We start from the raw sequence: 57,671 nt of genomic DNA on the forward strand, positions 1-57,671 counted from the left end.
TTCGTTCCGCCTGCGGTGGGAAGATCCGTCGGTTCCGCGACGAACGTGACGGTTCCGGCGACGGTCGAGGAGCCGATCGCGCCCAGCCAGAAGTCTGGCGGCGTCAGCGCGTTCGGTGTGCCGCCCTTGCAGTTCAGCTCCTGAACGAGGACCAGCTGGACCGAGGTTGCGCCGGTGCCGTGCAGGAACAGCTCGCCGTCATTGGAAGCAGTGACCTGCGCCTGCGCGCCGGTCGCGATGATGGCGCTGCTGGCGACGCTCGCCAGGAACAGCGCGTTCTTGAAACGCTTCATGGGTGTTCTCCTGTTGGTTGACTGCCTTCGGAATTGTCGATTGCCTCTCGGGTCAAAGCTCCGCCGCCCCCAAAAAGCACAATGCTTGGGTTGTGTGCGTTCACTCTCTTCAGGTCACGTAAAGTCATACCGCTCAATCGTGAGAATGAACGGAGACCCTCGTTCTGCATTTATGGCCGTGTGATCCCGATCATCGTGAACCGGGTACTTCGGTGCGGGCCATTGCGAGAAGGAATATATCCTCTCGCTTAAATGTCGGCTGCGACTCGACTCTGAACCGACGATTAATTGCTAGTCCGACTTCATGACAGTTGTGTTATACTGCCATTTTGGCACGAATTATCCAACTATAATGGAAAAAACATAACTCGATTCCGCCCCAAAGTTCAGGGGCGGATACCCGGATGTTTTGCAATTTTACTGTAGCATATTCTGGATATGAGCTATCTATAGACGGCTACTCCAGATTCTATGTCCCGGAATTGGGAGCATGCACAACCAGAAGGTGGTACATGACTATGGATAGCACAGTCCGGGCGGCAAATATTGAAAGTTCCTGTGACAAAATTCAGGAGTTGCCGGATTACGAGGATGCCACTGGCATCGAAGCATCCGAGCTGTCGCTCTCCCGCATGCTGCGCGAGCGCGGGCTCCTCCAGGAGGAATCCCACCAGCGCGCGATGCTGATCGTGCGGGAGTCGGGTGAACGACTCGAAGCGGTCCTGACGCGCCTCGGCATGATCTCCGAGGATCGGCTTGTCGCCGAGATGGCCAGTTTTCTCGGGATGGAGACTCTGGGCGCCGAGTCGATACCGACCATCGCGGTTGACGGGCCGGATCTCTCGCTTGGCTTCCTCCGCGACATCCGTGCAATCCCCATCGGCCTCGACGCGAGCTCCGTCCGCGTCGCCGTTTCAAATCCGTTCGACCCGTTCGTCGCCCAGGCGTTCGGCTTCATGTTCCAGCGGAACGTCGATCGCGTGGTCGGGCGCGCCAGCGATATCGATGCGGCAATCGAGCGGCTGTACCACGGGCAGCAGGCTCCTGCCGACGACGTGGACGAGAGTGTCGACGAGGATGATCTGGAGCGCCTCAAGGATCTGGTCAGCGACGCACCAGTGATCCGGGCGGTCAATCGCCTGATCGCGAGCGCCGTCGACCAGCGCGCCTCCGACATTCACATCGAGCCCAGCGACGACGGATTGTCGATCCGCTTTCGGATCGACGGAATGCTGCGCAACGCGGGCCGGTTCCCGGTTGCAATGCGGGCCCCGCTGGTATCCCGGATCAAGGTCATCGCCACGCTGAACATCGCCGAGCGCCGGCTGCCGCAAGACGGCAGGATGCGCATTTCAGTCCGCGGTCACGAGATTGACCTGCGCGTCGCCACGGCACCGTCGATTCATGGCGAGAGCGTCGTCATGCGCATCCTCGATCGCTCGAAGCTGGCGCTCGATTTCGTCGCCCTGGGTTTCGATGCGCCGCTGATCGCGCGGATGCGGGAGGCGCTGGCGAAACCGCACGGCATCGTGCTGGTGACCGGCCCGACCGGCAGCGGAAAGACGACCACGCTCTATGCCGCGCTGTCCGAGCTCAACGCAGAGGAGCGCAAGCTCCTCACCGTCGAGGATCCGATCGAATACCGCCTGCCGGGCGTCATCCAGACCCAGGTCAATCCTGCGATCGGCTTCACCTTCGGCTCGGCGCTGCGGTCGTTCCTGCGCCAGGATCCCGACGTGATGATGGTCGGCGAGATCCGCGACGGCGAGACCGCGCAGATCGCCGTCCAGGCGGCGCTTACCGGCCATATGATCCTCTCCACCCTGCACACCAACACCGCTGCCGGCGCGGTCTCGCGGCTGCTCGATATGGGCGTCGAGCCGTTCCTGCTGGGATCGGTGCTGACGGGCGTGCTCGCCCAGAGGCTCGTGCGCCGTCTTTGCCCCGACTGCAGGCTGCCGTTCGACCTGTCGGAAGGCGGACCGGAGACCCTGCTGCCGCTGCTCCAGGCGCAAGGCGTGCAGCGCCTCTATCAGGCCGTCGGTTGCTCGAAATGTGGAGGCACCGGCTATTCGGGGCGTATCGCCATCCTGGAATTCCTCCCGGTGGATAGCCGCATTTCCCGACTGATCCTCCAGCGCGCAGACACGCGCGACATTCTCGCCGCCGCGGAGGATGGCGGCATGCGCAGTCTCGCAGCCGATGGCGTCGCCAAGGCCGCCGAAGGCCTCACCACGATCGAGGAAGTCCTGCGCGTGGCGAGCGGAGAAGGATGATGGCGACCTACCGATACCGCGCGATCAAACTGGACGGATCGGCGCTGACAGGCGAGATGGATGCGACCGACCGGACCGACGCAGTGGCAAGCCTGCGCCGCAACGGCGCGACCCTGCTGGAACTGACCGTTGTGCAGCCGCGCGCCCCGGGGCGTCCCCGACGTCTCGGCGGCAAGGCAAGAGCGGCCGCTACGACCTGCATAAGTGAACTCGCGGTGCTGATCGGTGCGGGGCTGCAGCTCGACCGTGCGCTCGCCCTTGCAATCGAGAATGTCGAAGACAAACGGATCGCCGCCCATCTGGCGAACATTCTGCGGGACGTTCGAGAAGGAGCGCCGCTGTCACGCGCAATGGCGCAGAAGCCCGACCTCTTTTCACCCACCGCGATTGCCATGACGGAGGCGGGCGAAGCGAACGGCCGCCTTGGCGAGGCGCTGTCGCGTCTCGCGGCGACGCTCGAGCAGGAGGCCGAGCTTCGCCGGCTGGTCGGCTCCTCGATGATCTATCCGGTGGCCCTGCTGATCATCGCGGTCGGTGTCGTGCTGCTCATGCTCCTGTTCGTGGTCCCGCAGTTCGAGAGCATGTTCGCGAGCACGACCCAGAAGCTGCCCACCGCGACCGTGGTGGTCATGACGGCCAGCCGCTTGCTCCGTCACTATGGCCTGGCGCTGCTGCTGGGAGCTGGGGTTGTCGGCTTCGCGTTGGCGATCGCGATGCGGCAGCCGGCGATCCGTCTGGCTCGCGATCGCCTGGTGCTGTTGCTCCCCCTGTTCGGAGAGCTGGTTCGCCGCATCGATACGGCGCGCTTCGCGAGAACCCTCGGTGCCCTGATCGAAGGCGAAGTCGCGCTGCCTTCTGCCCTCGCGCTTGCGCGCAGGACCATCTCCAACCGCGTGCTGGGGGACATCATCGCGCGCGTCGCCGACGGCGTTAAAGAGGGTGGGGGCCTGACCGGGCCTCTCGCGGCGTCCGGCGCGCTGCCGCGCCTCGCCATCGGTTTTCTTCGCACCGGCGAGGAAACCTCGCAGCTCGGCATGATGCTGACCCGCCTCGCCGACGTGCTGGACCGCGACATCCGGACCAGGATCGAGCGGCTCATCGCCATCCTCACCCCCGTCATCACCGTCGTGCTCGGAGCGACCGTCGCATCGATCATCGCGTCGATCATGTCGGCAATCCTCGGCTTCAACGATCTCGCGCTGACATCATGAACGAAGGTAGAACCGACATGGAGAGAAGGCACGAACGCGAAGCGGGGTTCACGCTGCTCGAGCTGCTGGTGGTGCTCGCGATATTGGGGCTGCTTGCGGCAATCGTCGGACCCCAGGTCATCAAATATCTCGACAGCTCGAAGACGCAATCGGCGCGCGTCCAGGCCAAGAATGTCGCGGCCGCCCTCAATCTCTTCAAGCTCGATGTCTCCCGCTTTCCCACCCAGGAGGAAGGCGTCGCCGCCCTGATCAAGCAGCCGGCGAATGTGCCCAACTGGAACGGCCCATATCTGCCCGAGCAGAACGCGATCGTTGACCCCTGGGGACGGCCTTATCTGCTGCGCATCCCCGGCGAACACGGCGACGTCGACGTCTACTCGCTCGGGTCGGATGGCCAGCCTGGCGGAACCGGTGAGGCCCGGGATGTCGGCAACTACTGACCAAGCCGGCCGGCAATATCGCGGCACCTGTGGTTTCACGCTGGTCGAGGTTCTCGTGATCCTTGGTATCCTTTCGCTCATGGCTGGGCTGGTCTTTCCATCGGTCGAACGGGCGCTCCAGCGCCAGGCCTTTGTCGACTCGGCTCGCCGCGTGGAACTCGGCCTCCGTTCGGCACGCGCCGCGGCGATCGCCGGCGGAACACCTGTCCACTTCACGATCGCTCGCGATCGACACGGTTTCAGTATCGGGGACCGGAGCGAGCAGCTGCCACAGACAACGACCGTCAGGACGTCGGATCAGGACATCCTCTTCTTCGCCGACGGCAGCGCGATCGGCAGCGAGGTCGAGGTCGTCGACGGCCATTATTTGCAGAGCATCGTCATTCGGAGCGCGCTCGGTACGATCGAGCGCAAGCAATGACGGCGAGCCATTCCGAAGCGGGATTCAGCCTGGTCGAGACGCTGGTCGCGCTGGCGATAATCGCCGGAATGTCCGCGCTCCTGTTCGAGAGCGTCAGTGCGAACGCGCACTTCGCGCAAACCGTTGCGAAGCGCCGGGATGCCGTGCTGCTCGCGCAGTCGCTGCTGGCCGCGGTTGAGGCGCCGAGCGATTCCGCCAGCGCTGCCGACACAGGCAGCGTCCGCGGCCTGACCTGGCGGATCACGCGAATCTCCCGATCCGGTGGCGCCCGCGACAGCGGCGTTCCGCTCCAGGAAGTCTGGATCGTCATCTCCGACCGCGCGACCGGCCGGGGACTCACCGACGTGCGCACGCTGCGGTTGTCACGTTGAGACCATGCGCGCTCGCCCGCTCCCCACGCTTCGCGCCGGCGAATTGGGCTTCACGCTCATCGAGGTTCTCGTTTCGCTCGCGCTGATGGGAATGGCAGCGGCCCTGCTCCTGTCCGGGCTTCGCATGGCGGGCCTGGTGGCGATGCACGAGCGAACGACCGGATCCGGTCTTGACGAGGTGATCGCAGCCCAGCGCGTGCTTCGGACGGGGATCGAGCGTTTGCGGCCGATCGCTCGCGTCGACACCTCGGGTTCCGTCGTCGAATTTCGGGGCAACGATGCCGTGCTGAGCTACGTCGCGCCCCCGCTCGAGCGCCAGTCGCCCAATGCGCTGCAGCGGTTCCGGCTCGCACGCGCCACGAGCGGCGACCTGGTGCTCTACAGCGTGAGCACCCGGCAAGCGCGGATCGATCCAAGCGGCTTTGATCTTGTCGGCTGGACGCCGACCACGCTGCTGCGCGGCACCTCCAACCTATCGATCAGTTACCGCGGAGCGCCTGTAACGGGTGGCCCGCGGACCTGGCTCAACGAATGGTGGGACAGGGGAAAGCCGCCGGAGCTCATTCGAATTCGTGTCGAGTTTCCGGCGGGCGACAGCAGGCAATGGCCCGACCTTCTGGTCCGGCCGCGGGCGACCACCACGACGACCTGCCAGGTCGACGGCACCACCAACGGCCGTTGCGGCGAACGTCCATGACGGCGCGCGCCATTCTCGACGCGGACATGCGCACCATTCGCCAATGGCTGCTTGGAGGCGTGCGCTGGTGGCTGGAGGAGATGCGTTCGCTCGTACCGGCGCAAGTCCGTCGGGGCCGGTCGAGCGATGGGCTCAAGCTGATCTATCGCGATGGCGCGCTGGTGCCTGGGGAGCCGCGCGGCAGCCGGGCTGTTTCAAAGCCGAGGCAGGGCACGCGAGTCACCATCATCGTGCCGGCCGCATTGTGTCTTTCGAGAGTGATCATCCGACCGCTTCTGGGTGACCGCGATCTCAGGCGGGTCATAGCGTTCGAGGCGGATACGCTCCTTCCGATCCCGGCCGGCGCTGCGATCGTCGCGGGCAGAGCTGCCGGTGCCGCTGGCGAGGCGGGCAAGATGCGGGTCGAAGTTGCGGGAATTCCCGCCGATACCGCCCAGGCGATTGCGGCGGCGATTCTGGCGGCAGGGGTAGTGCCGGCGCGCGTCGAACTGGAAGAGACTTCCGGCCAGTCGGCGCCGATCGACTTCGCGCCAGCGATGCGCGAAGGCGGTTTGCTGCCCCAGCGGCGGAGCGCGACGCCGCTGATCTGGAGCCTCGTGGCGTTCCTGCTTTGCCTGAATGTGGCCGTGGCGATCTGGCGCGATTCGGCGCGCGTCGCGCAATACGAAGAGCTCGTTCAAGGCCAGCAGCCCGCGATCAGCGTCGCACGGACAATCGCGCGCAGAAGCGAGCAGGACCGGCGACAGATCCTGCAGACAATCGCATTGCGCCGCTCGCACGATCCTTTGGCCGTCATGACGTCGGTTGGTGGCGCGCTGCCCAATGGCGCCTGGCTGCAGCGCTTCATATGGGACGGCGCCACCGTTCGCCTTGTCGGATACCGCCCGGCGAAATCCGACGTGGCAACCGCGCTGCGTCGCTCGGGTCGTTTCGCCGAGGTGCGCACCCTAGCCGACGAAACCCAGGCCGCCGTCGCGGCAGGAGAGCCCTTCGACCTAAGCGCGAAGGTCATCGGCCAATGATCGGCTCGGTTTCTTCGCGGGAACGGCGTTTGATCGCGCTGCTGATCCTCACCGCAGTGGTCGCGGCAGCCTATTATCTGGTGATCGAGCCGATCCTTGCGGGGTTCAGTGCTCGCGCCGACCGGACCGAACAGCTCGCGGCGACATATGTCCACAATCTGCGGACAATCGCCGCCATCCCCCGCCTGCGCCGCGAAGCCGAGGGCCGGCGCGCCGCCGCGGCCACGTTCGTCGTCAATGCAAAGAACATCGAAGCCGGCCGCGAGTACCTGAAGGATCGTCTCCAGCGCGCGATCGAAGGGGCGGGTGGCGAGTTCCGCGAAGGCAGCGATGCCGAAGGGCAGCCGGGTTGGGCGCGGGCACGCGCAACCGCCCGAGTGACGCTCCCCCAACTTACCGCTTCGCTCACGCGACTACAGAACGAGCCCCCCTGGATCATCGTCGAATCCGTCAGCGTCACCGCGAGCGATGCGCTCGTGACCGGTCAACCTTCAGCAATGGACGTGGAAATTGAAGCTTCGGTTCCGCTTAGACCTGCCGCCGGTCGATAGATCGTCAGTGCTTCCGCTTCTGCTGGCGATGCTGCTTGGCGCGGCGCTCGCCTTTCAGGGGCTGCTGGGCAACGATCTCGACCTGCCGCTGCCCGGACCGGTCCGCGGGCCGTCCGGAGCCGTGCAGCCGGCCGATCGACCGCGCCCGGCCACCGGAGGACCGGCCGTGTTGGCGAGGTCGATGTTCGCGCCAGTCGCTGGTCCAGCAAGCGAGGCGGGATCGGGGCAGGGGCCGCTCGGCGCCTATGCGGTAGTCGGTTCCATTCAGGTCGGTCGCACCGCCTACGCGGTGGTTCGAGCGCAGGACAGCAGCACCTTTCGAGCGAAGCCGGGCGGGAAAGTCGGCGAGTGGCGTATTCAAGCCGTGACCAGGGACGAGGTTCGCCTGTCGCGAGGCGGTGAGAGGCTGACGGTCCGGTTCGGACCGTCGGGTCCGTTCACGGTCACGGCCACATCAGGGGGAACACAGTGATGAGTCGTGGTCATGAACTTCGCGTCGGAATAGCAACGCTGGCACTCGCGGCCGCATCGTGCGCCCAAAACACACCCCCGCAGCCAATCGCCGTGCCGCAGCCGCCGGCCATCGTCGCCGAAGCGGAGCGTGCGGAGCCGCAGGTGCGCTCGACGATTGTCGGCGGCGAAGCGTCGCCGCCGGAAGCCGCAGCGAAGAAGCCGCAGGCCGTCAAACCGGGCAACATCAGCGTCAATCTTCCAAAGGCTGACGTGCGCACGGTCGCCGCTTCGGTCCAGGAGGTCACCGGCGTTCCGATCGAAGTTGACGCGGGCGCGAACGGCCAGGTGACGCTGGTCACACCGGGCAGCGTCGCGCGCTCGGAAATCATAGGTCTCTTCGAGACCGCCTTGCGTTCGGCAAATCTCGCCCTCGTCCCGGTCGGGAGCGGCTATCTCGTCCGGACAGTGGCGGCGGCCCAAAGCCCCGTCTCCCCGGAGGCCGTCGGCTTCGGCACCGAAGTGATCACGCTGCAATTCATCAACGCGGACGAGGTGAAGAAGGTGCTCGACGGCGCGCTCCCCGGCGTGGTGACCGCCGTCGATGCCCCAGGCAACCGGATTACCATCGCAGGGACGACGGGCCAGCGCAGCAGCGCGCGCGATCTTCTCAAACAGTTCGACGTCAACTGGCTGCGGAACATGAGCTTCGCGCTCTTCGTGCCCGAGCGCACCGACGCGCGTATTATCGTCCCCGAACTCGACAAGCTCATCAACGCCAAGGACGCCCCAACCCGCGACCTCGTGCGGCTGATCACCATGGAGCGACTGAACGGTATCCTCGCCGTCAGCGCCCAGCGCCAATATCTGGAAGATGTCCGTCGGTGGATCGAGATACTCGATCGGGAGGGAGAGAATTCCGAGCGCCGGATATTCGTTTACCCCGTCCAGAATGGCCGCGCACGCGATCTCGCGCGCACGCTGAACCGTGCATTCGGAAGCGGCGGCGACGACGAGGGGGAGGGAAACGGCGATCCCTTCGCTCAGAACGACCAGATCTCCGGGCGCTCCACGTCGTCGGCACCGCGCCCGCAAGTTGCCCAGAATGGCGCGCCACCCAGGAATGGCGGCGCAGCCGAGACGTCGCGAAATGCCGATCCCGATCGCCGGTCCGATACGGCTGGCGGGAAGATCACGGCCGATGAGGTCAACAACGCCATCGTCGTGTTCGGCACGCCGCGAGATTATGCGGTCATCGAGGACGCTCTTCGCAAGCTCGACGTGCCCCCCCTCCAGGTGATGATCGAGGCAGCGATCACCGAGGTGACGCTGACCGACACGTTGCGCTACGGTGTGCAGTGGAACTGGCTGACCGGAAACAGCAATTTCCGGATCACCGACGGTGCCAGCATGCCGACCGGCGCGACGCAGTCGGGATTTTCGTACTTCCTCGCCGGCAGCAGCATTTCGGTCGCACTGAACGCCCTCGAGCAGCGCACCAATGTCAAGGTCATCTCGGCGCCGAAGCTGGTCACGCTCAACAATCAGACCGCCGCGCTGCAAGTTGGCGACCAGGTGCCGGTCTCATCGGGTAGCGCGGTCAGCGTCGAGAATCCAACCGCGCCGATCGTCAACTCGATCGAGTATCGCGACACAGGCGTGATCCTCAAGGTGACGCCCCGGGTCAATGCCGGCGGTCTCGTTCTCCTCGACATTTCTCAGGAGGTGAGCGACGTCAACGCCAATGCGCCGGTCGCGAGCGGCGACCGCACACCCGCGTCTCCTACCATCTCCACCCGGCGGATCTCCACATCGGTCGCGGTGCAGGACGGCCAGGTCATCGCGCTCGGCGGGTTGTTCAAGGACTCCAAGAGCCTCGGCAAGAACGGCCTGCCGATCCTTTCTCGGCTGCCGATCATCGGCGGCCTGTTCGGAAGCCACAACAACGTTCAGAATCGCACCGAACTGATCGTTCTTCTGAAACCTCACGTCATCCGCACGCCCGACGACGGCCGCGCCGTGACCGAGGAACTCAGGGCGAAGCTTCGGACCCTCGAGCCCTTCCGCTCCAAGGGCACGATTCCATGAAATGCACCGCGAACCGCGCCGGCGAGGAAGGCTATGCCCTGGTAGCAGCAGTTGCGAGCATCGCGGTGTTCGCGACGATGGCGCTGACCGTCCTGTCGGCCACGCGAATGGCAATCGAGGACGTGGGGGCCGAGCAGGCACAGATGCAGGCGATCGCCGCGGCCGATGCCGGGATCGCACTCGCGCTCAGTCGCCTCCTGGCCGACGATGTCACGCAGCGATGGGCGGCCGACGGCCGCGTTCGCTCGACCCGGTTTTCGGATGCCAACCTGCGCATCACCGTCAAGGACGAAAGGGGCAAGGTGCCGCTCGGCCTGCTGAATGAAAAGCAGGCAACCAAGCTCCTGGAGGAGGCCGGCCTCGACGGCGATCGCCTGCTGATCGCGCGCGATTCCCTCCTCGACTGGATCGATGACGACAGCGACAAGCGGCCGTTCGGCGCGGAAGAACCTTATTATCGGGCAGCCGGATTGTTCCCGCCAGGAGGGAGAATCGCGTCGGTCGATGAACTCGCTCTCGTCCGCGGCTTCGACGCGAGGACGATCGCCCGTATCCGTCCCTACGTCACGACTTATACGGTGCGCAGCGGCTTCGACGCGGAATACGCCGACCCTCGCGCGCTCGCCGTCATGGACGAGGGCGGAGAAGGGGGACCAGCCGCGATCAACCGGGCGCGGGAACTCGCAGGGCAGCAGACCGCACTGGCCTTCGCCAATACCCCTTCACTCGCCGGCCGCCCGATTTCGATCGAGGTTGATGCCACGCTTCCCAGCGGCGCGCACGCGACGCGCACGATGATCGTCGAACTGACCGGCACCACGGATCAGCCATATCTTGTGCGGGCCTATGACTAGCGATCGCTGTGCTCGACTGCTGGGCCACAATGAATTCCGGCTTCTCGATCTCGAGGCCACGACAAGGGAGTTGAGATGATGGCGAATTCGAAACCGGTCGTGTCCGGCGGGCGGTCGGAGCTCGAAGAGTTGCTGGCACGCGGCGCCAAATTCCTGGCGAAGGGCAAACCGGCGAACGCGTTGCGTTCATTCGACGAGGCGCTCGCCCGCCATCCGACAAGCGCCGAGGCCTTCTGCCGCCGTGCCGACGCGCTTGCCGATCTCGGCCAGTGGCCGCAGGCACTCGCCAGCTACGATCGCGCGATCGCGCTGGATCCGCAGCTTTCCGAGGCACACGATTTCAAGGCCGTGTTGCTCAGCCAGGCCGGCCGGCTTGATGAGGCCCTCCGGAGCGTCGACCGCGCCTTGGCGGCTGCACCGGGGAACTTCAACGCTCTCAACAATCGCGCTCATATCTTGCATGACCTTGGCCGCGCCGAGGAGGCGCTCGCCGCCTTTGATGTCGTCATTGCCCGCGAGCCCACCTTTCCCACGGGGCACTTTATGCGGGCCCGCATACTCGCTGGTCTTGGCCGACACGAGGCGGCTCTTCTCGGCTTCGAACATGTGATCGAGCTCGATCCACAAAATATCGAAGCGCACTGCAACCGGGGCACGGCATTGCTCTTTCTCGGGAAGCCGGCAGAGGGGATCGAGGCGTTTCGCCACGCGCTGGCGCTCAACCCGAACCATGCCGATGCCTTGGCAAACCTGGGTGACGCGCTCGCCAGCCAGCTGGAATATGGCGAAGCCGAAGACTGCTTTCGCCGTTGCATCGAGGTTCAGCCCAACCATGTCGAAGCGGGCCTGAGTCTCGGCCGGTTGCTCTCCTTGCAGCGCCGGTTTGATGAAGCCGGCCGCTGCTATCAGAAAGTCCTCTCGGTCGACCTGAACAACGCCCGCGCGCTCTACGGCCTTGCCCGGGCGATGGAGGAGTTCGGACAGCATCAGAGCGCGCTCATCTGCTACGATCACCTCCTGTCCTTCGCGCAGGACGACGCGCTCGCCCATCAGAAACGCGGTCAGGTCATGCTCAGTCTCTCAAACCAGGCCGAGGCGATCCACAGCTTCGACAAGGCGGGCGCGCTCGATCCAGCCCTGGGCCTACCGGCAACGCGTCTATATGCGGCGATGCATTTGTCGCAATGGGATGGAATCGAGGATCAGCTGCAACAGGTGCGCGACGGCGTTGCGGATGGCCTGAGGGACATGATGGCGTTCCCGATTCTCTCGTTCGCGGATGATCCTGAGCTTCAGCTCGAAAGCTCCCGCATCATTGCGCGAAATCACGCGCAGCTTCCGGCTGTCCCGATCGCCGCGCGATATCCCCGGCACGAGAAAATTCGAATCGGATATTACTCCGCGGATTTCCATCATCATGCGACAATGCAGCTTTTCACCGAAACGCTCGAGGCACATGATCGCGATCGGTTTGAGCTGTTCGGGTTCTGGTTCGGTCAAGAAAAAGATGACCAGTGGAACTCGCGCGCTCGAGCTTCCTTCGACCAATTCGTCGATGTTCGCTTGCAAGACGACAAAGCGGCGGCGTTGCGGGCCCGCGAGATGGGGATCGATATCGCGATTGATCTCAAGGGATATACGCAAAACTGCAGGTTCGGGATCTTCGCCGAAAGGGCTGCACCGATTCAGGCCGGATATCTGGGCTATCCGGGAACGTCCGGGTCAACCTGTATCGACTATCTCCTTGCCGACAATGTCGTGATTCACCCGAACTACCGAAAATTCATTTCCGAGAAAGTCGCCTATCTTCCTGGCAGCTATCAGGCGAATGCCCGTCTCGGACCGATTTCAAACCTGGCGACCCGTGCCGATGCGGGGCTACCCGAGCAGCTATTCGTATTCTGCTGCTTTAATCAGAACTATAAAATAGCGCCTGATGTGTTCCGGACATGGATGACTATTCTTCGACAGGTGGATTCCAGCGTCCTTTGGCTTTGGGTCGATCGGGAGGTTGCGCGCGCGAATCTCTCACGTAGCGCGGAAGAACTCGGTATCGATGCCGATCGTCTCATCTTCGCCAATGCCGAACCGCTCGAGCGTCATCTTGACCGCCTGCAGCTTGCCGATCTGTTTCTCGACACTTTTCCATACAATGCGCACACAAGTGCCAGCGATGCTCTCCGGGCCGGCGTGCCTATCCTGACGCATGCCGGCAAGACCTTTGCGTCGCGCGTCGCGGCAAGCTTGCTGACGGAAGTCGGCCTCCCGGAGCTGATCGTCGATAGCTTCGCCGAATATGAGGCACTGGCAATTGCGCTCGGGCAAGACAAAGCGCGCATGGCCGAGACCAGGCGGCGCTTGCTCGCCGGTCGCGCTGGTTCAAGCCTGTTCGATCCTCATGCGACGGCGCGAAAGCTGGAAGCCGCCTACCGCGCGATGTACGAACGCTACCAGAGCGGCGAGGAGCCGGAAGATCTTCGCGTAGCCATCTGAGACACGTTGCTGATTTGGCTCGGCCAGAAGAGGCAGCTCGGCTAAAGCCCAGGCGACTTGTCGCTTTCGGGCCGTGCTGCCGCTGGCGCGAGACCCCAAGGGGCAAAGACCGCGGGGGAGCGAGCGTCAGTGGCGGGGCTCGAGGCCAATTCACTTGTCGCCCCAGGCGACACCATGCCCGTTCCGGCGATAGGGCCCGGACGCCGATAGAAGATATGCGCTCCGATCTTGATCACGCGCTCCAGTTTCGGTGCCCAATATGGCGATACATAGTCGGCGTGATAGTTAACCGCGTCGCCGACACGCGCCGGGAGCTGTCCGTCAAGCGCCTGCTCGGCAATCGTTCGCGCGCGGGCAAACACTTCGCCAGGCAAGCGGCGGCGCAGCGAGCCGTCGCAGGTGAAAGTGAACTGGCAGCCGGTCCTCTGTGTCGAGCCGGCGAACACCACATCGCACACCGACTTTGGAAATGCCGGATGATGCACGCGATTCAGAATCACCTCGGCGACCGCCTGCTGCCCTTCGGGGCTCTCGAATCCGGCCTCATAGGCAATGGCCAACGTCAGGCATTCGACGGCTTGCGCTCGATCTTCGACGGGGAGGGGGACGGCCGACTGCGCATTGGCGCCGGATGGTGCAAAGACTTGCGCGGTCACCACGACGGCACAAGCGAACATCCACCAAATCCGCCGTAGCGAGGCCGCGGCGGCGACAAAGCCGCGTAGGGACCCGCCGCCGCCCGCAATGACAGCGACAGCTTTAACCGCCGGGCGTCCCAGTCGAAGTGTCATGTCGTCCGGCCTCGCCAAAATCACAGGACTGAGCTGACAATATGAAGAACTTCCGAGATAGCTCGCTATCCCGGTTCTCTATTTACAGCAATTGTTCAGAATAGGTGGCTGTAATCGTCTTGTAACCCCGCTATGTAAGGTGGCGACTGCGTGAAAATATCTAGCATGGCAGGTGCAAACGTCGACTCTTCTCTTATGGATTTTGTCAATTCCTGGCACAAAATTCGATCCCCATTGCGGCAAGAGTGGCGGCGCTGCCTGAACAACATGGAGAAGGGCGAGATGATCGTGAAAATCGGGATTGTTGGATTGGTCTCCGCTGTGGGCTTGTCCGCGATCGCCTGGATGCACTCGGCGGAGGTGCCGGCGAGCAACGCGACGCTGAAGGCGCAACCGCCGGCTCTTATCAAGACCGTAGCGTCGCCGCCCCAGGAGCAGTCCCGGCCGATGCTGCCGCCGCGGATGCTGGACTGCCGACTCGGCCGGATCACCAATTTCGATCCCAGCAGGGACCAGGCGCCGAGCGAATACAAATATGATGGCGACCATCCGTTCAGGCTGTTCCTGCCCTCGATTCCGGTGCGGACAACCGAGCCGCCGCGCTCCACCCAGGCTCCCGAGCCCGTCGATCCGCAGACTCGCATCGTTGCCGATCGGGATGGGATTTCAGCGGGCGCTGCCGGCCATCCGTTCGATCGCGTGGTCGACTATTGGCCAGAACGTGTGGAATTGACCACGCCGCTGGAGTCCGGCGAGGTCAACCTCATCATCCTGCAGCAGTCGGAAGGTCGAAAAGGGATGACGGATATCTTCATGACCAAGGCCAAGGATGCCGTCACCTACGACCAGGCACATCTCTATTCCGGGCGATGCAAGGTGACGTCCGGGGACCGGGCAATGGCGGCGGCAGGCTAGCTGGCCAGGTTCAGAAAAACCGGGCGCCAGTCGCCGCCTGACAAGGGCTGACGATCGGTCGAAGTTGAAATAGCGCTACAATGGTCTGATACACTTTGCCGAACAAAATAGCGCCATTTTGGCTGGAAGATATGGTTCTGACTGCTTGCAAGAATCCGCATAGGAAAAGTGGCAAAAGCGTCATTATTCTGTCACAGAATTGGCATCAGGAATCGCTTAATGTTTTAACAATAGTCGCATTTCGACGCTATTTCTGTAGATCTGCGAATCTTGCCAAGTTGGCATAAAAATATTCCTGCGTTTCTCTGCCAAGCCAACCTCTTCGATGTGTCTATATACTGAGGGCAGGCATCATCGATGCTTGCGGCCCTGTGCCGGGGCGTCGCCCCGGCACAGGGCCGAACGTCGATGCCGAAGGGGGGGCTCGATTTATCCGGGCCTCTACGTCGGACCCTGACCCCAGGGAGACGGCTATGGAAGACGGCATGTTGATCGCGGGCCAGCAGGCCATGGATCGCACACCTGCTCCAGATTCCTTCGAACAGCATTTGATAGTGAACGATCGCCACGACGAGACCTCCCGTCGACGGGCTCGCAGGGCGCGGGCTCACTTGGCGCCGTGGCAGGCGAGCTTGGCCCGCGACATGATGCTCGCGCAGATCAGTTGTGGGCTGGCGCTCGCCGACATTGCCGCGCGGCTGAACATGACCGTCAACCACTTCATCAAGGCGTTCAGGGAGACTGAAGGCGTGGCCCCATATCACTGGTTCATGCAGCGCAGGATCGCCCGATCGATGGCGATGCTGCGCGACGAGACAATGACATTGTCCAAGGTCGCGGATGAATGCGGTTTCGCCGACCAAAGCCACTTCACGAAGGCGTTCACGCGCTTGCTCGGCGTTTCACCCGGACGCTGGCGCCGGAACGCCAAGAATGGCTCGCTCACCTTCGAGGAATAAGAGGCCCTCGCCAACGCGATCCGGCCGAACCCGAGCGCGTGAAGCGGGTCGGCGTCGCAGAAGGTGGCGCACGCCGCTGTCTTGCGAAGTTCGATGACCGGAAGGCTAGTGGAAATCTCGTTCGCTGGAATCCGGCGATGCGGCAGGGGGCGTATCCATGCTGGAGCGCGCTCGATCCATTGCGATCTGGATGTGCGAGAACATTTCGCGATCCCTTTCCTCGTCGAGGACGGACAGGGCCTCCATCAGCAGTAGGATCGCGCGTTGACGCCCAGGGCTGATGCCCGTCTGGCGAAGCGCATGCTTCGCGCCGATGAGGCCTCGGGGAGATGTCGCGAAGTTCCGCGAGGACGCGCAGGCAATATAGTTCTCGACGATTTCCTTGGCGGCCGGCGACAGCTTGGCCTTCAGCTTGCTGCTGATCTTCGGCTTCAAGGATTGGGATGATTTCAGACTGGCGCTTTCGACTGTCCCGCGCTCCACCAGGACCGACAGCGCGCGTTGCAGATAGGCCTTCGCGTCGGTATCGAAATGTTCGAGAACGAGCAGGGCGTCATTGACGCACTCGGCGGCGACGCCGCAGAGGAATTCATCACTCTCTTCATTGTCCTCGGCCAAAAGGCCGCGCCCAGGCTCGTCCACCATTCTTCCCCAATCTATCATCAACCCCGACGGCGCGCAGCTAATGCAGGCAGCCGGACGCGCGTTCCAAAGTTGAAGTACTCGGAGGCGCTAAGCCCTGTGCCGGGCCGTGGAAACCTGAAGCATGGCTCAGGCGCGGACGCCTTTGGGCAGAGCCTTGGACATGCGCGTCCGCGGCCCGGTCGCCCTGGCTACCCGGCTCCATGCTGAGAGAGGTTTCCACGCCTCCGCTGCGTCTCCGCAGGCGGAGGCGTGCCTATGCAAATCACCGACCCGTTGCAAGGCAACTGGCACAATCGCCGCCATTCAATCTGTGTCGGTTTAGTACGGTGCATTGCCGCCAATGCCGCCGCCGCGGCAGGCGTAGCGTGCCGCTGCGCCGTCGCTGCGCACCTCTGGCGGCAAGCAAGAATCGGGTACCCCCTGTGGAAATGACTAGGGGCGGCTCCTGCGGTTGGGGATAGACCAACGACAGCGCGGCCTCGGCGCGACTTGTCCTCCGGAGCTTCGCACCAACGGCCGCATTTCGGTCTCAGCCCAAGTCAAGAGAATGCGCCCGACAATCCTCAAACGCGATAGCCAACCCGATCGAGCCCGGCGCCACCAGCCGTCATCGTCCCGCCGATTCGATGTGCCACGTCTGCTGCAGTCCGAACCTGCGAAAGGCGATCGCAGTTTGACGGCGGCAACTCCGTTCTTGGGCAGCACGCGCAACTTCGTCTGCTCGATACCGAGCCTCGGGGTTGCCGCATGATCGGGTATCTCTTGAACGCGAACGGCTCAGGCCGCCCGGCGCTGGTGCCATTGATGGACGTCGATCGCTTCCTGGATCGTGTCGAAGAAGGTCAGCTTGCCGTCGTTCAGCACGGCTCCTCGTTCGCAGAAGCTCAACAGCGTCTGCGGGTCGTGCGATACCATCACCAGCGTTCCCTCGCGCCGCCGCTCGGTCAGCGCGGCGTGACAGCGATCACGAAAACGCTCGTCGCCCGCGCCGGTGACCTCGTCGACGAGATAGCAGTCGAAATCGATCGCCAGACTGATCCCGAACGCGAGGCGGGCCTGCATTCCCGACGAGTAGGTCTTGACCGGCTGGCGGAAATAGGGGCCGAGCTGCGCGAAATCCTCAACGAAAGCCAGCATTGGCTCGACCTTGCGCCGATAGACCCGAGCGATGAATCGGACATTGTCGGCGCCTGTCAGGCTCGCCTGGAAGGCGCTCGAATAGCCGATCGGCCAAGACACCGTCATGCGGCGATCGATCCGTCCCGCAGTCGGCATTTCCACGCCGGCAAGCAGCCGCAGAAGCGTCGATTTACCGGCGCCATTCGCGCCACAAATTCCGATCGCCTCGCCAGGTCTTACGCTGAAGCTCGCCTTGCGCAGTACCGTCTTGCGGAGATTTCGCGCGTGATACGTCATCGAGACATTGTTGAAACGGATCATCGCACGAGTCCTTTATTGGAGACGCCATTCTCCGGTGATCCGGATAACCGTCAAGGCAAATATGCCGAAGCGCCAGCGGCTCAAGCGTCGGCCGGGTCTTTGCCCAAATGACTGCACCATTGTCCAATGTCGAGCGGCTGCGTCTGCTCTACGACCCGAATTACGTGGGTCACGTCGGCACGCTGAACGGCGGCGCACCCGTGCAAGTGTGCATGGAGAGCCGGATGCTGAACGATCAGTCCGGCACCGGGGTCGCGACTTATGCGCGGGTGCTGGCCGACTGCCTGGCGGCCGCTGGCGCGGAGCCGCTCATTCTCGATGACGGTCGGCAGTTCGATCCCCATCCGCGCTCGCGTGTCGCGCGGTGGCTCTCCGCTGCGCGGGGATCCGGGCGCACGGCGGTGGCCGTGGAACCGAGCGCGACGCCGGCGCCGACGCAGTGGATCGCGCGCGATATTTTTAAGGAGGCGCAGGTCTTCTTCAACATTCACGGACGCCCGCTACCGGTCACGTTCGATCGCCCGCCGGAGGTCATGCACTGGACCTACCCGACACCGATCTACGTCGTGGGGGCGAAGAATCTCTACACTGTTCACGACCTGATCCCTCTGGCGCATCCGCATCTGACGCCGATCCCGACGACACGGCACCGGTCGATCCTGCGCGGTATCGCCGATCAGGCACACAGCATCGTCACCGTCTCCGAGACCGTGCGGCAGTTGGTGATCGAGCACCTCGGCCTCAGCCCGGAAAGGGTCACCAACACCTATCAGGCGATCGAAACGCCGCTCCAGTCCGACCCGCCGCTCCCGTCGGACCTCCGCTCCGGCCGCTACTTCTTCTTCTGCGGTCGCGTGGAGCGTCGCAAGAACCTTGCACGCCTCGCGCGAGCGCTCGCCGAGAGCCGGTCGAACTTGCCCCTGGTGATCGTCGGACCTGCCGTCGATGGCGAGGAAGAGCTGGAGGCGATACTGCGCGCCTCGCCGAACGTTCGGCGCATCGCCTGGGTACCGCGCAACGAGCTGATCGGGCTGATGCGCCGTGCGCGCGCCTTGCTTTTTCCCTCGCTCGCAGAGGGGTTCGGGTTGCCGATCGTCGAGGCAATGACCCTGGGCTGTCCCGTGCTCACCTCCTCGAAAGGGGCTGCTGCGGAGATCGCTGGCAAGGCCGCGATGCTGGTCGACCCCTTCGACGCAGCGGCGCTCGCGGAGGCAATCAGCCGGCTGGACCAGGACGACGCACTGTGCATGCGTCTGCGCGCCGCCGGGTTCAGCCGCGGGAGGAGGTTCACGCCCGAACTCTACGCGCGCCGCCTGCGCGCCCTTTACGCGAGTGCGCTTGCCTCCGGCGCAACTGGAGCAAGCGGATGACGACGCACGGCCAGGCCCTCATTCGCGTCGGAGTCGACGGGTTCAATCTCGGCATGCGTGAGGGAACCGGGGTCGCGACCTATGCGCGCTCGCTCGCCGAGGCCTGCCATGAACTCGGCCGGCCCGTCGACCTCGTCTACGGGCTCAATGTCCCGGCATCCGCGCCGCCGGAGCAGCGCGAAACCCTCTTCTTCAGTGCGCTCGCCCAGACGCAGGCCCCGACCGGCCAGGCGCCGCGCGCTTCAACCGTTCGGAAGATCCGTCGCCTCCTTCTTCGGCCGGGCGTGCGCGAACTCGTCGAGGTTCCGGCCTCAGGTCGGGTCATCCGGAAGGGATTCGCGCAGCGGGTTCCCGCCTATGACCGGCTGTTCACCTTCAATGCTCTTTTCACACTCGGCGAGCGCTATTTTCGCCGGTTCGGTCGCCTCATGCCGGTGAGCGTGCCGCAGCCGCCGGAGATCATGCATTGGACATACCCGGTCCCGGTGAGGATGGTCGGCAGCAGAAACGTCTACACCATCCACGATCTCGTGCCGCTGCGGCTCCCTTTTCTGAGCCTCGAGGACAAGCGCTACCACGAGCGCCTCCTCCACGCCTGCATTGCGCACGCGGCGCATGTGCTCACGGTCTCCGAGCATTCCCGCTCGGACATCCTGAACTTCCTTCCCATCGCACCCGATCACGTTACCAACACCTACCAGGCGCTTCCGCCCCACCGCGGGGCGGAGCGATCCAACGAGGAACTCGCTCGCAACCTTCGGGCGATCTTCAATCTCGAGGCGGGCGGCTACTTCCTCTATTTCGGTGCAATCGAACCGAAGAAGAATGTCGGCAGACTGATCGAAGGATATCTCTCCTCAGCCCTCGACACGCCGCTCGTAATCGCCGGCCCCGACGCCTGGGGCGCCGCGGAGGAACTCCAGCTCCTCGACGGGGACGGGGCGGCGCGCGCTCGCCAGGCCGGCCGGCTGCGGCGCGTCGGCTACGTTCCGACCGAACACCTGGAGCAACTTGTCGCCGGCGCCCGCGCCGTGATCTTTCCATCGCTGTACGAGGGATTCGGCCTGCCCGCCCTCGAAGCCATGTCCGCCGGCGCCCCGCTGATCTACGGCTCCGAGGGCGCACTGCCGGAGATCGTCGGCGCAGCCGGCGTCATGATCGATCCCTATGACGTCGATGCGATCGGCCGCGCGCTCCTGGCGCTCGATCAAGACGAGCGATTGCGGTCCGACCTCAAGTCCGCAGGGGGGCTGCGCGCACTCGATTTCACCATGCCGCAATATCGCGCGCGCATTGACGCAATCCACAAGCAGCTCATCCACGACGCCCCGCGACCTGGCCGGGCGAGCATCTTTCCGAAGACTCCAAATACCCTCAGCGGAGAACTTACCTGATGCCGCGCACCCATCGCGCCAACGTCAAACCGGTAGCCACCTTGCTCGCTTCGTCGCTGGCTCTGGCGGGCTGCGCGACTTTGCCCACCAGCGGACCTACCTCGGCCGAGATCTCACGGGCACAGAGGAGCCTCGACAACTTCGATCTCGTCGATGTCGACGCGGCTGCGCTCGAAAGAATCTCCGCCTCGCCATCGACGGGGAAGGGGCGTCTTGCGCCGCTGGCTGTCGATGGGTTTGTCGACACGATCGGTCCGGGTGACGTGCTGCAGATTGCGATCTACGAGGTAGGTGCACCGCTCTTCGGCTCGCGTGCCGGCGCGACGGCTGAGCTGTCGACGGGTTCGAGCAGCGGCGAGACCTTGCCACCGGTGACCGTGGCGCGCGACGGGCACATCACGATCCCTTGGGCCAGCCACGTCGTCGCGGCAGGCAAGACACCCGATGAGCTCGCGGAAGAGCTGAGCGCCGCCTACCGGCGCAATTCGGAGAATCCGCAGGTGATGGTCGCCATCCGCGAAAATGTGAACAACACCATCATCGTACAGGGCGACGTGAAAAAGCCCGGACGGCTTCCGCTGACGCTCGCGCGCGAGCGCCTGCTCGACGCGATCGCCATCTCCGGCGGATCCGCCAACCCGAGCCTCGACAGCGTCGTCAAGATCAACCGGGCAGAACGTGCCGCGGAAGAGCCGCTGAGCGCGATCGAACCCGGATCGGAAGACGATCTTCGTCTTCTGCCCCAGGACCGTATCTCGGTGACATTCCGCCCGCGCACCTTCACCGTGCTCGGCGCGACCGGCAAGGTCTCGGAGATTCCCTTCCAGAGCCCGCGCGTCTCCCTGATCGAGGCGATCGGCCGGAGCGGCGGGCCCAGCGACGAGCGCGCCGATCCCGCTGCGATCTTCGTCTTCCGCTATGAACCGGCCGAATATGACGGGTCGCCCGCTGCCGGTTCGCGTCCGGTCGCCTACAAGCTCAACATGCGCCAGCCAGAGAGCTACTTTCTCGCCCAGCGCTTCGAGATGCGGCCACGCGACGTCATCTATATCGCCAACGCCGGCGCCAATATCCCGACCAAGGCGATCCAGGTGCTGAGCCTCTTCTTCTCGCCGTTCTACACGGCGAAGGTGCTGAGCCAGTGAAGCTGATTGGCCTTTCGACCGTCTTCGGGCGTGACACGTCCCCTCGCGAACCCCGACCTGAGGTCAGCGGACTTCCTCCGCATCGACCTCCAGCACAAGAAGGAGAACTGCGGATGAACGCGCAGATCGACCCGAGAGCAAGACAGCCCGAGCTGCCGATTCCCGATGGCCTTGGCAGGGATGAGATACTCGCCGCTCTCACCAGCTTTTCCATCGACGGCGCCGGTCCGGGTGAACTCGACGCCTATGCGCGGGAGGATTGCGACCGTTTCCTCCACACGCTCTCGCTGGTTCCGCCTGGCCCGCTCAAGATTCTCGAAGTGGGTGCCAACCCATATTTCCTGACTTATCTCTTGAAGAAATTCCGGCCCGAGGCGCAGCTCACGCTGGTCAACTATTTCGGCGGGGAAGCTGACAAGAAGAGACAATCGCTCGCCGTGTCAGCCACGGACGGAGCCGTGGAAAGATATGATCTCGAATATCACAATGTGAACGTCGAGGAGGCCGATCTGCCCTTCGAGGAAAGCAGCTTCGACCTGGTGCTCTATTGCGAAGTTATCGAGCACATGCTGAACGACCCGGTAGCGACGCTCAGGCGCGTCAAGCATGTGCTTAGGCAAGATGGCTGGCTGGTGCTGACGACGCCCAACGTGGCCCGGCTGGAGAACGTCGCGCGCCTCGTAGCGGGCAGCAACATCTATGATCCCTATTCCGGCTATGGGCCTTATGGCCGGCACAACCGGGAATATAATCGCCACGAGCTGCACCACCTCCTGCGCTACTGCGGTTTCAGCGAGGAGCTGTTCTTCACCGCGGACGTGCATCCCAACCGGGCGGGCGATTTCGTCAGCGTCGAACGGCTCGAGCCGCTGTTGCGCGATCGCGCGGCCGATCTGGGTCAGTACCTCTTCACCCGGCAGCGGAACACCGGGCCGATGGCTCGCCAGCTGCCAGGCTGGCTCTACCGCAGCTATCCGGCCGAGGCGCTCGACATGACGGAGACGCTTTAGGTGAAGGTCGCCATTCCACCTTTTCTGATTTCCGCTGGAGAACCTCCGAGATGAGCACCCAGGATGGGATTGCCGAGCATGCCGAGGCCGACCAGCGGCCGGGAAAGCGGCGGCCGACGATATCCGACGTGGCGCGCGCATATCGGTTGTTTCTGGGACGCGAGCTCGAGAGCGCCTCGATGGCGGGGTTCCACATCGGCAACTCGCCGGATCTGTGGGATCTCGTGGAAACCGTCTCGACCTGCGCGGAGGCCAGTCGTCAGCGCGTTGCGGAGGCAGCGGCGGCAATGCGGACGTTTCAAGGTCAGCTATCGCTGGAACTCGACGCATCTCCCGCGCAGCTTGAGGCGCTTCGCCATGCCACGATGGACGCCTGGAAGGCTAAGGGTCTCGGCCGATATGATGAGTGGCTCCGTCAAGGCGTGGACCATTTTGCGAAGCGTAGCGGAAGATGGAACCTCGAGAAGACGCTGGAACGCGGCAAGATCGAGGCGACCGATCTTCTCGGAACATTAAGCCGCCTTGGCTGGGCCGGTCCTGTCGACGCGACGATCACCGTTGTTGGTGCCCAGGCATTTCGCATGCGCGAGGCCGCGCCGCATCTCGTCGGCGTGGAACTGGTCGAATCCGATCTCGCGCTCGCGGAGCGTGCGCAAGCTCCCGGGAGCGGAACGAGCCCCCGGGCGCTCTCCATCACGGACTATGACGGAGATCCGCCGGAGACCGACATCTTCTATTCGGTATCCGCCCTGCAATATGCGCCGCCGCCGCTCTTGCTCGACATGCTTCGGTGCTTCCTTGCCCGCGTACGGCCCGGCGGCGTCGCGGCCTTTCAGGTGCCGTGCTACCTTCACGATTATCAATTCGGCATCGACGCCTATCTCTCGGGCGAGGGCCGAGACACAGCCGGCGAACTGCATTGCGTGCCGCAATCCCGAATACTCGCACTGCTTTCGCAAGAAGGCTTCCAGCTCCTCGAGGTCAGTCCCGACGAGCGGGTCGGGAAGTTCGGGCTCTCCTACTTCTTCGTCGCGGAAAAGACGGTTTCCGCCGCCGCGCTCCGTTCGCCGGAGCATGCTGCAACAATCACCGGAAATGAGGATATGATCGTGGATCAGACGATGGCTAAAAGCGAGCTCGGACAGGCGGTGCAGGCGCGCGAGTGGTTCCACCGTATCGACTTGGGGGATGGGCTGATAACCCCGGGCGGCGACGATTCGCCCTATAAGCTGACCGCACTCGGGCTCCCGAAGGATCTCAGCGGGAAGTCCGTCCTGGACGTCGGCGCCTGGGACGGCTTCTTCTCGTTCGAATGCGAGCGACGCGGCGGCGCGCAAGTGGTGGCGTCGGATTCCTATTGCTGGAACGGGCAGGGCGTTTTCGACGGCGGTGGATTTCGTCTCGCCCACGCGGCACTGGAATCGCGCGTCGTCCCCCTGAACGCGAGCGTCGAGCAACTCGACCCCGCCGTGCACGGGACGTTCGACTATGTGCTGTTCCTCGGCGTCCTCTATCACGCGAGAGATCCGCTCGGTTATCTGGCGAAGGTGCGCGCGCTCTGCCGAGGTACGGCCATCATCGAAACGGTGGTCGACGCACTCGACGTCGATCGACCGGCGCTCATTTTTTATCCGGGCGCGACGCTGAACCGCGATGGGTCGAATTTCTTCGGCCCCAATGAGGCCGCCGTGATCGCGATGTGCAAGGAAGTAGGCTTCTCGCGCGTCGAGGTCGCCAACAGGTTCTACTACGACAACAGAATGGTCTTCCACGCCCACGTCTGACCCGGCATTGTCCCGGAATTTCTCATGGACCATCCGGCGCCCGCGAACACCTGCGCCGGCCAGCAGCGACAAGGCAAGGTCGAAGACGATGGACGTATCCGTTCCAACATTCCCGGACTTGGCCAAGGGCGTGCGGCCCGGCCTCAATCTTCTGCTCCTTGGCAATTGCCAGCTCGAGAGTATCGCCCAGGCTGCGCCGTCGCTCGGGCATACGGCACACCATCAGCTTATGGAATCGTTACGACATTCCGCGATTCCGGCGGTGGCAACCGGGAACTTCGATGCTGCGGTTGTGTCCCTGACCCTGCGCCACATCGTCAGCGACGCCACCGGCCTGTTCTTCGGAGCCGCAGATATGGCGCTGGCGCGGCTGCAGGACGAGAGCCAGGCCGAGGAACTCCTCGAGCGTTGTTCGGCGCTGATTGACCGCAGGCTCGACGCGCTCCAGCCGGCTCTGGCCGGCCTGCCATCATTCGTCGCCTCCTTCCTCGAGCCCAGCTTCAACTACTTCGGGACGCTGATCGACCCCTATGGGCCGACTGCGCCGCGCGCGGTCATGCGCGAGCTCAACCGCCGCTTTGCCGCGCTGGTTCGCAACCGGCCCAATTTCTATTTCCTGGACATCAATGATCTCGCCAACGCGGCCGGTCGGATGAATTTCCACGACGATGCTGTTGCCGGCTCGCTGCATGGTTCAGTCATCAGCGAAGCAATGGCCGAATATGACCGCGACAGGTTTGAAGTGCCGGCGCCCAATTCCGACTTCTTCGACTATCCCGCTTATTCAATGGCGTTCGCCGAGCTCTTCTGGGGCAGCATGGCCACTGCGCTTGCCGTCATCCGGCAGGACGATCCCGTCAAGCTCATCGTCGTCGATCTCGATGATACCTTGTGGCGCGGTGTCGCCGCAGACTCCGACTTGCCGCATTGGGCGCGAACGGAAGGGTGGCCGATCGGCTTCGTGGAAGCGCTGCTCTTCTTCAAACGCCGCGGCGGGCTGCTGGCGATCTGCAGCAAGAATGACAGGGAAAGCACTTTGGAGCGGCTGCGCGCGATCTGGCATGGCGCCCTGGTCGAGGAGGATTTCTCGGCGATCCGTATCAACTGGCAATCCAAGGCGGAAAATATCGCCGAAATCATCGCGGAAACCAATATTCTCGCGGGCAATACCCTCTTCATCGACGATAATCCCCGGGAACTGGACGAGGTTGTCGCGCGCCTCCCCGATATCCGCGTACTCGGCGGCCGCCCGCACGACTGGCGCCGAACCATCCTTTGCGCCCCGCAGACGCAAGTGCACACGATCACTGCTGAATCGAGCCGCAGGACCGAGCTTGTCCGCGCCCGCGCATCGCGCGAAGCGGCGAAATTGGAGCCGACGGGGAGCCGCGAGGAGTGGCTGGCGTCGCTTTCGCTTTCCGAGGACATCGTCCGCGTCGAGGATCCATTGTCGCCCGAAGCGGTGCGCGCCTTCGAGCTCATCAACAAGACCAACCAGTTCAACACGACCGGCAAGCGCTGGACCTTGCCGGACTTCCATGCCTTCCTGGGCGGAACGGGCATTTGCCTGGTGGCGAGCCTCAAGGACAGGAATGTCGACAACGGCATTATCGGCGTGAGCCTCATCCAGGACGGCGAGATCGTCCAAACGTTGCTTTCATGCCGGGTTTTCGGGCTGGGCGCGGAGATCGTCCTTGGACGGCAGGCTACCGCGGTCGCCCTGCGGCAGGCTCCGTTCGCGATCGGCCGCATCGTTGATACGGGCAGGAACTTCACCTGCCATGCCTATTTCGAGGCGCTGGGCTACAGGCGCGAGGGGCCCGTCTTTCGGGCACACCAGCCCTGCGCGATGCCGCCCTGGATCACGACAACCGGATTCGACGTTGCCGCAGACAGCGACCGTCTGCTGCGCGCTTGAGCGCGGGCGGCGAGTGCAGGGGGGAATGATATGATCCGGAATATCGAGGACGACATCAGGACAGGGTGCCTGGCACGCACTGGCATGGAGCCGGCGGAGCTTTCGATGCAGTTCGCCAGCTTTGGCAACGACTGCGAATTTGGCTTCGTCCAGCGTCACTTCGGTGCCGAGCCGATCAGCATCTTCCGATGGGCCAACCCCAAGGCCGACATGATCCTGCACGGCCTCAGGACCAATTTCGCGGACCTTGGCGAAGACCTCGCCGTCGAACTCGACAGGCAGCAGCCGCGACGGGAATGGATCATCGTCGATCGCTTCTACGCGCTCCGGCAACACACCTTCATTTTCGAAGGCGATCCGAAAGAAGAGAATATCGAGGTCAATATCCGCAGGCACCTCGCCTTTCTGCGGCGGCAGCTCCAGGAGGATATTGCGCTTGGCGAAAAGATCTTCGTCATAAAGTCGGCGCCCAACGTGCCGGAGCAGACCGCCCGGACCATCGCCCTGGCGCTGCGCGAACTGGGACCCGGCTGGCTGCTTTGGGTGGTCGACGAGCCGGGTGGACCCGCCGTCGAGCGCGTCCAGGACGGCCTGCTCAAAGCCAGGGTCAACGGCCTCCTTTGGGAAGGACATCCGCGCTGGTTCGAGATGCAATGCGCGTGGGCGCAGTGGCTGGAAGCGATGATGCAAGCCTGGCAGCTCGTTAATCAGGACCGGTAGGATGAGCGGATTGCATTGGCTGCCCGACGATCCATCGTGGCGCCCGCGGCTGAAAGCCTTGCGGGAATCCGCAGCCTCGCCGCAGGCATGGTCCGAAGCGGTCGCGCTCGCCAATCTGCGGATGGATGCCATGCAGACCAACGCGCTCGACGCCACCGTGCGCGCGCTGTTCGGCGCCGCGCTCCCGGCGGGGCTGGCCGCCAAGCCGATCAGGCTGGCGCTGCTCGGCACATGCACCATGACCCATCTGCATGGCGCGATCCGGGTCGCCGGGCTGCGGCGCGGCACATGGATCGACATCTACGAGAATGACTATGGCCAGTATCTGCAGGAACTCGCCGATCCCGCCTCCGCCCTCCACGCGTTCCGGCCGGACACCGTCCTGCTCGCGCTCGACGCGCACCATCTTTGCCTCGGCCTGTCCACGGCCCAGGATCTGGAGGCGCATCTGCGCGAGCGGACTGCCCATATCGCCGAATGCTGGCGCCTCCTCAGGCAGAGCTTTCGTTGCCCGGTGATCCACCAGACGCCGCTGCCGGTGCATCCGCGCCTGATCGGCCTCAACGAGCATCGCCACCCGGCCTCGGCCGCGCATTTCATCGACGCATTGAACCGCGATCTGCGCCGCCTCGCCGAAGACACCGGCGTCGATCTCCTGGCGCTCGACGGCCGCGCTGCGCGCGACGGTCTCGCGGCCTGGTTCGATCCTGACCTGTGGTATCGCGCGAAACAGGAGGTTTCGCCGGCGGCCGCCCCGATGTTCGGCGATCTCCTGGGCCGCCTGCTGGCCGCCCAGCAGGGCCGCTCGTTCAAATGCCTCGTGCTCGATCTGGACAACACCATCTGGGGTGGCGTGATCGGAGACGATGGAATGGCAGGGATCGTTCTTGGCCAGGGCAGCCCGCTCGGCGAAGCCTATTCGGCATTCCAGGGCTATGTCCGCGATCTGGTCCGACGCGGCGTCCTTCTCGCCGTCTGCTCCAAGAACGACGAGGCCACCGCGCTCGAGCCGTTCGATGCCCATCCGGACATGACGTTGCGGCGCGCCGACATCGCCAGCTTCGTCGCCAACTGGACCGACAAACCCGCCAATCTCAAGGCGATCGCGACCGACCTCAACATCGGGCTCGACAGCCTGGTGTTCGTCGACGACAATCCCGTCGAGCGCGCGCTGGTGCGCCAGGAACTGCCGATGGTCGCCGTTCCCGAGACCAGTGATGAGCCGATCGCTTCCATCCGGGCGCTCGAGGACGGCGGCTATTTCGAGAGTATAGCGGTCACCGAGGACGATCGCGCGCGCACCGCGCAGTATCAGGACAATCGGGGCCGCGAAGCGGTGAAGGCCTCCGCCACCGATCTCGATAGCTATCTTCTAAGCCTGGACATGGAGCTAACCGTCAAGCCGTTCGACACGATCGGATTGCGGCGCACGGTCCAGCTCATCAACAAGACGAACCAGTTCAATCTCACCACCCGGCGCTATGCCGAGGAAGAGATCCGGGCGGTTATGGCCGACCCGGGCGCCATAGGGCTCCAGCTGCGCCTGACCGATCGGTTCGGCGACAATGGCACGATCGCCGTCGTGATCGGCGAGCTTCAGGAGGATGGCGATGTCCTGATCGACAGCTGGCTGATGTCCTGCCGTGTCCTCGGCCGCCAGGTTGAATCGGCCACGCTGAACCTGATCGCGGCGCGCGCCCTGAAACTCGGCGGGCGGCGGCTCATCGGCGAATATCTGCCGACCGCGAGGAACGGCATGGTCAAGGATCATTACGCTCGCCTGGGCTTCACGCTCATCGAGACCCGGGACGATGGTGCAAGCCGCTGGGTCCTCGATCTTGCCGGCTTCACGCCGGCGAAGAGTTTCCTGACGGTGACCGAAGCCTGAGCCCATTCCGCCGAAAGAAGAGCATGATGACCGAATCCGAGATTTACCCGATCCTCGCCGAGATCTTCAGCGACGCCTTCCTGCACGAGGTTCCGCTCGCGCCCGAACTGACCGCGGACGATGTCGATGGCTGGGACAGCTTCAAACACATCGAAATCGTCATCGCGGTCGAGCAGCGATTCGGTGTTCGTTTCAGGACACGCGAGATCGACGGCCTGCATTCGGTCGGCGATCTCGTCGCCTTGATCGGGGCAAGGCGGGACGGCCAAAGCGCGATCGCCTGAATTGGAGGACTGTACGGGTCGCCGGCGATCCCGGACAAGGCCGATCCGGCGGATACCGGACGATCATCGTTTTCCGGGCGGAGGAGCGTCCGGTGTCTGGAGCTGACCCATCGCGAATTGGACATTGAGATTGCGGCCGAGCGGCTGACGGAAGTGGCCCGATGGCCCGGCCCTCCGCCTGCTGTCGTGAAGCGAAAAGGGATCGCAGCGCTCATGTGAGCGGAGTCCCCGCGCGCCAGCCGCGCCCGACCAACTCATGATGATCATGAGCTGGCCTAGATTATAATCCTGCGTGGATCAGCCCGCCGGCTGGTCGCGTGGCAAGCGAGTGTTCGAAGCCGAGGCCCATCGCAAGAACGAGAGGAGGAAGGTTGTAGCGCCTTGAATCCGGATGAGCTTGTTATATATTCCCTGGTGAGGGAGTAATTACCATGCCCAACGGATTTTCCGCACGCGAAGTTGCCGAACTGGCAAATGTCCCCGTCCGCGCGGTGGATAAGGCGATCGAGGAAAAGGTGCTGGCAGGCATCCGCGCGAGCACGCGGGGACGGCGACGCATGTTGCCGCTTCATGCTGTACCCTATGCCGCGATCGTGGCACGGCTGCCGGTGACCCTCACGCTGGCCGCCAAGCGCGATCTTGCTCGCACGCTCGGCGAGCGCGAGCCCGACCGGATGACCGATCCGCTGGAAATCGCGCCCGCCGTGATGGTTGACGTGTCCGCCTTGGTCGGGCGCGATCTTGCCGAGCGCGCCGCACGCTACGGCCGGGCGCGCGAGGATCATATTGTGATTGATCCCGAAATCATGGGCGGGACGCCAGCGCTGCGCGGAACGCGCATGACGGTCTATTCGGTTCTGGGTCGCTTGGACGGCGGCGATAGCATCGACGATATATTGGAGGATAACCCGCACCTGACGCGCGAAGCGGTGGAAACGGCGGCGCTCTATGCCCGCACGCATCCCATCGTTGGTCGCCCAGGCGGGAGGCCCTGGGCGAAAGCCGCTTGAAACTGTTCATCGACGAATGTCTGTCGCCGCAACTCGCGCGTAACCTCAACGAGACGGGTGAGCATGATGCCGTGCATCCGCGAGACAGAAACCGTCTTGGTGAGCCGGATCACGTCGTTCTGGCGCTCTGTGTCGCCGAAGACCGAGTGATCGTGACAGAGAACGCGGTCGACTTCCGCAAGCTGGTGGCGCGCGAGGAACTGCATCCCGGCCTGATCGTGCTGCCGAGTGTCTCGCGCGATCTGTCGCTTCAGCTCTTGGCCGATGCCATCGCCCATCTGACCGCGGTCGGCGAGCCTTCCGACGTGATGGTCAATCACGTCCTGGAAGTCAGCGCAGGGGGCGTGTTTACGCTCTTGCCGCTTCCCGAATAGCCAGGCTGGCGAAACCGAAGCGGTGGCCCGGACCACCTCGATTGAATTCGGGCGCCAGATACCTATCCGAACCAAGCAGTTCTGATCATCCCTTCCTGCCGATCAGGATCACGCCATGATGGCCAGAATGGTTGGTGTACTGCGCGGTCAAGCGGTGGATCCCCGCCCGATTCAGGATGATCATGACCTGGCCGAGGTCGTAATCATACATGGTCATCCCGCCGGATGGCGGCGTCGAGATCAGTGGACGATAGTCCTCGCCGTTCCAGCGCACCACCTCGGTCCCATCGTCCTGGGGGCGGCACGCGCCGACGTCCCGCCCCGTCGTGATGTGGAGCGTGATTGCGCCGCCGCTCCTGAGCTTGCCCACCAGCTCCGAAATAATCCGCGCGCCGCGGCTCGGCGGAATATGCTGGAAGACAATGAGCGAGTTGATCCAGTCAAGTTCGACCACGGGAAGCTGGTCGGTGTAGGTCACATTCGCTGGCGCCTGCTGCCGCGCGATCTCGAGCATCGCGGGAGCGACGTCGATACCATAGACCGACTCTGCCATCGTCGCCATCACCCTGGTGAGCCGGCCGACGCCGCAGCCGAAGTCCAGGGCCACGCTGGGCTTGAAGTCCCCATAGTGGGCCTTGAGCAGGTCGACCTGCCATTGCACGTCCTGACGTCCGCTCGCCCAGAAGCGCTCCAGCGCCTCATCGGTTAAGTTGCCCCGCAGATAGGCGTGATCCGTTATGACCCCAAAATAGGGCTCGCTGTTCGCAATCTCCGCCCAGTCGGAATCCGTGTCCCTCATTGTTCTTCTGCCTTTGAAAACTTGGCGCTGCTTTGGAAGGGCGACGCGATGAGAAGGGAGGCGCGCGCGGCGGACATCAGGCCGACCAGGCGTAAAAGTCGATCCTGTCGGTCTCGAGCCTATCCGGCAGCGCGGCCAGGGCCCCGACGTCGCTTCCAAGATCGATCGCGCCTTTTTCGGGAGAAATCGCGGTGAAGCGGCAATATCCTGCCTGTGACAGGAGGCGCAGATAGTCCGCGGGGTCGACGCCCGAATATTCCCGGAGCAAGTCCGGCGCATATTCGGCGATGAGATGCGGCCGCCATCGGGTCAGGATGTCCCTCGCACCCGCCAGCGCCCGATAGTCGAAGCCATCCAGTGCGATCACGATGAAATCGACTCGCTGATCGGTCGGAATGATCGAATCGAGGGTTCGGGCATAGACGATCGGCGCATCTCCGTTCGTGAGGTCATCGAAGCTGGCATCGCGGGCCGAAGCGACCCCGTCGCTCGTTACCAGCGCGATAAAGCCGTCGCCGTCCGCTGCCGCGAACGGCAGGACATCGACGGTGTCGAGCGCATGAGCCGTGACGTTGGCCAGGAGCGCGCGCATCTTTTCGGGGTGTGGCTCGAGCGCGACCACCCGCCCGATCGGCCCAACCTTGCGTGCCGCGTGGACCGCGAATGCACCAGCGCCGGCTCCGATATCGACGACGTACATGCCCTGCTTGAGGACGCTGGCGATCGCCCCGGCCAAGTGCGGTTTGTGCCGCCCGGTCTCCCGCACGGTGCGCTCGACGCTCGTTTGCGGCGCGGGCAAGTAGAGGTCGAGGCCGTTGACCTGCGTTCTGGTCGGCCCGTCCGGTTGCTGCACCGGTTGCCGATATCGGGTGAGGTGCTCCTGGGAAAAGAGAAAATGCTTAACGAGATTGTGGACGCTGATGCCGTCCCGGACGCATTCGAGATGATGCGGCGCGCCGATCGGATCGGGAATGCGATTGAGCAGAAGGCGATAGCAGTTCCAGAGATCGGCGAGCGTCGCGGGCAAGTCCGCGTTGATCTCGTTGCTATCGGCTTCATTCGCCCGCCACATGGCTTCCAGCTCGACCATCCTGGCATTGTCGTTGGCGATGATCTCCGAGACCGCCTCGCGCCAGATCTCCATTGGAAATTCTGACATCGTCCTAGACTCCATTTTCCCGGCCGGGCCGACGAGCGGACAAGCGAGGTCCAGCTTCACCCGGGCAGTGCCTCAATTTGCGATGATGAGCCTTCACGATGACACGGCTGCGATGGCCGGTTCGCCGGCACGCTCCCGGTTGAACGCAAGATTGTCGAGGTTCGAAAGGGCCACCGCCTCGAGGAAGGACGAACGCGCCCCTGAATCGTTCGCTCGGCAAAGGTAGAAGCCCACCACGCCGACCGAAACCACTCGGGGGTCCAGCCCCTCGGTGACCGTGCGCAGATCGACCGTCGCGGTCCCTTCCACAAGGAGGCGCAAGACGCGGTCGGCAGGAACAGTATCGAGCTCGAACGATGTCCACTTGAACGCGCCGCGGGGAAGCACACCGCCTTGCGATTGGGCCCCGGGTAGATTGGCAGTCCACGGGCAATCCGCGGTAGGGAGCCCGTGGAGCTGGACATAAAGGCGAATGCCTTCATTCAGATCGTCTGGTAGCCCGATCTCCAGCGTTCCGCCCTGCGCCTTCGTCCAGCATCCCCAGTCGTCTGGACCCCACCAGCCTCCACCGGCGCGAAAGATCTCCCCCGACCGCATGCCGGGCCAGATCCGTGTCGCGAAATTGCGAACGATGGGGTGATAGGCGCCGAGCGTCGCGACGGGGACGCGATAGGCTTGGTCCCCCGCGACCTGGGTGTCTTCCGCCCAGAGCCGCATCGACGCGGATAGCTGCGTCGCGATCTCGTCCCAGGCTCGGGGCGAGAAATCCTCCGCGATCTTGGCTTCCCGCTCTGCCCTGATGGCCGGTTCGAAGATGAGCTGCTCGAGTGCGGCGGTCATGCGCGGCGTCGAGCCGGCCTCGAAATAATGCGCGAACACGCCGCCCGCCTCCGGCAGGGAGGAGGCGTCCGAGACGAGCGGCACCTTTCCGTAGCAAAGCGATTCGGTGACCGGCAGGCCCCAGCCCTCGTAGTTGCTCGGATAGAGCGTAAAGAGACAGCTCCGGTAGAGCAGGTCCAGTTCCGCGTCCGACAGTCCGGAGAGCATGACGACCCGCTCGCGAAGCCCGTCATGCGCCGCGAGCCGCGCATAGACGGCATCGTTGAGCCATCCCTTGTTGCCGACGCACACCAGCTTCGGCACGCGCCGCGCGCCATGCTCGCGCAGCAGACTGATCCAGGCATCGAATGCCCCGATATGGTTCTTGCGGGATTCAACCGTGGAGATGAACAGCACGAAATCCGATCGGCCGATTCCCCATTTCGCAAGCTCGGTACGCCCAAGCGGCGTGCTGACCGGTTTCCGAAAATCGGCATCGAGCCGGACCACGACGACCTTCTCTTCCGCGACCTCATGGCCGAGGGTCGCCGCCACCTTGAGCAGGTCGCGCTTGGTCGCTTCGGAGTTCACGAAGAAATAGTCGGCGTGCTCGAAGGCGCCCATTGCCCAGCTGATGAAGTCGCGGGTCAGCTCCTTCGTGCAGTGCTCGCTTGCCATCACCGGGATCACGTCGTGGACGAAGGGAACATAGTGGATGCCGAACTTGGCCTTCGCCTGCCGGACGTACAGGAAATAGTTCTGGAGCCACCATGACGTGCCCAGGTTGACGAGGAAGGCGCCGCGCGGGAAGGCGAGGGGCTCGGACATTGCCATCGTCAGCCGCAGTTTCGTGAGCGCGGACACCCATTCCGGCGCGTTCAGCTCGCCGCTCGCCAGACTCAGCCGGCACAGCAGCAGGAACAGTGCGGGCGCGATCTCGACCCACTCGTCGCGATGGTCGAGAAAAGCGCAGATCCGCAGCGGCTGATGACCGTTACGCAGGGCGCTGCGGATCACTTCGATCTGTACCCGCTGGATACCCGTGGGCAGCCGAGCACCGTTGAAATATGAAATCAGGTCGGAAACGTCGAACAGGATCGCAGGGCCGCTGCCGATACCGCCGGTCTCATTGCTCTGCCCGGCGTCGGGATGGAGCTTCTCCAGAAGCGCTTCGGTGGTCTCGAGGAGTTCGAGCTGATCGCCCGTACCCTCGCGTCGAAGCGCCGTTGCCAGGCTGTCGAGGGCAGAACGCGCCCGCGTCGTCGCGCTCGAAACGGGGTCTTGCTCGCCCAAAGCGGCGTCGGCTCCAAAATTCGTGATTGCCATGATGTCCTCGGGCGTGATTTCGATGTTTCGCGCCATCAGCATGTGAAGCTCTGCCAGGGCGTCTCCATTGCTCGGGTTCGCCCGCACCGCCGCGATATAACTCCGCGCGGCACTCCCGATCTGTCCCGTCTCCTTGTAAAGGTGCCCGAGATGCAGGTACGGATCACTGTCCGGCTTCATTCGCAAAGCCTCGCGATACGCATCCTCCGCGGTGCGGTAATCGCCAATCTTACGCAGCATATGGCCATACTGAATCCAGACGTGCGCGAGCGACGGATCTCGCCCGAGCGCTTCACGAAAGAGCGAGACCGCAGCCGCATGGTCGCCGCGACCGCGCGCATCGTTCGCCGCCCTGAGGATCGTATGAACCTTGCCGGAGACCGGAACCCCGGCGGATTTGCGATATTTGAGCTTGTCGATGAACATGGCGCGCCAATCAATCCGCGTGCTCGCGAAGGCCGGACAGAATCAGCCAGCCGATCGCATAGGCAAAGAGGAGACCGAAGAAGACCGTGGCGATGATCGTCAGGCGTTTTGGAAAGAGCGCCTTCACCGGCATGTTCGGCTCGACGACCGGTACGATGAAAAGCTGTTGCTTGAGGAGCTGCTCGCGCGCGGACTGATAGCTTGCCTGCGCCGCCTCGAAGCGCTTGGCGGCGAGTTGCTGGCGCATTTGCAGTTCCTCGTAATTCCCCAGCCCGGCCGCGACCGAGCGCGCCGAGCCAGCCAGGCGGGCCTTTGCCGCCGCAACCTGGCCATCGAGCGATGCAACCTGACGGGACATGAGACGATATTGCGGCGCCGTCGGCGGCAGGCCGGCGGCCATCGCCTGAAACTGCGCCCGCGCGCGCGCCGCCTGCTCCTGGAGGGACGCGGCAAGCTGGATCTGCGCCGTGCTCGACTTCTCCGGGTCGGCGTCCCGCGCCGCCTGACGAAACCCGGTCAGCTTCGCCTGAATCTGGTTGATGCCGGCCTCGGCTTCACGCAGCTGCCGCGCGGAGGCGGCGAGCCCATCGTCGAACATGCGCCGGTTCAGCTTGTTGACGCGCGCTTCGCCGAGGCGAAGCAGATCGTCTGCAAGACGCTTGGCATCGTCCGGACGGAAGGCTCGGACGCTCAGAGAGCTGATCCCGGTCTCGGTCGCCGTCGTCAAATGCACCATCGTGCCATAGAATTTGTGCAGCGTTTCCGGCGCCGGCGCGGCATCCCACAGACGCGATGCGACATCCGCCTCGGGCCGGCGGAATATGTCGGTCAGCCTCTGGCTGCCGAGAGCACGCACCGCGTCATGGGAGAGCAGATAGGCATCGACGCTATGCGCATCCGCGGTCACCGGTCCCTGCGCCAGCCCGAGCATCTGTCCCAGGCCATTCGCGGGAGACGCTGGCTGCGGGGTGCGAACAATGAACTGGGCAGACGATTCATACTGATCCGCCGCGATCCCGTATTCGAAAGCCGTCGCAACCAATGTCGGCAAGCAGACGAGCAGCACGAATGGATGGAGCAGCCGACGCCATCCCCGATATTTCGGCGCTACTTCCTCGTCGGTCTCGATCTCCTCATCCTGTGGCGGAAAGCCGCCCGGCGCGAATGCCTCGGCGGGACTTTGTCGCATCAGCAGTCGCGGCTTGAGGCCGATTTCGGGTGCGCCGAGGGCGTCGTCGGCGACAACCTCGTGCGGTGGCTCGTTCGAAGGGCGTGCGGGTTTTGTGCGCATGGCGATCAACTCAGATGCACGTGGCGGCGCAGCACGCGAAGGAGGAGCAATCCGGCGGTGGTGAGCGCCATGCACCAGCCGATGATGTAGATCGGATTGAAATAGGGACTGTCGTAGCTCTCGAAGACGCCGCTATGGATCATCTCGAAGATCTGATTCATCGGCGACCAGCCCAGCCACGACCGATAGGGCTGCGGGATCCAGGCCAGGATGAAGAAGGCACCCGAAATCGGCATCGCGATATAGGTCGCCGGATGGACCAGCTTGGCGGTCGCCTTGCTGAAATAGACGCCCGTGGCGATTGCCATCGACAAGGCGAAGGAGAACCAGGTCAGGAGCACGATCCCAGCCATCAAGCGCAGCGGGCGCGCCGGCGCATCCGCAACGCCCGCGAGATTGGCCAGCAGCATGAGGAAGACGAACGCACCGACCGTGGAAAGCATCTCGAGGACTGCGCGCGCGACCAACATGTCGAAGATCGTCACCATGCGATGGAAGAGCAGCTGCTTGTTGCTTTCCAGCGTCGCCTCGGAACGCGAGACGATCGAACGGAAGATCATGAACGTGCAATAGCCGGTCAAGGTGAAGGGAATGATGCGGATGTCGTTGCCATGGGTCGAGCCCGGATTGCCGAAATGGAGCGCCGCCACGGCGGTCGCCAGCGTCAGCGGTTCGACCAACATCCACAGATAGCCGATATTGTCGCGCCCATAGCGGGTCTGCAACTCGCGCAATATCAGCGCACCGATGACGTGGCGCTGCGAGTCAAGCGCTTCGAGGGTGCGCGAGAGACCGCCGCGCATCTGGAAGGCGTCGATCATCCGGCCGCGACCTCCTCGACGAACGACAGCGCGCTCTGCACGTGCGCCTCCCAGGTTTTCGGTCGCCATCCCGCCAGTCGCATCTTCTGTGCGGCACGCCGCCTACTCGCCGGCGCGCAATAGTCGAGGATGGCTTGTCGCCACCCGACGGCATCGATCGGGTCGAAATAATCGGGGACGGTTCCACCGGCTTCCCGGTGCGCCGGAATATCGCTCGCGATGACAGGGACGCCCGCCGCCAGTGCTTCGGCAACAGGCATCCCGAACCCCTCGGCAAAGGACGGCATCAACAGCGCCCGGGCACCCGCGAGCAGCTGGCGAAGCCGATTGTCGGGGAGGCGAGGAAGTTCGCGAACACATCCCTGCAGCCCAGGGCAGCGCTCGAGCAGGTCGACGATGTTCTCGTTTTCCCAGCCCCGGCGACCCACCAGATAGAGCACGGGGGTTCCAACGGTGCCGAGCGCATCCACCATCGAACGCCAGATGTGCAGAAGCAGCAGATGGTTCTTGCGCGGCTCGATCGTGGACAGGCAGACGAAATAATTGCCGTCCGGCCACCCCTGAGATGGCGGCTGCGACAGCCGGGCGTCGACGCCGAAATGCGCCACGCGCGCAGGCCGAGGCCGAAATTCCATGTCAGCCCTCCCAAGCAACGATTCCAGCGTAGCGTGGGAGTTGGTCAAAATGCCGTCAGCATAGTTCTCGATCGTTCGCAGACGCCGCGAGTGCCGCTCGGGTCCGTTGGGCCGGGCATATTCCGGGTGCGAGATCGGGATGATGTCGTGCACCATGCAGACGAACTGCGCCCGTTCCCGCCGAAGCTTGCCCGCAACCACCGCCGGGTGCTGGAGGTGATGCGGCGAGACCTGCAGAACGACGCGCGCTGCATTGGTCGGGGGCACGGGGCGCGGCCGCAGCGACCAGCAATGCGACAGGGCCGTGAGCCGGCTGCGCCCTATGGGCTCCGCGTCGCCGAAGATCTCCCAGCGCTCCTCGGTCCTGTCGAGGAACGCCTCCACATGGGGCAGGGGGAGGCGCCCGTAAATGCCTGTGGGATGCACAGCGGCATAGTGAAGGCGGCCCGGGATCATGCGAGCGAGAGCCCGCGCATAGGCCATCTCGACCCGATCAATGCCGGTAGGCGAGGGATGAAGGGCTCGCGACAAGAGCCGCGACAGATCGAGCACGACTTCTGGCGCCCGCTCCGGTCGCCGCGGGGCAGCACCTCCGCTCGAGAATTGGTAGGGGCGACCCTCATCCACGGTCCTGGGAAGAAACATCATGCGCTCACCCTTGCTGACGCGCTCGCCGTGGAACTCGTCTCCGCGACCCGGCACAATCTGGCGACAGCTGCGGGAAGCAGGTGCGCTCTGGCATTGGCGTTGCTGAAGCCGCCGCGGAGCAGGCATCGGGCAACCAGCACGCGCCGAAAGGCATCATAGATTTCGAGCTGCGGTTTGCCCGGCGATGCCCAGAACGTATCGAGAATACCCTGGTGGGTGACACCCGGAAGATCATAGACGGCCGCGCCGAGCACGGCCACGGGCGTGCCGGCGGAAAGCGCGAGCGTGCCCGTGGTGCTGTTCACCGTCACTACGCCCGCGGCCCTGGCCACCAGGGCATCGATATGGCCGTGCTCGAGGAAGAGCACGCGGTCCGCGACGCCATTTGCCAGCGCAATCCTTCGAACGATCCCGCGCCAGCCCTTCAGCCCATTGTCGAGCGGATGTTCCTTGATCACCAGGAGCGTATCGGCCGGCGCGTGCCGCGCGAAGGAGCATAGAATCTGCTCGATCGCTTCCGTCATGCCGGAGAAGGGCGAGTGGGTTCTGATCTGGTGGTCGGAATCGAGCTGCAGCGGGACCACGAAATAGCGGGATCTACCAATTCGGCGGCCGCTCAGCCTGGCTCGCAGACGCCCGATCGGCCGCGTCGCGAAGCGAAGCGCCCATCCGGCGAATTCCGTCGAGGCGCGGTAGGGCCGGTGCGAGCGATAGCCGCGAAAGCGTGGCCGCAGAAGGCAGCCGGCCGCGAAGTAGAGCAGCGCCTCGATCGCGCGTTGACGAAAGCTGACCGGGATCGGCTGATACGCTGGGACCGGCGGCAGCCCCTTCGCGAGGTGCAGATATTCCTGCGGATCACGCGGCAGGCTCGAATGGCCGTTGACGCCGCCGCGTTCGAGCGTAATCCAGTCCGGGCGGATATACCCCTCCTCGAACACATGCACCGTCACTGCGCGTCGCTTCGCGATCTCCACCGCGGCGGCGTGCAGCGGCCTGCAGTCTCCGAAAAGAACGATGTCGGTCACGGCTTCCCGGTCCAGGAGCGCTGCCAGATCGCCTGGCCATTCGCCGATCGTCCCTGCGAAATTGTCGGCCGGTCCTCGCCAATCGAGCCAGTCGCCGCCGTTGAAGTTGACGCGGGAACACTGATTCCCCAGCGCTGTCAGGCGGGCTGCCAGCTCCCGGAAGAATGGACCGGGCGGACCCTGAAGAAAGAGGAAGCTGCGCGCGGGCATCATGCCGACACCCCTGCAAGCTTGCGTCCAACCAGTGCCAGCTTGCCCTGTGCCGTTCGCATGCGCGCGAGCAGGGATGATTGCTCGCTCGAGGCGCGGCTGTGTCGCTCGACGACCACTTCGGGCGGGCAAGGAAGGGACGTTTCCGGGTCGAGATAGCGCGGATAGAGGATGAGCGCTCCAGCGATGAGCTCCTCAAGGCTCAAGAGCCGCTTCCGCCGCGGGATTGATGGTCCGAGATCGGTGGTGAGACCCCATCCGGCATAGAATGGCTGACCATGGGTTACGACCGCGCGCCGGCGCATCAGCGCTTCCAGCCCCGCCAGCGACGTCAGAGCATGCACGCAATCGACTTGATCGAGCAATGCGGCCATCGATCCGTGCGGAACGACTGCATCGGCATACCGAAGTGCCTCGCGCTCGGCGACATGTCCCTTGCGAAGTCCTGCCGCGACGTCCGGATGCGGACGATATGCGATCCAGGCGTCGGGTTCGGCCGCTCTGGCACGACGCAAAAGATCAAGGTTGCCGGTGACTCCACCGGCTCCAAGACGCACGGCGAGATCGTCCTCGACCTGGCCTGGCACGAGAACCTTCCGAACCCCAGATGGAAGCTCGATCCCCTCCGTGTTTCCGGCCGCATATTTCGTGATCCCGCCCGCGATGAGCACCTGGATCAGGCGTCCCGCCCGGGCCTTCAATTCGTCGGTGAAATTCGCCGTCGAAAGGATCAGTTCGAGGTCGCTCGGCCGGGATGGATCATAGTAGATGCCCGCCATGTCGACCACGATCGAGCGAGGCGGGTGGAGCTTCGATCCCAGGCCGACCGACCGGACGAAGCCATCCTCGATGCGCGCCAGTGACGCGCCGGCGTCGTCCGCGCGATCCTGCAGTTCAGTCGGCACGCGCGAAGGCCAGACAGCGATTGTCTTGCCGGCCGGCATCTTCGCAATTTGCTGGACCCGCACGAAACGAGCGGGCTTTCCGGACCACAGCGATTGCGCGATCGCTTCTCGCTTCCAGGCTGAAATTCCGGCAACAGCGGAAATGGGCCGATTGACGTCGATCGCGGCGCGCCAGGCACCCAGCTGCTCTATCCATTCAAGCGCGCCGATAGGCGCGCCGAAATACGGGTCGAAATAGTCGAAAAGATCGATTTCCGCGACCATATGATCGAAGGCAGCGCTCGGCTCGACCTGAGTGCCGGTATCGAGGTCGAATAGCTGCTTTCCCGCGGCGGCCGCCAGCAACCCGACTTCGTCCCCCGGTGCCGCAAACACGCGAGCCGCCTGACCTAGAACTGGCCAAGGATCGCATTTCCCGACCAGGCACTGCCACTCCACGAAACCGGTGCCGTGTAGCTTCGATTCCAAGCTGAAGACAGTGGCGGGCGGCGCCGATTGCCACCAAAATAACGTGGTGCCGAGCTCGCCGAGACCACGGGCGCACACAAGCGCTTGTTCCAGCGTTCGTGCTCGCACCAAAGTATCGAACGAGGGGAGCGCAGGCCTGTCGCTCCAGAAAGCGCCGCCGACGCGAAGACGCGCGATGGCACTGACGACTTCAAGACCGCTGCCCTTCCGGTGAAAGCCAGCACTTGAAGGATCCCTCCTCCTCGGAGCGCCGGCGAACCGCGCACCGGGGAAGGGGGGCGCACGAAGGAGGGGCACGCGCGATTCCGCCACCGAAGCAGAGCCGCGGAACAGGCGAGATCGCAGTCTGGTCGTTGGTTTCTGAAGTCGCGTCATTTCCGCCCGATGGATTCGGAGGGCTCAGGCCCACGCGCTGTTATCGCTTACGGCCGTGGCACCCCGACTGGGGATTCCCCGAGTGGATGAGAAGAAATTGCGAGCCGATCGGGCAGTCAGCGGGATTTCGGACGACCAGAACATTTTTTGCGCACCGCTTGCCAGATTCGACCCGCGCGAGTGTCCTTCTAGTGGGGACGGCTCCGGCTGCAGCTGCAGCCGCGCTGGGGATACTTCCGCGAGCTGAAGGATGGTCGGCGGTGTCAACGCGATTTGCCCAAGCGTCCGAGGGTTTGAAGCGAGCGGCCGACCTGCAGGGTCAAGGCAGGCTGATGGACGCGCTGCGCGTGCTCGACGAAACGGCGGCGTCGGAGCCCGACAATGCGCAGGTCCTGTGCAGTCGCGGTGATGTCCTTACCGATCTCGGCCGATATGGCGCAGCGATCGAGACCTACGATGCGGCCATCCGAATCCGCCCCGATCAATCCGAACTCTACGACTTCAAGGGCATTGCGCTCGCGCTGGACGGGCGTCTCGAGGAAGCGCTCTTTTGCCTTGATCAGGCGCTCGAAATTGCCCCGGATAGTCTGAACACGATGAATAACAGAGCCAATGTCCTGAAGAAGCTTGGGCGCCTGGACGAAGCGGTACAGCAATTCGATAGCGTAATAGCCAGATTGCCCAATTTTGCGCCCGCCCACAACAATAAGGGAAGCGCGCTTGTCGCTCTCAGGCGCTTTGACGAAGCGATCGCCAGCTTCGATCTAGTGCTCGAGTTCGACCCGGCTCAAATCGAAGCGCGAACCAACCGCGCCGGCGCACTGGTCAGGGCGGGCCGTTTGGAAGAAGCCGCAGACGCCTATCGCGGCATTCTGGCGATCTATCCAGACCACGTCGAATCGCTGCTCAATCTCGGGGAACTTCTCGCCGCGCTCGGGAAAGCGGATGATGCGCTCGGCAATTTCGCCCAAATTCTCGCAAGCTATCCGGACAACGTGGACGCATTGTTCGGCCGCCCCTTGGCCTTCGCGGGCGAAATGCGGTTCGACGAGGCCGTGCCCTATTACAAGCGCATTCTCGAGATCGATCGCAACCATGTGGGCGCTCTCGATAACCTCGGAATTGCGCTGGTGCGGCTTGGGCGGCTCACGGAAGCCCTTCACTACTATGACCACGCGATCGAAACCGAACCTGCGAATGCGTATCTCTGGAGGAACCGCAGCACCATCCTTCGCGAGCTGAACGATCTCGAAGAGGCTCTCACTTCGCTCGATCGGGCGCTGGCGATCGATCCTGCTCTCCCCCAGGCATTTGAGATGCGGTTGCACATTGCGGCCCAGCTCGCCCAATGGGATCAGTTCGATCGAGAGGTTGGCGAACTTTCAGACAGGATCGCCAAAGGCCTCGGCAACATTGCGCCGTTCCCGCTTCTGGCTCTGAGCGACGATCCGCAACTTCATCGCACCTGTGCGGAAGACTATTGCAGACGATGGAATCCGCCGTCCCCGGCAGGAAATATCGCCTGGCATCGAGGTTCGCGCGGCCAGCTTCGGATCGGCTATTTCTCTGCGGATTTTCACTCGCATGCGACGATGCATCTCTTTCTCGAGACGCTCCAGGCACACGACCGCGAGCGCCTCAAGCTGTTCGCCTTCTCATTCGGTCCACCTATCGACGATGAAGCACATCGTGGCGCCAGAGCCGCTTTCGACGAATTCATCGATGTTCGCTCCATGTCGGATCAGGCGGTTGTCCACCGGGCGCGCGAGCTGCAGCTCGACATCGGCGTGGACTTGAAGGGATACACGAAGGATTCGCGCTGGAAGCTGTTTTCCGGCCGACCTGCTCCGGTGCAGGTCAGCTACCTTGGGTATCCTGCGACCATGGGCAACCCGTACATCGACTATATCCTGGCCGATAGGGTGTTGATCCCCTTTGGCAGCGAGCAATTCTATTCCGAGAAAATCGTGTTCCTCCCGGGGAGCTATCAGCCTAATGGACCGATTAGGGAGATCGTGCCACGCGCAAAGCGCTCGGATTATGGTCTGCCTGACCAGACGTTCGTCTACTGTTGCTTCAACAATAATTACAAGATCACGCCTGACGTGTTTTCGACCTGGATGCGAATACTAAAGGCCACGCAAGGCAGCATTCTTTGGCTTTGGGTGGATCATGCCTCCGCTCGACGCAATCTGCGTCAACACGCGACCGACAGCGGAGTTGACGCTGAGCGCATAATCTTCGTCGACCGGGCGGAGCGCGAAGGTCATTTGGACCGTCTCCGCCTCGCTGATCTGTTTCTCGACACATTGCCATACAATGCCCACACGACCGCCAGCGATGCGCTCCGGGTGGGGCTTCCGCTCCTAACCTGCGCGGGTCAATCCTTCGCTGCCCGGGTCGCCGCTAGTCTCCTTACCGAGGTCGGTCTCCCCGAGCTCGTTACCACGAGCCTAGAGGCTTACGAGGATCTCGCGGTTCAGCTCGGTACCGATCCGCAGCGCACAGCAATATTGCGTGCGAAGCTTTCTCGGAAATTGGGTACGAGCTCTCTCTTCGATCCCGCGCAGATGGCGCGCAAGCTGGAGGCCGCCTTTTTCAGCATGCACGAGCGACGGATGAACGACCTGTCGATGGACCACATCTATCTCTAAGAACTTCCCCCGTGTGCGGTCGCCGCGTCGAGCGGGCGCCTGATATTGGCGCCTCCATTTCGAGGCACAGAGTGCGGGCGCGCACCAGGATTTACGCGGAAAATTGTCGAAAATCGGTCCCCGGTGAATCCCTAGCCCTGCAACGATCCAGCCGGACTATGCCTCGGTCCGTCCGAGACTGAACAGCTGAGTCGGCGACGAATCGGCGCTGCTGGTTGGCTGCCGGTCGACTTGGCAAGGGCGTGGGATGGATATGGAAAGCTCGCTCAATATCGCGGCCGCTGGCCGTTTCCACCCAGCCTTGACGCGCTCGCTGCTGACGTCCGCGCCGTCCGGAAGCAACGACAGGCAGGATAGTCTTCGGTGCGCCGCCGAAGCAGATTCTGGGTCAGTCGGAAGATCTGATCAACAGAAGGATGAATCCCGATGCGCACTTTCCTGTTCCTTGCAATCGCAGCTTCACTTGCCGGACCGAGCCAGGCTCAGACGCCGCCGGCGCCAAGTGCAAACACCCTCGGCGGGCCGGCCGTGGCGGGCGTGTGCCTGCTGTCACGCCAAGACGTTTTCGCGAAATCCAAAGTCGGTATGGCCGCAGCCGACAGGCTTCGCATTCTAGCGGACGACGCTCAGAAGGAACTCGAAACAGAGCGCGCGCCCGTCGAGGCCGATGTGCAAAAATACAATACGGAGCAGGCCAAGCTGACCCCGGCCCAGCGCCAGGAGCGACAGAAGGCGCTTGCCGATCGGATCAGGCCCATCGACGACAAAACCCGCCAGCGTCAAAGCGAGATCGAGGCAACGCGAGCGAAGGCGCTGCAGCGCATCTCCGCCGATGTCGAGCCGGTGCTCGCCCAAGTATACAAGCAGCGCAATTGCGGGCTGCTTGTCGATCGTAATTCGGTCCTCGGCGGCAACATGGCCAACGATCTCACCGATGCAGTGGTGCAGGGGCTCGACGCGAAAGTCTCGACCATTACGTTCGATCGCGAGACACTGGCTTCGGCGCCAAGCGCGACATGGACCCCCGGTTCGAACTGATCAGGTGGTTCAGCTCCGGTCGAAACCGAGATCGATCCTGAGGCGATCTCTAACGCCATCGACCCGCCGGTGCGGAGTCGCCACGATGTTGAATTGCGTCTTCAGGGGTTGGAGATGGTAGCGCCAGGTTATCCCCGGCCTCTACCCAGACACCGCTGGTTTTCCCCTTTGCAGCGGCGTGACGGGTCCGTCTTCAGACCGCCAGGAACCCAGCCGACCGCTCACCTTGGCGATGGGACCGCGACTAAGGTCGCGGTCCCTTTTTTTGGTATAGGGACCACAAAGTTTAGCGGTAACAGAAGCCCTGACCAATCGATTTATTTCGGCCCCAGTTTTTGCCAAAAGTGGGTGCCTCCGGTGTCCTACAGGTAGGAAGAGATGAAACGTCGACCGTGTCCAGGCCGCAAGCTCGCGGCCAGGGCACAGGCGATTTTGACACATGGTTCGGATGCGCGGACAGGTTGTGACGTGCTCCCCATTTCTCCTCCAGTCATAACTGGAGTCCGGGGTTGTCATGGTGCCCTTGCGGGCGGGGTTGCACAACTCGCTTGGCAGCATCGGCGGGCGTCAGCCCGCCTATCCCGCTATGCGGTCGCACATGGTTGTAGTCGTGGCGCCAGCCGCTCAGCACCGAGCGGGCATGGCTCAACGACGCGAACAGCGTCTCGTTCAGGCATTCGTCGCGCAAGCGACCATTAAAGCTTTCGACGTAGCCGTTCTGCTGCGGCTTGCCCGGCGCGATGTAGTGCCACTCGATCTGCCGGTCCGGTGCCCAGCGCAGGATCGCCAAGCTGGTCAGCTCGGTCCCGTTGTCGCTCACGATCATCAGCGGCTTGCCGCCGCCGCGATGATCGCATCGAGCTCGCGAGCAACACGCGCTCCTGACAGCGACGTATCGACCACCAGCGCGAGGTTCTCGCGCGTGAAGTCATCGACGACGGCAAGGATGCGGATGCGCCCGCTGCACACCAGGGTATCGCTCACAAAGTCCAGGCTCCACCGTTGGTTCGGACCTTGCGGCAACGTCATCGGTGCCGGCGTGCCCATCGCTCGCTTGCGGCCGCGGCGCCGCCGCACCCGCAGGTTCTCCTCGCGATACAGCCGCAGCAGCTTCTTGTGGTTCATGACCAGCCCCTCTCGCGCCAGCATGATCCCCAGCCGACGGTAGCCGAACCGGCGACGCTCGAGCGCGATCTCGCGAAGACGCGACCGCAGGTCGCCATCATCACTACGCCGATGCGCATAGCGCATCGACGATCGATCCACGTTGAGAATGGCGCACGCCCGACGCTCGCTGATGCCGAAGGTCTGTCGAACTTCCTCGACAGCCCTTCGGCGAACGGCAGGCTTTACCAGCTTTTTGAGGCAACCTCCTTCAGCACCGCATTATCGAGCATCGCATCGGCCAGCAGTCGCTTCAGCCGCGCGTTCTCGTCCTCCAGCACCTTCAGCTTGCGCGCCTGCGACACATCCATGACGCCATAGGTCGCCTTCCATTTGTAGAATGTCGCGCTGCTCACGCCGTGCTTGCGGCACACGTCCGCCGTCGATGACCCAGCTTCCTGCTCACGCAGGATCGCTATGATCTGCTCCTCGCTAAACCTGCTGCGCTTCATCGTCGTCCTCCTCAATGAAGGACTCTAGCTTAAACTGGCGGAGTTTCAGGGGAGCACGTCAATACTTGCCGCCCAATCACGAGCGTCAGCGATGCTGTGGGCGGGGTAGGAACTGAGCGTCGCTCTGTGAAAGGTCTTTTTGCCGGAAAGTCGACGCCGATATTTCCAGACGCGGGTAACCCGGCCGCGTCCGGTATGGACTTCGATGTAGAGGCCGGGCGTGTGGGGATCGCTAAGACTGTCCGAGCGCAGTGCCTCGACATTCGTAGGGGGCCAATTGAGTTTCTGGGTCATGTGCCATCCGACTGATTCGGAGCGATGACAGACTAATTTTCACGGTCACAAATCGGGCACAACAGGTGTCCTCACCTGTCTTCAAATGTCTTCATTTGTCCCGATTTTGGTGCCCGTGTTGTGCACGCAGTCGCCTTTTGCAGCCGCCAAAGCGGCCAAAAAGCCCGGATTTCTGCGGTTTTCCATTGTCTTGAGCAGGACGTTTACAAAACCGCTGCTCTACCAGCTGAGCTAAACCGGCATCCGGCGCTCCCCATGCGTCAGGGAACGCCGAAGGTCCAGCCCTCGGTGCGCGCGAGTTGCGGGGTGAGGGCGGTGGGGGACCATAGTTCCGGCTGGTTCGCGGCCACGCGCAGCCAGGCGGCGCTGAGCATCGCGTCGGTGGCGTGGTCGTCATAGCGGGCGAGCGGGGCGTGGGGTTCGGAGCCGAAGGCGGCCAGCATCGTATCGAGCGTGGCGGCGTCGCGGATCTTGGAGACGCCCTTGCGCATGCCCGCAAGACGCGCGGCGAGGGCGGTGTAGATCTCGACCAGCACGGGGCCTTGCGCGGGCACCGGGTCGAAGGGCCAGAGGCCGATCCTGCCGCGCAGGCGGTGGAGGACGCGCATGCCGGTGAGGCTCGACTTGCCGACCTGGGAGGCGCCGACCAGGTTGAAGCAGCTATAGGGCGAGAGGCGCATCGCCTCCTGGCCATGCTCGCAGACCCGGAAGCGGCCGCGGCCGGGCGGGAACAGGTCACCGCAATCGCCCAACTGGCGGAAATGGCGGCGGGCGTCCGGGTGGCCGACGAAGCTGGTGGCGGCGAGATGCGGATCGGCGGCGCTCATCGTATCGACCAGGCGCCAGAGCGCGGGGCCGTCGGGCGGCGAGGCTTCCCAGCCGGGGAAATAGGCGCTTTCGTCGTGGAACGGGAAGGCGGGGGAAAGGTCGAGGCCGATCAGGGCGCGGGTGTTGGTGGCGGCGAGGTCTTCCAGATATTCGAGGATGTCCTGGCGGGACCAGTTGCGGTCGACCAGCGTGGGGGCGGCGCTGCCGGTTCGGGCATGGGCGACGGCCAGGCCCTTGGGGCGTTCGACTGCCTGGCCGGACCAGTCGATTGCGATGAAATCGGTGAAGGGGACCACTCAAATCCTCCCCGGAACGGGGAGGGGGACCAGCCGCAGGCTGGTGGAGGGGGCCTGCTTTCCACGAGCGGCAGCGCCTGAGGAGAACGGGGCCCCCTCCACCACGCCCTTCGGGCGCGGTCCCCCTCCCCGTTCCGGGGAGGAATTAGGGGCGTTCATGCAGGTTGGCGGCGATGCGTTGCGGCTTCTTCGCCCGATCCCACCAGGCGCGCTGGATGTAGAGCTCGATCCGCTCGCGCGCGCCGGTGCCGTAGCGGACCAGCAGCATCGGGTAGTTGCGATAGTGATCGGTCTGCCAGAAGGTGTCGGGATCGGTCTCGAACAGGATTTCCTTCTCGGGATTGGTCACCGCCAGCGCGAAGCTGCTGTTCTCGCGGCCGGGGGACAGGAAACCCTTGCCGTTGATCTTGGGGCAGGGCGTGCCCCACCATTTCTCCACCGTTACGTCGGGGAGAGAGCAGGCATAGGCGACGGCATCGTCCCAGTCATGCATCGCGGCGCTTGCCCCGCATCTCGTTCCACCAGGCGATGCGCTCGGCGATGCGCTTTTCGTGGCCGCGATCGGTGGGGGTGTAGAAGGTCTGGGGGGCCATCTCCTCGGGCCAGTAATTGTCGCCGGAGAAGCCGCCCTCGGCATCGTGGTCGTACTGATAGCCCTTGCCGTAGCCGATCTGCTTCATGAGCTTGGTGGGGGCGTTGAGGATGTTCTGCGGCGGCATCAGCGAGCCGGTCTCCTTGGCGGAGCGCCAGGCGGCGCCCTGGGCCTTGTAGGAGGCGTTCGATTTGGGGGCGGTGGCGAGATAAAGGCAGGCTTGCACGATCGCCAGCTCGCCCTCGGGGCTGCCCAGGAAATCGTAGGTGTCCTTGGCGGCGATGCACTGGACCAGCGCATTGGGGTCGGCGAGGCCGATGTCCTCGACCGCGGCACGGACAAGGCGGCGCAGCACGAACAGCGGCTCCTCGCCGGCGGTGAGCATGCGGGCGAGATAGTAGAGCGCGGCCTGGGGATCGCTGCCGCGGATCGACTTATGGAGCGCGGAGATGAGGTTGTAATGCCCCTCGCGGTCCTTGTCGTAGACGGCGACGCGGCGCTGGAGGAAATCGCCCAGCGCGGCCGGATCGAGCGGCTCGGGGAAGCTGACCGAGAACAGGGTTTCGGCCTGGTTGAGCAGGAAGCGGCCGTCGCCGTCGGCGCTGGCGACCAGCGCGTCGCGGGCTGCGGGAGTGAGGGGGAGGCGGCGTTCCTCCAGTTCCTCGGCACGGTCGAGCAGCTTGCTCAGCGCCTTGTGGTCGAGCCGGTGGAGGATCAGCACCTGGGCGCGGCTGAGGAGCGCGGCGTTGAGCTCGAAGCTCGGATTTTCGGTGGTGGCGCCGACCAGCGTGACGGTGCCGTCCTCGACATAGGGGAGGAAGCCGTCCTGCTGGGCGCGGTTGAAGCGGTGGATTTCGTCCACGAACAACAGCGTCTTGCGGCCCAGCCGGGCATATTCGCGGGCTTCGGCGAAGACCTTCTTCAGGTCCGCAACCCCCGAGAAAACTGCGGAAATCGCGACGAAGCGCAGGCCCACGGCATCGGCGAGCAGGCGGGCGATCGTGGTCTTGCCGGTGCCGGGCGGACCCCAGAGGATGATCGAACTGAGCTTGCCCGCGGCGACCATGCGGCCGATCGCGCCCTCGGGGCCGGTGAGATGCTCCTGGCCCACTACTTCCTCCAGATGCCGGGGGCGCAGGCGATCGGCGAGGGGGCCGCCGACCGGTGCCTCGGCGGCGGTGGGTTCGGGGTCTGCGGCGAAGAGGTCGGACATCGGTGGATAGATAGGGCTTCACGCCGATGTTCGCAAAAGTTGCGCGGAAGGGGGTTACATACGCTATTTCAAGATATATCTTAGACGCATCTAGACTCATATGGGAGCGAACGCGCGATGCGTATCCATTTTCATCATCACGGCCGGGACGACCGGCATTGCGGCCCGCGCCATCGCGGCTGGGGTCGCGGATTAGGCGGCGGCTATGGCGGCTGGGGCATGGCCGAGGGGCGCGAAGGCGGCCGCGGGCGGCGCATGTTCGACGGCGGCGAGCTGCGGCTGATCCTGCTCAAGCTGATCGAGGAGCAGCCGCGCCACGGCTATGACCTGATCCGCGAGATCGAGGAGCGCTCCGGCGGCGCCTATGCGCCCAGCCCCGGCGTGATCTATCCGACGCTGACCATGCTCGACGACATGGAGCTGATCGAGGAGCGGAAGACCGAAGGCGCCAAGAAGCAGTTCGGCATCACCGCCGCGGGCCAGGCGCACCTGGCCGAGCGCGAGGCCGAGGTGGAGGCGCTGTTCGCGCGGCTTGCCGAACTGGGCAGCGTGCAGGCACGCACCAGCGGCGGCCCGATTCGACGGGCGATGCACAATTTGCGGTCGGTGTTGCAGGAGCGTCTTTCTTCCTCGGAAGTTGACGGCGACACGTTGCATCAGGTCGCGGCGATCCTCGACGAAGCCGCGCAGAAGATCGAACGGCTCTGAGGCGCGGGTGCCCCGGATCGACATTTTGCGGCGCCGGCTCGGGATCGTGCCGGCGCCCACAACAGAGGAAAAGCCCATGACGATCGCCACCGTGACGGCCTCCGCACATGTGCAGACTGCGAACGCCAGCAAATATCTCCAGCAGCTCTGCAAGCATTGGGAGCATAATCTTCAAGTGGAGTTCACGCCCGAGAACGGGACGGTGATCTTCCCCAGGGACGCGCGCGGGGCGGACCATCCCGGCGACGCGGTGGTGACGTTCAACGCGGTCGAGGACGGGCTGGACGTGCGGATCGACGCCTCGTCCGAGGCGCAGCTTGCGGGGCTGAAGGATGCGGTGGCGCGGCATGTCGACCGCTTCGCGTTCCGCGAGGGGGCGCTGGCTTATGACTGGCGTTAGGTTGTGTCTATCTCGGGCTGGGTGAGCGGCTGCGAAGCAGCCGCGCGGAGCTGCGCTCCGCTCTACCCCTCTCCAAGCTGCGCTAGGCGCTAAAGCGCCAAGCTTCGCTATCCTCTCCCCTATCAAGGGGAGAGGAGGTGCAGGGGCGATTACATGTTGCGGGATCGCAACTAAATCGCGGCCTCGCGAATAATTCCCTCACATTTCCCCGGCTTTGCCGCTTTGTGCATTGCCCGCGCCGCGCGAATGTCTTTCTATCCTCCCATGGCCAGGCCGGAAAACCGGCGGTGCTTTGGAGGGATGGATGGAGGATCGCGGTTCGGGCAGCCAGGTGGTGAAGCGTGTCGTCGTCGCGGGGGGCGGCACGGCCGGATGGGTCGCGGCCACGGCGCTGGTGCGGCACCTGGGACCGCTGCTCGACATCACGCTGGTCGAATCGGACGAGATCGCCACCGTCGGCGTGGGCGAATCGACCGTGCCGACGTCGCGGACGTTCCACAACCTGATGGGGATCGACGAGCGCCGCTTCATGAGCGCCGCCCAGGCGACCTTCAAGCTCGGCATCGAGTTCCGGAACTGGGGCGCGATCGGCGATCGCTACATCCACTCGTTCGGCACCACCGGCAAGCGGCCGAACTGGATGGCGGACTTCCACCATTTCTGGCTCCACGCCAAATCGCAGGGCTTTGGCGGCGACCTTTCGGACTATTATTTCGAATTGCAGGCCGGCGAGGCGAACCGGTGCTCGACCGAGAGCCAGCCGCCGCTCAATTACGCCTTCCACATCGATGCGTCGCGCTATGCCCGCTTCCTGCGCGGCCTGGCCGAGCCGGCGGGAGTCAAGCGCGTCGAGGGCAAGATCCAGGAGGTCGCGCTCGATCCGGAGACGGGGTTCATCGACGCGCTCGTGCTCGAATCGGGCGCGCGCATCGAAGGCGATTTGTTCCTCGACTGCACCGGGTTCCGCGCGCTGCTGATCGAGCAGGCGCTGGAGACCGGCTTCGAGGATTGGGGCCAGTGGATCACCACCGACAGCGCGGTCGCGGTCCAGTCCAGCTCGATCAATCCGCCCCAGCCCTATACCGCCGCGATCGCGCACGAGGCCGGCTGGCGCTGGCGCATCCCGTTGCAGCACCGCGAGGGCAACGGCGTGGTCTTCTGCAGCGAGTTCCTGTCGGCCGACGAGGCGCGGGCCAAGCTGCTCGCCGAGATCGAGGGGGAACCGCTCGTCGAGCCATGGCTGGTGCGCTTCAAGACCGGCATGCGGCGCAAGGCGTGGAACCGGAACTGCGTCGCGCTCGGCCTGGCCGGGGGGTTCATCGAACCGCTGGAATCGACCAGCATCCATCTGATGAAGATCGCGGTGACGCGGCTGATCGAGGATTTCCCCTTCGACGGATGCCATGACGCGCTGGTCAACCGCTTCAACCAGAAATCGCGCATCGAATTCGAGGGCATCCGCGACTTCATCATCCTCCATTATCACCAGACCGAGCGCGACGATTCGGGCTTCTGGCGGCGATGCCGGACGATGGAGATTCCGGATACGCTGGCGCAGCGGATCGCGCTCTTCCGTGAGAGCGGCATGGCATACCAGACGCAGGACGAGCTGTTCCGGGTCGATTCCTGGGTGCAGGTGCTGCAGGGCCAGCGGCTGGAGGCGCGCGGCCATCATCGCGTCGCGGCGATGATGCCGGAGCAGGATCTCCGCCGGGCGCTGGACGAACTGCGGATGCGGATCGTGGGCGCGGTCGCCGATCTGCCGGGCCATCCGGAGTATCTGGCGCGTTACTGCCCGGCCGAGACGTCCTGAGCCTCCAGCTTTCGGCTCCCGGGCTGGCGGGCCGCTTGCGATGCCTTGGCTCTTGTGCCGGTCGATCCGCCCTTCGCTAGTGTCGGATTCAATCGATTGGAATCGGTTTTCCCCCGGCCTTCGCCGGGGAAGGTGCTTCAACCAGGCGGTTTCATGCGCCGGTTACGCGCCATATGACATTGCCCAGATCATCCGCGATCAGCAGCGCGCCGGTCCTGTCGATCGCGAGGCCGACGGGGCGACCGCGCGCATGGCCCTTGCCGTCGAGGAAGCCGGTGACGACGTCCTGCGCCTTGCCGCTGGGCTTGCCGCCGCTGAAGGGCACCCAGACGACCCTGTAGCCGTTGAAATGGCCGCGATCCCAGCTGCCATGCTCGCCGATAAAGGCGCCGCCGCGATAGGCGGGGGGCAGGCTGGCGCCGGTGTAGAAGGCCATGCCCAGCGGCGCCACATGCGAGCCCAGGCTATAATCGGGCGGGATCGCCTTCGCGACCATGTCGGGCCGCTCGGGCTTGACGCGCGGATCGACATGCTGGCCCCAATAGCTCCACGGCCAGCCGTAGAACGCACCGTCGCGCACCGAAGTCATATAATCGGGCACCAGATCCGGACCCAGCTCGTCGCGCTCGTTGATGACGGCCCATAGCTGCCCGGTCTCGGGATTGAAGCTCAGCCCGTTGGGATTGCGCAGGCCCGTGGCATAGGCGCGATGGGCGCCGGTCGCGCGATCGACTTCCCAGATGCGGGCCCGGTCCCGCTCGGCCTCGATCCCGTTCTCGGTGATGTTGCTGTTCGAGCCGATGCCGACATAGAGCTTGGTGCCGTCCGGGCTGGCGACGAGGCTCTTGGTCCAGTGATGGTTGATCGGGCCGCCCGGCAGCTCGGTGAGGACGGTGCCAGGCGCGGTGATCCGGGTCTGGCCGGTGGCATAGGGATAGCGGACGATCGCGTCCTTGTTGGCGACGTAGAGGTCGCCGCCGACCAGGGCCACGCCGAAGGGGGAGTTCAGGTGATCGAGGAACACCGTGCGCAGCTCGGGCTTGCCGTCGCCATCGGCATCGCGCAGCAGCGTGATCTGGTTGGCGCCCTGCACCTTGCTGTGGCCGAAGCTCTGGACCCAATCGACCACGATATCCTTTGGCCGGGAGACCGGTTCGCTGTTCCCCTTGGGCTCGACCGCGAGGATATCGCCGTTCGGCAGCACGAAGATCGAGCGCACGTCCTTGAAGCCGCTCGCGAATGCGGCGACCTTCAGCCCCTGCGGGACCATGGGCGTCTGATCGCCCCAGGGGATGGGCGGGGCGATGCGCATCGGCGGCAGCAGATACTGGTTCTGCGCGGGCAGGCCGGGATTGGGGCCGACCTGCGCATCGGTGGGGCCGCCGCCGCCGCAGCCGGCCAGGGAAAGCGAGGTGCTGCAAAGCGCCACTATCGTCGATGCACGCATCACCGGGCCTCCTGCCGCGCTTCGAGTGCATAGCCGAGCCAGCTCGTCACCACTGCGAGCAGCGCGACGATCGCCGACAGGATCAGCCCGGTCGGCACCACCGACGTCCAGGCATCGCGGCTGTGGACGAAGCCGTTGACCAGCGCGAGCAGCAGCATCGCCGCCGTGGCGAGGCTGTGCGGCCAGGGCCGCTGGCGGCGACCGCGCCTGCGGTTCGACACCGCATCGACGATCCCGACAAGTGCCGCCAGCACGCCCATCAGCACGCCGCCGGTAATCAGCCAGATGGAGAAGTTCGCCCACATCATCTGCGCGGTGTTCGCATAGGTGATGTCGGTGACGAGCGCCGCGGTGAAGAACGCCAGCGGATAGGCGGAGAGTATCCCGTGGATCGGATGCGTCCGGAGGGGAGCAGGGGACGGAAAGGCGGTAGCCATGCGCGGTGGTCCTGCGTCTGGAGGAGTGCCGCTGCTACGTATGAGAAGCGTAGTTCGTTCCGCCGGGATCGATCCCGCAACCGGCTTCGGTGCGCCCGTCAACCCGCCGTTCGGCGCGCCATCATTTCCAGATAGGCGTCGAGCACGGCCTGGTTGATCGAATCCCACACATAGGCTTCGGCCTTGGCATGGCCGGCGGCGCCGGCGGTGCGGCGGAGCTCGGGGTTCTGGATCAGCCGGGCGATCGCGTCGGCATAGGCGCTGACGTCGCGCGGGGGGACGAGGAAGCCGTTGACGCCGTCCTCGACCAGATCGATCGCGCCGGTGGCGCGCGCGGCGACAACGGGGACGCCGCAGGCCATCGTCTCCAGGGTCACGTTGCCGAAGGTCTCGGTGACGGAAGGATTGAACAGCACGTCCATCGAGGCGACGGCGCGGCCCAGCGCATCGCCGCGCTGGAAGCCGGCGAACGCGGCCTCGGGCACGCGCTCGGCGAACCAGCCGCGCGCCGGGCCGTCGCCGATGACGAGCACGCGGTGCGGCACGCCGCGCTCGGTGAGCGCGTTGCAGACGCCGGCGAAGATATCGAGGCCCTTTTCCAGCACCAGCCGGCCGAGAAAGCCGATCGCGAACTCGTCATCGGCGATGCCGAGCGACCGGCGCCATTCGAGGCTGCGCATCCCCGGGTTGAAGCGATCGTGGTTCACGCCGCGCGACCAGATGCCGATCGGCGTGGTGACGCCCCATCCGCGGATCATGTCGGCGGTCGACTTGCCGGGGGTCACGACCTGGTCGACGCGATTGTAGAAGCGGGTCAGGCCCTTGATTATCAGCGGCGCGAGGAAGCCGAGATGATAATAGCTGGGATAGGTCTCGAACCTGGTGTGGAGCGAGGCGAAGGTGGCGATGCCGCGCTTGCGCGCCCAGGTCACCGCGCGGTGACCCAGCACTTCGGGGGCCGAGACATGGACGATGTTGGGGGCGAACGCCTCCAGGTCGCGGCGGATGCCGGCGGGCAGGCTGACCGCGAACTTGTATTCGGCGCGGCCGCCGGGGACCGGGAGCGAGGGCACGCTGACCAGATCGCCCGCGGGCTCGAACGCCGGGGTGCTGGTGGTCGGCGAATAGACGCGGACCTGCACGCCCTGGCGCAGCAGATAGTCGACGAGCAGGTTCAGCGCCTGGTTCGCACCGTCGCGAACGTAATTGTAATTGCCGCTGAAGAGCGCGACGCGAAGGTCGGAGGGTTGCATTGGTCGCGGCGCATAGCGGGCGGGGGAGTGGGGGGCAAGATTTTGCGTCCGGCGTCGATTCCTCGCCCTGGAACAATTCAGAGGCGACGCGGGGCGTCCATTCGCTGGTGCAGAATACGAACGACAGCGATCCCATAGCGCGTCTGCCGGAAATAGATGACATGCTGCTCGACGTTCCGCCGACGATAGCCGGGCCGGATAGTCGCGCAGCTTTGGGATTGCAGCGGAGCTTCGGCCAGGCTGGCGCAGGCCGCTTCGATAAGATCGGTGTAGCGGAGCGCCTGAGGCAGTCCCCATTGCGCTACAGTGTAATCGAAAACCCCGTCCAGATCGCGCTGTGCCTTCGGACTGAGCCGATATTCAGCCATGCTGCGCGGCTTTGCGCTGCTTGAAGGCGCCAAAGTCGAAGCGCTCCGGCTCGCCGCTCTGTTCGCCCTCCACGATCGCCTGGCGAATGGTCTCGAGCTCGAAACTGCGCTCCTGCTCGCGGCGGATCAGGTCGCGGATCGCCTCGCTGTCGTTGGTGTAGCTGCCGGCGGCGATCTGCTCCGCGATCCAGGCATCCTGCTGCTCGGTAAGCGTGATCGTCTTGCGCACGGTTCCCATCGCTCCAGCTCCAGTTAAAATGAGATCATCATATTATTGGTGCAATTTAGTGCGGTTCGGAATGGTGGGCAAGAACCGTGAAATGCGACCTTGTTCCCTTCCTGTTCTCGCGGTATGTCCTTGCCCATGGCGAAGCCCCAGAAGCGTTATGTCTGCCAGGCCTGCGGGTCGGTCGCGTCGAAATGGGCGGGGCAATGCGCCGATTGCGGGGACTGGAACACGCTCGTCGAGGATGCCGGCGGCGTGGTGACGCCGTTCCAGGCGCGGCATAACCTCCAGTCGGGCGGGCGGGCGATTCAGCTCAGCGGGCTGAACAGCGACATCGCGTTGCCCGAGCGGATGGCGACCGGGATCGCCGAGCTCGACCGGGCGCTGGGCGGCGGGTTCGTGGAAGGATCGGCCACGCTGATCGGCGGCGATCCGGGGATCGGCAAGTCGACATTGCTGCTCCAGGCGGCGGCGAAGATCGCCACGCGGGGGCTGAGCGTCGCCTATGTCTCGGGCGAGGAGGCGGCGGACCAGGTGCGGCTGCGGGCGCGACGGCTGGGGCTGGGCAATGCGCCGGTGCAGCTCGCGGCGGCGACTTCGGTGCGCGATATCCTGACGACGCTGGGGGAGGGTGCGCCGCCGGCGCTGCTGGTGATCGATTCGATCCAGACGATGCATTCGGACCTGATCGAGGGCGCGCCGGGGACGGTGAGCCAGGTGCGGGCGAGCGCGGGCGAGCTGATCCGCTTCGCCAAGGAGCGCGGCAC

General features: G+C 64.2%; 51 protein-coding genes and 1 pseudogene (2 of these 52 cut by a window edge). 31 read left to right on the forward strand and 21 right to left on the reverse strand.

Features of this window, described 5'->3' with window-relative positions:
• Positions 1 to 293, reverse strand: partial view of a hypothetical protein gene (locus HB724_RS02115; protein ID WP_213979249.1) — the 5' portion only. Its footprint begins 1,753 nt before the window's first position; only the first 293 of its 2,046 coding nucleotides appear in the window; its start codon is at positions 291 to 293; its stop codon lies off the left edge, out of view.
• Positions 294 to 697: 404 nt separating this feature from the next.
• Between HB724_RS02115 and HB724_RS02120 the strand changes: the two genes are divergently transcribed.
• From HB724_RS02120 to HB724_RS02175, 12 genes are all read left to right on the forward strand, one after another.
• The gene (locus HB724_RS02120) at positions 698 to 2,569 is read left to right on the forward strand and encodes a GspE/PulE family protein (RefSeq protein ID WP_256731264.1); all 1,872 of its coding nucleotides are present in this window, start codon (positions 698 to 700) and stop codon (positions 2,567 to 2,569) included.
• A complete protein-coding gene (locus tag HB724_RS02125) occupies positions 2,569 to 3,780 on the forward strand; it encodes a type II secretion system F family protein (protein WP_213979250.1) in 1,212 nt (403 codons plus the stop codon). Before HB724_RS02120 ends, HB724_RS02125 begins: the two co-directional genes overlap by 1 nt.
• Complete coding sequence (gene gspG, locus HB724_RS02130) at positions 3,777 to 4,220, forward strand: type II secretion system major pseudopilin GspG (RefSeq protein WP_256731265.1); 444 nt, start codon at positions 3,777 to 3,779, stop codon at positions 4,218 to 4,220. Before HB724_RS02125 ends, gspG begins: the two co-directional genes overlap by 4 nt.
• On the forward strand, positions 4,171 to 4,641 hold the full coding sequence (locus tag HB724_RS02135) for a prepilin-type N-terminal cleavage/methylation domain-containing protein (protein WP_213979251.1): 471 nt from the start codon (positions 4,171 to 4,173) through the stop codon (positions 4,639 to 4,641). The genes gspG and HB724_RS02135 overlap by 50 nt, the downstream gene beginning before the upstream one ends.
• Positions 4,638 to 5,012: a type II secretion system protein gene (locus HB724_RS02140; RefSeq protein WP_213979252.1), complete on the forward strand. Its 375-nt coding sequence runs from the start codon at positions 4,638 to 4,640 to the stop codon at positions 5,010 to 5,012. The genes HB724_RS02135 and HB724_RS02140 overlap by 4 nt, the downstream gene beginning before the upstream one ends.
• Positions 5,013 to 5,055: 43 nt before the next feature.
• Positions 5,056 to 5,709, forward strand: a complete 654-nt coding sequence (locus tag HB724_RS02145; RefSeq protein WP_213979253.1) for a prepilin-type N-terminal cleavage/methylation domain-containing protein — start codon at positions 5,056 to 5,058, stop codon at positions 5,707 to 5,709.
• The gene (locus HB724_RS02150) at positions 5,706 to 6,731 is read left to right on the forward strand and encodes a PilN domain-containing protein (RefSeq protein WP_213979254.1); all 1,026 of its coding nucleotides are present in this window, start codon (positions 5,706 to 5,708) and stop codon (positions 6,729 to 6,731) included. Before HB724_RS02145 ends, HB724_RS02150 begins: the two co-directional genes overlap by 4 nt.
• Positions 6,728 to 7,282, forward strand: coding sequence for a type II secretion system protein GspM (gene gspM, locus HB724_RS02155; RefSeq protein WP_213979255.1), 555 nt, complete (start codon positions 6,728 to 6,730; stop codon positions 7,280 to 7,282). Before HB724_RS02150 ends, gspM begins: the two co-directional genes overlap by 4 nt.
• 7 nt (positions 7,283 to 7,289) lie before the next feature.
• Complete coding sequence (locus HB724_RS02160) at positions 7,290 to 7,754, forward strand: hypothetical protein (RefSeq protein ID WP_213979256.1); 465 nt, start codon at positions 7,290 to 7,292, stop codon at positions 7,752 to 7,754.
• On the forward strand, positions 7,754 to 9,820 hold the full coding sequence (gspD, locus tag HB724_RS02165; RefSeq protein WP_213979257.1) for a type II secretion system secretin GspD: 2,067 nt from the start codon (positions 7,754 to 7,756) through the stop codon (positions 9,818 to 9,820). The genes HB724_RS02160 and gspD overlap by 1 nt, the downstream gene beginning before the upstream one ends.
• Positions 9,817 to 10,674 (forward strand): type II secretion system protein GspK, encoded by an 858-nt coding sequence (locus tag HB724_RS02170; RefSeq protein ID WP_213979258.1) that lies wholly within the window; start codon positions 9,817 to 9,819, stop codon positions 10,672 to 10,674. Before gspD ends, HB724_RS02170 begins: the two co-directional genes overlap by 4 nt.
• 78 nt (positions 10,675 to 10,752) lie before the next feature.
• Positions 10,753 to 13,167 carry a tetratricopeptide repeat protein gene (locus tag HB724_RS02175; RefSeq protein ID WP_213979259.1) on the forward strand — a complete coding sequence of 805 codons (2,415 nt, stop codon included), beginning with the start codon at positions 10,753 to 10,755 and terminating at the stop codon, positions 13,165 to 13,167.
• Positions 13,168 to 13,208: 41 nt separating this feature from the next.
• Here HB724_RS02175 and HB724_RS02180 read toward each other — a convergent pair whose 3' ends face one another.
• Positions 13,209 to 13,844 carry a cell wall hydrolase gene (locus tag HB724_RS02180; protein WP_213979260.1) on the reverse strand — a complete coding sequence of 212 codons (636 nt, stop codon included), beginning with the start codon at positions 13,842 to 13,844 and terminating at the stop codon, positions 13,209 to 13,211.
• A gap of 279 nt (positions 13,845 to 14,123) precedes the next feature.
• On the opposite strand from HB724_RS02180, the gene HB724_RS02185 reads away from it, so the two are divergent.
• Positions 14,124 to 14,873 carry a hypothetical protein gene (locus HB724_RS02185; RefSeq protein WP_213979261.1) on the forward strand — a complete coding sequence of 250 codons (750 nt, stop codon included), beginning with the start codon at positions 14,124 to 14,126 and terminating at the stop codon, positions 14,871 to 14,873.
• Positions 14,874 to 15,346: 473 nt separating this feature from the next.
• Positions 15,347 to 15,832, forward strand: coding sequence for an AraC family transcriptional regulator (locus tag HB724_RS02190; RefSeq protein ID WP_213979262.1), 486 nt, complete (start codon positions 15,347 to 15,349; stop codon positions 15,830 to 15,832).
• Between the two features lie 105 nt (positions 15,833 to 15,937).
• On the opposite strand, the gene HB724_RS02195 is transcribed toward HB724_RS02190, so the two are convergent.
• Both HB724_RS02195 and HB724_RS02200 read right to left on the reverse strand, forming a co-directional pair.
• On the reverse strand, positions 15,938 to 16,477 hold the full coding sequence (locus HB724_RS02195; protein ID WP_213979263.1) for a hypothetical protein: 540 nt from the start codon (positions 16,475 to 16,477) through the stop codon (positions 15,938 to 15,940).
• Between the two features lie 777 nt (positions 16,478 to 17,254).
• On the reverse strand, positions 17,255 to 17,917 hold the full coding sequence (locus HB724_RS02200; RefSeq protein ID WP_213979264.1) for an ABC transporter ATP-binding protein: 663 nt from the start codon (positions 17,915 to 17,917) through the stop codon (positions 17,255 to 17,257).
• Between the two features lie 119 nt (positions 17,918 to 18,036).
• On the opposite strand from HB724_RS02200, the gene HB724_RS02205 reads away from it, so the two are divergent.
• The 11 genes from HB724_RS02205 to HB724_RS02255 all read left to right on the forward strand — a co-directional run bounded on the left by HB724_RS02205 (position 18,037) and on the right by HB724_RS02255 (position 30,814).
• Positions 18,037 to 19,287, forward strand: a complete 1,251-nt coding sequence (locus tag HB724_RS02205) for a glycosyltransferase family 1 protein (RefSeq protein ID WP_213979265.1) — start codon at positions 18,037 to 18,039, stop codon at positions 19,285 to 19,287.
• Positions 19,284 to 20,681: a glycosyltransferase family 1 protein gene (locus HB724_RS02210; protein WP_213979266.1), complete on the forward strand. Its 1,398-nt coding sequence runs from the start codon at positions 19,284 to 19,286 to the stop codon at positions 20,679 to 20,681. The genes HB724_RS02205 and HB724_RS02210 overlap by 4 nt, the downstream gene beginning before the upstream one ends.
• The gene (locus tag HB724_RS02215) at positions 20,681 to 21,826 is read left to right on the forward strand and encodes a polysaccharide biosynthesis/export family protein (protein WP_213979267.1); all 1,146 of its coding nucleotides are present in this window, start codon (positions 20,681 to 20,683) and stop codon (positions 21,824 to 21,826) included. Before HB724_RS02210 ends, HB724_RS02215 begins: the two co-directional genes overlap by 1 nt.
• A gap of 113 nt (positions 21,827 to 21,939) precedes the next feature.
• Positions 21,940 to 22,836 carry a methyltransferase domain-containing protein gene (locus HB724_RS02220; RefSeq protein ID WP_213979268.1) on the forward strand — a complete coding sequence of 299 codons (897 nt, stop codon included), beginning with the start codon at positions 21,940 to 21,942 and terminating at the stop codon, positions 22,834 to 22,836.
• A 50-nt stretch (positions 22,837 to 22,886) separates the two neighbouring features.
• Entirely contained in the window at positions 22,887 to 24,620 is a 1,734-nt protein-coding gene (locus HB724_RS02225) for a class I SAM-dependent methyltransferase (RefSeq protein WP_213979269.1), read from the forward strand.
• Between the two features lie 88 nt (positions 24,621 to 24,708).
• The gene (locus tag HB724_RS02230; protein ID WP_213979270.1) at positions 24,709 to 26,538 is read left to right on the forward strand and encodes an HAD-IIIC family phosphatase; all 1,830 of its coding nucleotides are present in this window, start codon (positions 24,709 to 24,711) and stop codon (positions 26,536 to 26,538) included.
• Between the two features lie 30 nt (positions 26,539 to 26,568).
• On the forward strand, positions 26,569 to 27,258 hold the full coding sequence (locus HB724_RS02235) for a hypothetical protein (protein WP_213979271.1): 690 nt from the start codon (positions 26,569 to 26,571) through the stop codon (positions 27,256 to 27,258).
• A 1-nt stretch (position 27,259) separates the two neighbouring features.
• Entirely contained in the window at positions 27,260 to 29,146 is a 1,887-nt protein-coding gene (locus HB724_RS02240) for an HAD-IIIC family phosphatase (protein WP_213979272.1), read from the forward strand.
• 26 nt (positions 29,147 to 29,172) lie between these two features.
• Complete coding sequence (locus HB724_RS02245) at positions 29,173 to 29,430, forward strand: acyl carrier protein (protein ID WP_213979273.1); 258 nt, start codon at positions 29,173 to 29,175, stop codon at positions 29,428 to 29,430.
• Between the two features lie 431 nt (positions 29,431 to 29,861).
• The gene (locus HB724_RS20350) at positions 29,862 to 30,440 is read left to right on the forward strand and encodes a DUF433 domain-containing protein (protein WP_256731266.1); all 579 of its coding nucleotides are present in this window, start codon (positions 29,862 to 29,864) and stop codon (positions 30,438 to 30,440) included.
• The gene (locus HB724_RS02255) at positions 30,437 to 30,814 is read left to right on the forward strand and encodes a DUF5615 family PIN-like protein (protein ID WP_213979274.1); all 378 of its coding nucleotides are present in this window, start codon (positions 30,437 to 30,439) and stop codon (positions 30,812 to 30,814) included. The genes HB724_RS20350 and HB724_RS02255 overlap by 4 nt, the downstream gene beginning before the upstream one ends.
• Positions 30,815 to 30,899: 85 nt before the next feature.
• Here HB724_RS02255 and HB724_RS02260 read toward each other — a convergent pair whose 3' ends face one another.
• From HB724_RS02260 to HB724_RS02295, 8 genes are all read right to left on the reverse strand, one after another.
• Complete coding sequence (locus HB724_RS02260) at positions 30,900 to 31,613, reverse strand: class I SAM-dependent methyltransferase (protein WP_213979275.1); 714 nt, start codon at positions 31,611 to 31,613, stop codon at positions 30,900 to 30,902.
• Positions 31,614 to 31,689: 76 nt separating this feature from the next.
• A complete protein-coding gene (locus HB724_RS02265) occupies positions 31,690 to 32,757 on the reverse strand; it encodes an FkbM family methyltransferase (RefSeq protein WP_213979276.1) in 1,068 nt (355 codons plus the stop codon).
• 108 nt (positions 32,758 to 32,865) lie between these two features.
• The gene (locus HB724_RS02270; protein WP_213979277.1) at positions 32,866 to 35,343 is read right to left on the reverse strand and encodes a glycosyltransferase; all 2,478 of its coding nucleotides are present in this window, start codon (positions 35,341 to 35,343) and stop codon (positions 32,866 to 32,868) included.
• Between the two features lie 10 nt (positions 35,344 to 35,353).
• Positions 35,354 to 36,634, reverse strand: coding sequence for a capsule biosynthesis protein (locus HB724_RS02275; RefSeq protein WP_256731273.1), 1,281 nt, complete (start codon positions 36,632 to 36,634; stop codon positions 35,354 to 35,356).
• 5 nt (positions 36,635 to 36,639) lie between these two features.
• Positions 36,640 to 37,455: an ABC transporter permease gene (locus HB724_RS02280; RefSeq protein ID WP_213979279.1), complete on the reverse strand. Its 816-nt coding sequence runs from the start codon at positions 37,453 to 37,455 to the stop codon at positions 36,640 to 36,642.
• Positions 37,452 to 38,642, reverse strand: a complete 1,191-nt coding sequence (locus tag HB724_RS02285) for a glycosyltransferase family 1 protein (RefSeq protein WP_346344648.1) — start codon at positions 38,640 to 38,642, stop codon at positions 37,452 to 37,454. The genes HB724_RS02280 and HB724_RS02285 overlap by 4 nt, the downstream gene beginning before the upstream one ends.
• A 92-nt stretch (positions 38,643 to 38,734) precedes the next feature.
• Positions 38,735 to 39,976 (reverse strand): capsular biosynthesis protein, encoded by a 1,242-nt coding sequence (locus HB724_RS02290; RefSeq protein ID WP_256731267.1) that lies wholly within the window; start codon positions 39,974 to 39,976, stop codon positions 38,735 to 38,737.
• Positions 39,973 to 41,253, reverse strand: coding sequence for a hypothetical protein (locus HB724_RS02295; protein ID WP_213979280.1), 1,281 nt, complete (start codon positions 41,251 to 41,253; stop codon positions 39,973 to 39,975). Before HB724_RS02295 ends, HB724_RS02290 begins: the two co-directional genes overlap by 4 nt.
• A 554-nt stretch (positions 41,254 to 41,807) precedes the next feature.
• Here HB724_RS02295 and HB724_RS02300 point away from each other — a divergent pair.
• Positions 41,808 to 44,375, forward strand: a complete 2,568-nt coding sequence (locus tag HB724_RS02300; protein WP_256731268.1) for a tetratricopeptide repeat protein — start codon at positions 41,808 to 41,810, stop codon at positions 44,373 to 44,375.
• Between the two features lie 426 nt (positions 44,376 to 44,801).
• Positions 44,802 to 45,413, forward strand: coding sequence for an OmpH family outer membrane protein (locus tag HB724_RS02305; protein WP_213979282.1), 612 nt, complete (start codon positions 44,802 to 44,804; stop codon positions 45,411 to 45,413).
• A gap of 490 nt (positions 45,414 to 45,903) precedes the next feature.
• On the opposite strand, the pseudogene HB724_RS02310 reads toward HB724_RS02305, so the two are convergent.
• The 4 genes and pseudogenes from HB724_RS02310 to HB724_RS02325 all read right to left on the reverse strand — a co-directional run bounded on the left by HB724_RS02310 (position 45,904) and on the right by HB724_RS02325 (position 50,252).
• Positions 45,904 to 47,029: pseudogene (locus HB724_RS02310) on the reverse strand (IS3 family transposase).
• A gap of 554 nt (positions 47,030 to 47,583) precedes the next feature.
• The gene (locus HB724_RS02315; RefSeq protein ID WP_213979283.1) at positions 47,584 to 48,447 is read right to left on the reverse strand and encodes a hypothetical protein; all 864 of its coding nucleotides are present in this window, start codon (positions 48,445 to 48,447) and stop codon (positions 47,584 to 47,586) included.
• A gap of 145 nt (positions 48,448 to 48,592) precedes the next feature.
• Complete coding sequence (locus HB724_RS02320; protein ID WP_213979284.1) at positions 48,593 to 48,940, reverse strand: hypothetical protein; 348 nt, start codon at positions 48,938 to 48,940, stop codon at positions 48,593 to 48,595.
• The gene (locus HB724_RS02325; protein ID WP_213979285.1) at positions 48,933 to 50,252 is read right to left on the reverse strand and encodes a replication-associated recombination protein A; all 1,320 of its coding nucleotides are present in this window, start codon (positions 50,250 to 50,252) and stop codon (positions 48,933 to 48,935) included. The genes HB724_RS02320 and HB724_RS02325 overlap by 8 nt, the downstream gene beginning before the upstream one ends.
• 117 nt (positions 50,253 to 50,369) lie before the next feature.
• Between HB724_RS02325 and HB724_RS02330 the strand changes: the two genes are divergently transcribed.
• From HB724_RS02330 to HB724_RS02340, 3 genes are all read left to right on the forward strand, one after another.
• The gene (locus tag HB724_RS02330; RefSeq protein WP_213979286.1) at positions 50,370 to 50,960 is read left to right on the forward strand and encodes a PadR family transcriptional regulator; all 591 of its coding nucleotides are present in this window, start codon (positions 50,370 to 50,372) and stop codon (positions 50,958 to 50,960) included.
• 76 nt (positions 50,961 to 51,036) lie between these two features.
• Positions 51,037 to 51,360, forward strand: a complete 324-nt coding sequence (locus tag HB724_RS02335; protein ID WP_213979287.1) for a DUF2218 domain-containing protein — start codon at positions 51,037 to 51,039, stop codon at positions 51,358 to 51,360.
• A gap of 304 nt (positions 51,361 to 51,664) precedes the next feature.
• A complete protein-coding gene (locus tag HB724_RS02340) occupies positions 51,665 to 53,173 on the forward strand; it encodes a tryptophan halogenase family protein (RefSeq protein WP_213979288.1) in 1,509 nt (502 codons plus the stop codon).
• Between the two features lie 151 nt (positions 53,174 to 53,324).
• On the opposite strand, the gene HB724_RS02345 is transcribed toward HB724_RS02340, so the two are convergent.
• From HB724_RS02345 to HB724_RS02365, 5 genes are all read right to left on the reverse strand, one after another.
• Positions 53,325 to 54,620 carry a sorbosone dehydrogenase family protein gene (locus HB724_RS02345; RefSeq protein ID WP_213979289.1) on the reverse strand — a complete coding sequence of 432 codons (1,296 nt, stop codon included), beginning with the start codon at positions 54,618 to 54,620 and terminating at the stop codon, positions 53,325 to 53,327.
• Complete coding sequence (locus HB724_RS02350) at positions 54,620 to 55,057, reverse strand: DUF2231 domain-containing protein (protein WP_213979290.1); 438 nt, start codon at positions 55,055 to 55,057, stop codon at positions 54,620 to 54,622. Before HB724_RS02350 ends, HB724_RS02345 begins: the two co-directional genes overlap by 1 nt.
• Positions 55,058 to 55,155: 98 nt before the next feature.
• Positions 55,156 to 56,310 carry a glycosyltransferase family 1 protein gene (locus HB724_RS02355; RefSeq protein WP_213979291.1) on the reverse strand — a complete coding sequence of 385 codons (1,155 nt, stop codon included), beginning with the start codon at positions 56,308 to 56,310 and terminating at the stop codon, positions 55,156 to 55,158.
• A 77-nt stretch (positions 56,311 to 56,387) separates the two neighbouring features.
• The gene (locus tag HB724_RS02360) at positions 56,388 to 56,678 is read right to left on the reverse strand and encodes a type II toxin-antitoxin system RelE/ParE family toxin (RefSeq protein WP_213979292.1); all 291 of its coding nucleotides are present in this window, start codon (positions 56,676 to 56,678) and stop codon (positions 56,388 to 56,390) included.
• Complete coding sequence (locus HB724_RS02365) at positions 56,671 to 56,916, reverse strand: type II toxin-antitoxin system ParD family antitoxin (RefSeq protein ID WP_213979293.1); 246 nt, start codon at positions 56,914 to 56,916, stop codon at positions 56,671 to 56,673. The genes HB724_RS02360 and HB724_RS02365 overlap by 8 nt, the downstream gene beginning before the upstream one ends.
• A 126-nt stretch (positions 56,917 to 57,042) precedes the next feature.
• On the opposite strand from HB724_RS02365, the gene radA reads away from it, so the two are divergent.
• On the forward strand, positions 57,043 to 57,671 hold the beginning of the coding sequence (gene radA, locus HB724_RS02370; protein ID WP_213979294.1) for a DNA repair protein RadA. Its footprint extends 742 nt past the window's final position; the window shows 629 of its 1,371 coding nt (coding positions 1-629); the start codon lies at positions 57,043 to 57,045; the stop codon falls past the right edge of the window.

This window comes from Sphingomonas sp. dw_22 (assembly GCF_018449795.1).
In the GTDB taxonomy this organism is placed as follows: Bacteria; Pseudomonadota; Alphaproteobacteria; order Sphingomonadales; family Sphingomonadaceae; genus Sphingomonas.

Coding starts and splice junctions, on each gene's coding strand:
- HB724_RS02135 (WP_213979251.1), top strand. CDS start 4,171: ATGGCCAGCCTGGCGGAACCGGTGAGGCCCGGGATGTCGGCAACTACT.
- HB724_RS02190 (WP_213979262.1), top strand. CDS start 15,347: ATGGAAGACGGCATGTTGATCGCGGGCCAGCAGGCCATGGATCGCACA.
- HB724_RS02320 (WP_213979284.1), bottom strand. CDS start 48,940: ATGCATGACTGGGACGATGCCGTCGCCTATGCCTGCTCTCTCCCCGAC.
- HB724_RS02245 (WP_213979273.1), top strand. CDS start 29,173: ATGACCGAATCCGAGATTTACCCGATCCTCGCCGAGATCTTCAGCGAC.
- HB724_RS02300 (WP_256731268.1), top strand. CDS start 41,808: ATGAGAAGAAATTGCGAGCCGATCGGGCAGTCAGCGGGATTTCGGACG.
- HB724_RS02305 (WP_213979282.1), top strand. CDS start 44,802: ATGCGCACTTTCCTGTTCCTTGCAATCGCAGCTTCACTTGCCGGACCG.
- HB724_RS02195 (WP_213979263.1), bottom strand. CDS start 16,477: ATGGTGGACGAGCCTGGGCGCGGCCTTTTGGCCGAGGACAATGAAGAG.
- HB724_RS02120 (WP_256731264.1), top strand. CDS start 698: ATGTTTTGCAATTTTACTGTAGCATATTCTGGATATGAGCTATCTATA.
- HB724_RS02265 (WP_213979276.1), bottom strand. CDS start 32,757: ATGGAGATCTGGCGCGAGGCGGTCTCGGAGATCATCGCCAACGACAAT.
- HB724_RS02230 (WP_213979270.1), top strand. CDS start 24,709: ATGGACGTATCCGTTCCAACATTCCCGGACTTGGCCAAGGGCGTGCGG.
- HB724_RS02175 (WP_213979259.1), top strand. CDS start 10,753: ATGGCGAATTCGAAACCGGTCGTGTCCGGCGGGCGGTCGGAGCTCGAA.
- HB724_RS20350 (WP_256731266.1), top strand. CDS start 29,862: ATGCCCAACGGATTTTCCGCACGCGAAGTTGCCGAACTGGCAAATGTC.
- HB724_RS02215 (WP_213979267.1), top strand. CDS start 20,681: ATGCCGCGCACCCATCGCGCCAACGTCAAACCGGTAGCCACCTTGCTC.
- HB724_RS02290 (WP_256731267.1), bottom strand. CDS start 39,976: ATGATGCCCGCGCGCAGCTTCCTCTTTCTTCAGGGTCCGCCCGGTCCA.
- HB724_RS02240 (WP_213979272.1), top strand. CDS start 27,260: ATGAGCGGATTGCATTGGCTGCCCGACGATCCATCGTGGCGCCCGCGG.
- HB724_RS02220 (WP_213979268.1), top strand. CDS start 21,940: ATGAACGCGCAGATCGACCCGAGAGCAAGACAGCCCGAGCTGCCGATT.
- HB724_RS02170 (WP_213979258.1), top strand. CDS start 9,817: ATGAAATGCACCGCGAACCGCGCCGGCGAGGAAGGCTATGCCCTGGTA.
- HB724_RS02270 (WP_213979277.1), bottom strand. CDS start 35,343: ATGTTCATCGACAAGCTCAAATATCGCAAATCCGCCGGGGTTCCGGTC.
- HB724_RS02210 (WP_213979266.1), top strand. CDS start 19,284: ATGACGACGCACGGCCAGGCCCTCATTCGCGTCGGAGTCGACGGGTTC.
- HB724_RS02340 (WP_213979288.1), top strand. CDS start 51,665: ATGGAGGATCGCGGTTCGGGCAGCCAGGTGGTGAAGCGTGTCGTCGTC.
- HB724_RS02260 (WP_213979275.1), bottom strand. CDS start 31,613: ATGAGGGACACGGATTCCGACTGGGCGGAGATTGCGAACAGCGAGCCC.
- HB724_RS02180 (WP_213979260.1), bottom strand. CDS start 13,844: ATGTTCGCTTGTGCCGTCGTGGTGACCGCGCAAGTCTTTGCACCATCC.
- HB724_RS02140 (WP_213979252.1), top strand. CDS start 4,638: ATGACGGCGAGCCATTCCGAAGCGGGATTCAGCCTGGTCGAGACGCTG.
- HB724_RS02150 (WP_213979254.1), top strand. CDS start 5,706: ATGACGGCGCGCGCCATTCTCGACGCGGACATGCGCACCATTCGCCAA.
- HB724_RS02325 (WP_213979285.1), bottom strand. CDS start 50,252: ATGTCCGACCTCTTCGCCGCAGACCCCGAACCCACCGCCGCCGAGGCA.
- HB724_RS02360 (WP_213979292.1), bottom strand. CDS start 56,678: ATGGCTGAATATCGGCTCAGTCCGAAGGCACAGCGCGATCTGGACGGG.
- gspD (WP_213979257.1), top strand. CDS start 7,754: ATGAGTCGTGGTCATGAACTTCGCGTCGGAATAGCAACGCTGGCACTC.
- HB724_RS02355 (WP_213979291.1), bottom strand. CDS start 56,310: ATGCAACCCTCCGACCTTCGCGTCGCGCTCTTCAGCGGCAATTACAAT.
- HB724_RS02200 (WP_213979264.1), bottom strand. CDS start 17,917: ATGATCCGTTTCAACAATGTCTCGATGACGTATCACGCGCGAAATCTC.
- HB724_RS02350 (WP_213979290.1), bottom strand. CDS start 55,057: ATGGCTACCGCCTTTCCGTCCCCTGCTCCCCTCCGGACGCATCCGATC.
- HB724_RS02335 (WP_213979287.1), top strand. CDS start 51,037: ATGACGATCGCCACCGTGACGGCCTCCGCACATGTGCAGACTGCGAAC.
- HB724_RS02125 (WP_213979250.1), top strand. CDS start 2,569: ATGGCGACCTACCGATACCGCGCGATCAAACTGGACGGATCGGCGCTG.
- HB724_RS02330 (WP_213979286.1), top strand. CDS start 50,370: ATGCGTATCCATTTTCATCATCACGGCCGGGACGACCGGCATTGCGGC.
- HB724_RS02235 (WP_213979271.1), top strand. CDS start 26,569: ATGATCCGGAATATCGAGGACGACATCAGGACAGGGTGCCTGGCACGC.
- HB724_RS02280 (WP_213979279.1), bottom strand. CDS start 37,455: ATGATCGACGCCTTCCAGATGCGCGGCGGTCTCTCGCGCACCCTCGAA.
- gspM (WP_213979255.1), top strand. CDS start 6,728: ATGATCGGCTCGGTTTCTTCGCGGGAACGGCGTTTGATCGCGCTGCTG.
- HB724_RS02225 (WP_213979269.1), top strand. CDS start 22,887: ATGAGCACCCAGGATGGGATTGCCGAGCATGCCGAGGCCGACCAGCGG.
- HB724_RS02365 (WP_213979293.1), bottom strand. CDS start 56,916: ATGGGAACCGTGCGCAAGACGATCACGCTTACCGAGCAGCAGGATGCC.
- gspG (WP_256731265.1), top strand. CDS start 3,777: ATGAACGAAGGTAGAACCGACATGGAGAGAAGGCACGAACGCGAAGCG.
- HB724_RS02345 (WP_213979289.1), bottom strand. CDS start 54,620: ATGCGTGCATCGACGATAGTGGCGCTTTGCAGCACCTCGCTTTCCCTG.
- HB724_RS02185 (WP_213979261.1), top strand. CDS start 14,124: ATGGCAGGTGCAAACGTCGACTCTTCTCTTATGGATTTTGTCAATTCC.
- HB724_RS02275 (WP_256731273.1), bottom strand. CDS start 36,634: ATGCGCACAAAACCCGCACGCCCTTCGAACGAGCCACCGCACGAGGTT.